Genomic DNA, 52,816 nt, shown 5'->3' on the forward strand with positions numbered 1-52,816 from the left:
CGGCGGCTGGGCGGTGTTTTCCGAACTGTCCGGCGCCGTCGTCGCAACCGGCAAGGTCGAGGTCGACCAGAACCGCCAGGTGGTCCAGCATCCCGATGGCGGCGTCGTCTCCGAGATCGACGTCGATGAAGGCGACGAGGTCGAGGCGGGGGACGTTCTGCTGCGGCTCGACCCGACGCTGCTGCGGTCCGAACTGGCGATTGTCGAAAGCCAGCTGTTCGAACTCATGGCACGCGGCAGCCGGCTGGAATCAGAGCGGGAAGAGGCCGAGACGGTGACCTTCGATGCCGACCTTGTCGAGATCGCCGCGAACCGCCCGGAAGTTGCCGAACTGATGGAAGGTCAGGCGCGCCTGTTCGAAGCCCGCAACGAGACCATGCAGCGCGAGATCGAGCAGCTTCAGAAGCGCCGCACCCAGATAGAGACCCAGATCACCGGCATCGATGCGCAGCAGGAATCGCTGGCCCGCCAGCTGGAACTGATCCGCAGCGAACTGGCGAACCAGCAAAGCCTGTTCGACCGCGGCCTCGCCCCGGCCAGCACCGTGCTGTCTCTGCAGCGGGAAGAATCGAACCTGACCGGCGACATGGGCGAGCTCACCGCCAGCCGCGGCGAGGCGCAGGAGCGCATCACCGAAATCGAGATCGAAATCCTGAAGCTCGGCACCACGCGCCGCGAAGACGCGATCACCCAGCTCCGCGACCTTGGCTACCGCGAACTGGAACTCGCCGAACAGCGCCGCTCGCTTCTGGAACAGCTCAGCCGCCTCGACATCCGCGCCCCCGCCTCCGGCATCGTCTACGGCATGACGGTCTACACCCCGAACTCGGTGATCCGTGCCGCCGATCCGCTGATGTACCTGATCCCGCAGGATCGTCCGCTTATCATCGCGGTGCAGGTCGATCCGACGGATATCGACGAGGTCTTCGTCGGCCAGAACGTCATCCTGCGCTTCTCCGCCTTCGACAGCCGGACCACGCCGGAGCTTGACGGCCAGGTCGTCCAGCTGTCCGCCGACGCTTTCGTCGAGGAAAACACCGGCCAGACCTATTACCGCGCCGAGATCCAGCTGCCCGAGGAAGAACTCGCAAAACTCCCCGAGGGCCTCGCCCTGATCCCCGGCATGCCGGTCCAGGCGTTCATCCGCACCGCCGACCGCACGCCTCTGGCCTATCTGGTCAAGCCGCTGGCGGACTACTTCGCGAAAGCCTTCCGCGAAAGCTGACCCGCACAGATCGTAGGGTGGGCAATCTGCCCACAATATCCGACCGGTCAATAACGTCACCTTCCGCCGCGCCACGTGCGTCCCCACCCGTACGTTTGCGCTAACACGCCTGAAATCAATCACTTGACCCCCCGTCCCCATGGGGACGCTCCCCGCACGCCCCCTGTTCCCAACCCGCCCCGCATCGACTAGCTTGCCCCCGAATCCAACGGAGGCCCCCATGACCGGACAAATCGAATCGCGCCTGGCCGAGCTCGGCATCACCCTGCCGACCCCCTCGACCCCCGCCGCCAACTACATCCCCTTCGTCACCGCCGGTGACCTGGTCTTCGTCTCCGGCCAGATCTCCCAGGACGAGACCGGCCGCATCAGCGGCAAGCTCGGCGCCGAGCTCGACACCGCCGCCGGCGCCGCCGCCGCCCGCACCTGCGCCATCCAGCTCCTGACCCAGGTCCGCGCCGCCTGCGGCGGCAACCTCGACCGGCTGGTCAAGGTCGTGAAGCTCACCGGCTTCGTCAACTCGACCCCCGATTTCACCGAACAGCCCCAGGTGATCAACGGCTGCTCCGACTTCCTCGTCGAAGTCCTCGGCGATGCCGGCCGCCACGCCCGCTCCGCCGTCTCCGCCGGCTCCCTGCCGATGGGCGTCGCGGTCGAGATCGAAGGCATCTTCCAGATCGCATGACCGCGCTGCCCGCCGCCTTCCTCGGCGCCCCCATAACCCATCGCGGCTATCACGGCGCCGGGGTACCCGAGAACTCGCCCGCCAGCTTCGAGGCCGCCATCGCGGCGGGCTACGGCATCGAGATGGATATCCAGCTGTCGTCCGACGGCGGCGCGATGGTGTTTCACGACTACGAGCTCGACCGCCTCACCTCCGAATCCGGCCTCGTCCGCGACCGCTCCACGGCAGACCTCGCACAGATCACCCTAGCCAACGGCGAACCGATCCCGACCCTAAGCACCGTCCTCTCACAGGTGAACGGCCGCACCCCGCTCCTCATCGAGATCAAGGACCAGGACGGCGTCCTCGGCCCCGATGTCGGCCCGCTGGAACAAGCCGTCGCCGCCGCGCTCGACGGCTACACAGGCCCCGTCGCCGTGATGGCCTTCAACCCGCATTCCATCGCAGCCTTTGCCAAGGCCTCCCCCGGCACCCCTATCGGCCTCACCACCTGTCCCTACCGCGCCGAAGACTGGCCCGGCATCCCGCAAGGCCGCCTCGACGAACTGAACGCCATTCCCGATTACGACCGCACCGGCGCGTCCTTCATCAGCCATCAGCACAGCGGCCTCGCCATGCCCCGCGTCGCCGACCTGAAAGCGCATGGCGCCCGCATCCTCTGCTGGACCGTCCGCAACCCCGCGGACGAGGCGGAAGCCCGCAAAATAGCCGACAACATCACCTTCGAGGGATACGCCGCCGCGATCCCTTGACGCCCCGCGCCCCGGCCCCATCATAGGAGCGTATCCCCCGGACCGGAGCGCATGCGCGAAACACGCATCGAAATTACCGTGCACGAAACCCTCGCGGAGATCGCGCCCGAGGACTGGGATGCGTGTGCCTGTCCCGAAGCCGCCGATGGCGGTCGCCCAAACGACCCCTTCACCACCCACCGCTTCCTCTACGCGCTGGAACGCTCGGGTTCGGTCGGCCGCGGCACCGGCTGGCAGCCGCGCTATCTCACCGCCGAAATGGACGGCGAGATCATCGCCGCCGCGCCGCTCTACGCCAAGGGCCACAGCCAGGGCGAATACATCTTCGACCATTCCTGGGCCCATGCCTACGAGCGCGCCGGCGGGCGCTATTACCCGAAACTGCAGATGGCCGTTCCCTTCACCCCCGCCACCGGTCGCCGTCTGCTGACCCGCCCGGGGCTGGAGGAGATGGGGCAATCCGCCCTCGTCCAGGGCGCCGTCCAGCTTGCCGCCGAACACGGCATCGCCACCGTCCACATCACCTTCTGCACCGCCGCCGAGGCCGAGGCGGGCGAGCAGATGGGGCTGATGCACCGCCTCTCGGACCAGTTCCACTGGGAAAACCGCGGCTATGCCGATTTCGACGGCTTCCTCGCCGACCTGTCGTCGCGCAAGCGCAAGAACATCCGCAAGGAACGCCGCACCGCGCAGGAATTCGGCGGCGAGATCCTCGCGCTCACCGGCGACCAGATCCAGCCAGAGCACTGGGACGCCTTCTGGCGCTTCTACCAGGACACCGGCAGCCGCAAATGGGGCTCCCCCTACCTGACCCGCGCCTTCTTCGACGAGGCGCAGGAGACCTTGCGCGACGACATCCTGCTTGTCCTCGCCGAGCGCAATGGCCGCCACGTCGCCGGTGCGCTGAACTTCATCGGCCGCGACGTGCTCTATGGCCGCTACTGGGGCTGCACCGAACACCACCCCTGCCTGCATTTCGAACTCTGCTATTACCAGGCCATCGACTACGCCATCCAGCACGGCCTTGCCCGCGTCGAGGCCGGAGCGCAGGGCGAACACAAGCTGGCGCGCGGCTACATGCCGTCGCACTGCCACTCCCTGCACTGGATCGGCGACCCGAATTTCCGCCACGCGGTGGAAGAATTCCTGCGGGCCGAGCGCGACGCCGTCGATCAGGAGATCGAGGTGCTGACCAGCTACGGCCCGTTCCGCAAGACCTGCAACACGGAGGACGAATGACCGACAAGCTCACCGGCACAGACCGCGACACCGCCCTCAAGCCGCTTCTGGAAAACGGCTGGACGCTCGCAGATGACCGCGACGCGCTGCAAAAGACGTTCCAGTTCAAAAACTTCGTCGAGGCCTTCGGCTGGATGACGAAACTTGCCATCTGGGCCGAGAAATGGAACCACCACCCGGAATGGTTCAACGTCTACAAGACGGTCGAGGTCACGCTGTCGACCCATGACGCGGGCGGGCTGACCGAGAAGGATGTGAAACTGGCAGAGAAGATGGACGCGCTGGCATGAATTTTGACGAGTTGCTGAATACCGAGATCGCCGACGGCACGACCATCGGCGATATCCTGTCCATCGAGTTCCTCGCGTCTATCCTCGGCAACATCCTTGCCGCCATCGTCATCCTGCTGCTCGGCTTCGTCATCGCCGGCTGGGCCTCGCGCCGGGTACGCAACCTCAGCCTGCGCCATGCCAAGCTGGACGAAACCCTGTTCAGCTTCCTCGCCGGAATCGTCCGCTACGCGATCCTTGCGGTCACGGTGATCTTCGTTCTCAACCGCTTCGGCTTCCAGACCACCTCGCTGGTCGCCGCCATGGGTGCCGCCGGTCTGGCCATCGGTCTCGCGCTGCAGGGCACCCTGTCGAACGTCGCGGCAGGGGTCATGATCATCATGTTCCGCCCGATCAAGATCGGCGATTTCGTCCAGGTCGGCGGAGAGATGGGGACGGTCAAGGATATCACGCTGAACTACACGGAACTCGCGACGATCAGCAACACGCAGACCATCGTTCCGAACGCCCAGGTCTGGGGCAACACCATCCAGAACTTCTCGGTCTACACCACCCGCCGCGCGGAATGGACCTTTGGCGTGTCCTACGGTTCCGATCTGAAGAAGGCGGAAGAGATCATCATCTCCACCATCATGGCCGATCCCCGTTCGATGAAAGAGCCCGAGCCCTTCATCCAGGTGAACAACCTCGGCGATTTCTCCGTCGATTTCCTCGTCCGTGTCTGGGTGGCCTCGTCCGACTTCTTCGCCTACCAGGCCGACATGAAGCGCAGGGTAAAGGAAGCGCTCGACGCCGGCGGCGTCGAAATCCCGTTCCCGACCCGCACCCTCGTCAACGCCTCCGCGGAATAGCGCATCCGCTCTGGTGAGCCGGAAGCTGACCACCCACAAAGACAAAGGCGACACTCCCAACCGGAAGCGTCGCCTCTCCAACCGCAGCGATAAGCGTGCGCACCAGCGCCCCGCTTACCTCAGCTAATTCAAAGAACCTCCAGCACCGCCTCCCCCGACGACACGCTGCATTCGCCCGGGTTCGGCTCCGCGCCGACATGGGTGATCGTCCCGTCCTCGACCACCACGACGTACCGTTTCGACCGGCCATACAGCCCGGCGGGCGGCGCGGTGAAATCCTGACCCAGCTCCTTGGTCACCTCTCCGCCGGCATCCGCCAGCATGGTGATCCCGGCCCCGTCGGCGCCCAGCTGCGTGCCCCAGGCCGACAGCGTGAAGGGATCGTTCACCGACAGGCAGATCACCTCGTCCACGCCCTTGCCGCGCAGCGCATCCGCCGTCCGCACGAAACTTGGCATATGCGCCGTCGAGCAGGTCCCGGTGAACGCCCCCGGCAGCGCGAAGATCACCACCTTGCGCCCGGTCAGCTTCTCGCCCAGTTCCACCGCCACAGGCCGCCCGTCCGGCCCCGTCGTAAGTACCGTTCCCGCAGGATACGTCGCGCCAACTTCCAAAGCCATGTCAGGCCCTTCCCGATTTGCGTTTCCTTGCCGCGACGATATACGAGGTGCGTCGCGGGATACCAGCGATACCGGAGCAGGGAGAGGCAAATGGACGACATCGTGGTGATAGGCGCCGGGCAGGCCGGCGCGTCACTGGTGGCAAGGCTGCGCAAGCAGGGCTTCGCCGGCAAGATCACCCTGATCGGCGAGGAACCCGCGCTCCCTTACGAACGCCCGCCGCTGTCCAAGGCCTACCTCCTCGGCGACTCCGAAAAGGAACGCCTCTACCTCCGCCCCGCCTCCTTCTACCAGGAAAACGATATCGAGGTTCTGACCGGCCTCCATGTCGACACCATCGACCGCACCGACCGCGTCGTCATCGCAGGCGACCGCAAGATCCCCTATGGCCAGCTCGCCCTGACCACCGGCTCGATCCCCCGCCGCCTCCCCGCCGCGATCGGCGGCGATCTCGGCAACGTCTTCACCGTCCGCACCCTTGCCGATGTCGACGCGATGGCACCCACCTTCCGGGAAGGCGCCAGATGCCTCGTGGTCGGTGGCGGCTATATCGGCCTCGAAGCCGCCGCCGTCGCCCGCAAGTCCGGCATGGAGGTCACCGTCGTCGAAATGGCCGACCGCATCCTGCAGCGCGTCGCATCGCCGGAAACCTCCGACTATTTCCGCAAGCTGCACCGGGACCACGGCGTCGACATCCGCGAGGGCGTCGGCCTGCAGAAGCTCACCGGCGACGCCGAGGTCCGCTCCGCCATCCTCAGCCATGGCGAGGAACTGCCCGTCGACGTGGTCGTCGTCGGCATCGGCATCGCCCCCGCCACCGCGCTGGCCGAGGCCTGCGAGTTGGAGATCGAGAACGGCATCAGGACCGATGCCCGTGGCCGCACCTCTGATGAGCACATCTGGTCCGCAGGCGACTGCGCCTCCTTCCCCTACAAGGGCCAGCGCATCCGCCTCGAATCCGTGCAGAACGCCATCGACCAGGCCGAATGCGTGGCCGAGAACATGCTGGGCGCCGACAAGGATTACATCCCCTACCCGTGGTTCTGGTCCGACCAGTACGACTGCAAGCTGCAGATCGCCGGTCTTTCCACCGGCTATGATCGCATCATCACCCGCGGCGAGGGCGCGAACATCTCGTTCTGGTACTTCAAGGGCGACCAGTTCCTCGCCGTCGACGCAATGAACGACGCGCGCAGCTACATGGTCGGCAAGCGCCTGCTGGAAATGGGAAAGACCCCCGATCCGGACGCCATCGCCGACCCCGAGACCGAGCTGAAAACCCTGCTTAGAGGCTGATGTCATGCGCATCATCGCCGGGACCATGCGCGGGCTGCGTCTGGCTTCGGTCGGCAAGGGCGACGCGGCCGCGCATCTGCGTCCCACCGCCGACCGGGTGCGCGAATCGCTCTTCAACACACTGACCGGCGGCCATTACGATGATCCGCTCACCGACGCCCGCGTGCTCGACCTCTTCGCCGGAACCGGCGCGCTGGGGTTCGAGGCGCTGTCGCGCGGCGCCGCCCATGCCACCTTCGTCGACGACGGCAACAAGGCCCGCGCCCTGATCCGCGAGAACACCGCGCTGACGAAAACCGGCGGCCAGGTCAAACTCTACCGCCGCGATGCCACGAAACTCGGCGACTGCCAGACCGCGCCCTTCACCCTCGTCTTCCTCGACGCGCCCTACGGCAAAGGGCTTGGCGAAAAGGCCCTCGCCGCCGCCCGCACCGGCAACTGGCTCGCCCCCTCCGCGCTTATCGTGTGGGAGGAAAACGCGCCGCAACAGCCCCCCGATGGCTTCACCCTTCTCGAATCGCGCCGCTACGGCGACACCCACGTCACCTTCCTCAGCTACACCTCCGGGTGATGCATGATCCCCTGCTTCTTCTGGTCCAAAATATCCCGGGGGAGCCCGCAGGGCGGGGGGCAGAGCCCCCTCCGCACCCTCCAGCAACACCCAGTTCGATGAAATGAACCGCCCATGAAACCCTCCTTCGTCATCTTCGACTGCGACGGCGTGCTGGTCGACAGCGAGCCTGCCACCCTCGATCTCCTGCGCGAGGATTTCGCGCCGCGCGGCCTCGACCTCACGCTCGAGACTGCCGACCGGCTGTTCACCGGCGGCACTCTCGCCGCCGCCGGAGACAAGGCGCGCGAGATGGGCATCGACCTTCCCGAAGGCTGGGTCGATGAGATGTACGAGCGGATGTATGCCCGCCTCGCCGAAGGCACGCCGCTGATCCCGGGCGTGCAGGCGGTGATGGACCGCCTCGACGCCGCCGGCATTCCCTTTGCGGTCGGATCGAACGGCAGCGAGCGGAAGATGCAGATCACCCTCAGCCAGCATCCCGCGCTCTACGAACGGGTGAAAAACCGTCTCTATTCCGCGCATACCTACGGCGCGGCCAAGCCTGACCCCACCATCTTCCTCGCCGCGGCGAAGGATGCCGGCGTTGCTCCCGCCGATTGCGCGGTCATCGACGACAGCCCCTCAGGCTGCCGCGCCGGGGTGGCGGCAGGGATGCGCACTCTAGGCTTCGCGGCTGACGGCGACGATGCCCGCCTCTCCTCGGTCGGCGCAGAGGTGTTCCACGATATGGCCGAGCTGCCCGCGCGCCTCGGGCTTTGATCCAGACGCGGCTTCGGCTACCATCCCGCCCATGTTCGCCGCCTTCGCCGATCTCTTCGCCGCGCAGCCAGAGCCGCAGGCCACCACCGCGCCGCAGCCGAAACGCCGCTCGGGGCCGCTTCTGATGACCGATATCCTGATCGCGCCCGGCGGCGAGCCGGAATTCGTGACCCGCTGGCGCGAAGACCGCGACCACGCCGGCGACGCCTGGTTCAAGAGTTAGCTACTTTACCGCCCGGATCAGCTTGCGCTCCAGCACGCGCAGCACCGTCTTCAGGTCGTGGCCGCGCTTCAGGATCTGCCCGTCCAGGCCGATGACAGAATAAAGCCCCTGACGATGTCTCAGCCGGGGGCGTTTTTCGATGCGGTACAGGGGCCGCTCCGCCGTGCGGCGGAACACCGAGAACACGGCTACCTCCGTCAGGCTGGAAATCCCGTAGTCGCGCCATTCTCCGGCCGCGACCATCCGGCCATAGAGCCCAAGGATGATTCCCAGCTCCTTGCGATCGAACGAAACCTGCTCGGGTATCCGCTGCGATGCGGGGAACGAGCTCGGGGTCAGAACTGTCATGAGCCGAAGCTTGGCGGCAGTTTGATCCGAAATCAAGCGTCTGCCGCAGGGCAAGAATTCGCGCGCCAGATTCCTGACACAAAATGGCCACCGTCCGGGCCAACAGGTTTCATGTCTCTGCCTTTATGCGTCAGCATATCTCGAACTGTCGCGAGCGGCCCGGTTGGACAGGAGGATCATAGCCCCCACCCAGACCCCCTTTCCGCCGGTCCGCCCGCTTCACGAACCCGCCTTTCGAGGCGGGTTTTTTGTTGCGGATCAGCCCGTTCTCCCAACGGTTGATTTCCGGTCCGTCATTTCGCATCAGCCCCGTTCTTGCCCGAAAATGACCTCTCTCCGGTCGCGGGCCGTTCATGCTGCCGCCGCGAAGGCGGGCGATACAGATCCCAGTGAGCGAGTAACTATTTCCCTGGCGGCCCGGCATCATAGCCCCCACCCAGTCCGGATCGCCAGGGTGCTCACCATCAGACAGGCCCGCCCTTCGTGGCGGGCCATTCTGCTTTTCTGATCCTGTTTTTCAGACCTGGTCCGCATGCGGACGCTCAGGCGAACCGCCCCTGACAGAACCACCCGCCCGACATCGCCCCGCCGTGGGCGTAGTAGATCCACAGCCGCTCGCCCGAGCTGACCACCACGTCCCAGTAATCCCGGACCCCGCTGCGCCAGGCCGGGTCGTCCAGCCACCATTCCGGCGCGATCCGTTCCGGTCCCCGGGCCGAGAGCACGCTCAGATCCCGCCGCCGCCAGCGGATCGTCCCGCCCAGCCGCGCCCGCGCGCCCCCCGATGCCTCCGTCGTCACCGGCTCCGGCGGCCACATCATCAGCGGCCGTGGCGTCGGCGGATGCGGCCAGTCCTTCGCCGCCTCCGACCACGCCGCCGCCACCTTGTGCGCGGTCTTCTCGGGAATATGGCTGTCCGCCGGGTGCATCCGCGTGATTCCCTCCATCCCGATCCGCGAACCCAGCCGCCCGATCAGGTCGTCCATCCGCGTGTCCGAGGCCATCCGCGCCATCGCGTCCTCGGTCGCCTGCAGCTGTCCCCGGAACTGCCGGACCTGCAGCACCTCGGTCAGCACCGCCTCCAGCCGCACGCAGTCGATTCCGAACCCGGCATCGACATCCCCCAGCTTCAGCACGATCAGCGGTCGTATCCGATCCGGATCGGCCGAGGCGCGCGCCAGCCCCAGCTCGATCGTCTGCATCGTCGAATCGCTCCGGAAGAACTGCAGCAGGATCCGCCGCGCCGCCCGCCCCTTCGCCTTCAGCCGCTTTTCCAGCTCCGGCAGCAGCCGGTCGACCGCGGCCATCACATCCTCGTCCAGCCCGATCGGGTCGGGCAGCGTCAGCCGCACCGCGAAGACCGCCGCGGGCCTCGCGGGCGAAACCGGCTCGGGCGCCGAACCCAGCGCCCGGTCCAGCTGCGCCACCAGCGGCTGGCCGAACCGCCGCGCCAGCGCCGCGCGCGGCATGCCCAGCAGATCGCCCACCTTGCGCAGGCCAAGCCGCGCCAGGCTCGCCACCGTCTCGTCATCCACCCGCAGCGCCGCCATCGGCAACGGCGCCAGCACCGTATGCATCCGCCCTTCCGGCGCGATCCGGCAGACCGGCCGCTCCGCCCCGGCGCGCCGCGGCGCCGGGCCGCCGCGCTCCCAGTGCCGCCGCTTCGCCGCGCGCGCCCGTGTCGCCGGCGCCTCCTGATCGATGGCGTCGCCCGACCGCACCGCTTCCGGCGTCTCGCCCGCGTAACGCGCCAGCCCCCAGGCCGCACCCACCGTCCCGGCGATTCCCAGCCGCACGCTCAGGCCAAGGTCGCGGCAGTCTTCCTCGACCTGCGCGATCAGCTTTTCCTCGCCCCCGAACAGATGCGCGCAGCCGGAAATGTCCAGGATCAGCCCCTCGGGCGCCTCCTCCGCCACCCATGGGGAAAACTTGCCCGCCCAGCGCCGCAGCGCGGTCAGGAACGCCGCATCCGCCGGACGGTTCGCCAGCCGGGTCAGCAGCCGCGGGCACATCGCCTGCGCATCGCGCAGCGGCTGCGCGGGCCGCAGCCCCTCCATCGAGGCGGCGGCGGACAGCGACATCAGCATCTGCTGGTTCTGCCGGTCCTCGACCACCGCGAAAGGCTGCTCCGCCAGACCCGGATCCATGCGCATCAGCCGCTCGGCGGCAAGCCTCGGGAACCAGATGGACAGGATGCGGCGGGCGGGCATGGCTGGCACAGGAAACTGGATGTTCACACTTTGTTCCAAAATACGCCGAGTCGGGCCGGGGAGTCGAGTCGCGATACCCCGCTGAGATCACGCGTATTTTATGAAGAGCTGTTTCACAGGTTTACAAACCCCGCCTAAGCTGCACCGCAGCGAACCATAGGAGTAAGCCATATGAAGACCAGCACCCGCATTCTGGGCGCCACATTGATCCTCGCCGCCACGGCCGCCATCGCCGCGGAAAACCCCGCCGTCGTCGCGAGACAGGACGCGATGAAGACCATCGGGATGAGCACAAAGGTTCTGGGCGACATGGCCAAGGGCGAGACCGCCTTCGATGCCGCCGCCGCGCAGGCGGCGGCGACAGCCATGGCCGAGCAGGCCGCAATGGTCCCGGCCCTTTTCGAACCGGAGGAAGACGATCCGGATTCGGAGGCAAAGCCCGAAATCTGGGCGAACTGGGATGACTTCACGGCCAAGGCCGCCGATCTCGAGGCTGCGGCCGCTTCTGCCGCCGGTTCGATAACAACTGCCGAAGACATCGGCGCCGCGATGCAGGCAATCGGCCCGACCTGCATGGCCTGCCACCGCACATACCGCGAGTAAAAAGGATAGGTCCGCCGGTACACCGGCGGACCGCCCTTTCGCGGCCTAGCCGCAGGAGATCATCTCGACGATCCCTGCCTCGCTCAGATTGAAATTCAGGCGTTTCTCGTTGAAGTCCAGCGTCACGATGCCGTCATGCGGAATCACCCGGACCGGCTGCGTGAACTCAATCGCCTCGACTTCCTGCGCCGTCGCTCCCATCAGATACTGATACTGCGACGCGCCGCAGGTGTCCGGCGACCCGTCGGGCATTGTCGCCTTTTCGGTGCACCCGGCCAGAAGACCGGCAGCGGTTGCGACGACGGCGAAAGCAATGTGTTTCATGGGGACCTCCCAAAATCTGTCGGCAAATGAAATGAGCCCGCCGGGGAGGGCCCTTGCCGCAAATGTAGACGCGTCGAGCGTACATATCACCCCCGGCCATTGGCGAGTTGCAAATACCCGCCCGTTGGCACAGGGTCCGGTCAGACACCGTTCCAGGGAGGTTGCTTATGAAGACCCGCGCCGCCGTCGCCACCGCAGCAGGCAAACCGCTTGAAATCATGGACGTTAATCTCGACGGCCCCCGTGCCGGAGAGGTCTTGGTAGAGATCAAGGCCACCGGCATCTGCCACACCGACGAGTTCACCCTGTCCGGCGCGGACCCCGAGGGGCTGTTCCCCGCCATCCTCGGCCATGAAGGTGCAGGCGTCGTGATGGAGGTGGGCGAAGGCGTCACCACCGTGAAGCCCGGCGACCACGTGATTCCGCTCTACACCCCCGAATGCCGCGAGTGCTATTCCTGCACCTCCGGCAAGACCAACCTCTGCACCTCGATCCGCGCGACGCAGGGCCAGGGCGTCATGCCCGACGGCACCAGCCGCTTCACCACGCTCGATGGCGACCCGATCCTGCACTACATGGGCTGCTCGACCTTCTCGAACCACACCGTCCTGCCGGAGATCGCGGTGGCCAAGGTCCGCGAGGACGCGCCCTTCGACAAGATCTGCTACATCGGCTGCGGCGTCACCACCGGCATCGGCGCGGTGATCAACACCGCGAAGGTCGAAATAGGCTCTACAGCAGTGGTTTTCGGCCTCGGCGGCATCGGTCTGAACGTGATCCAGGGCCTTAGGCTGGCCGGCGCCGACATGATCATCGGCGTCGACCTGAACCCGGCGAAAAAGGAAATGGCCGAGAAGTTCGGCATGACCCATTTCGTCAACCCGAAGGAACTGGACGAGGATATCGTCCCCTACATCGTCAACCTGACGAAGCGCCGGGGCGACCTGATCGGCGGCGCCGATTACAGCTTCGACTGCACCGGCAATACCACCGTGATGCGGCAGGCGCTGGAATGCGCCCACCGCGGCTGGGGCGAGTCCATCATCATCGGCGTCGCGGCGGCGGGGGCAGAGATCTCCACCCGCCCGTTCCAGCTGGTCACCGGCCGCGTCTGGAAAGGCACCGCCTTCGGCGGCGCGCGCGGCCGCACCGACGTGCCGAAGATCGTCGACTGGTACATGGACGGAAAGATCGAGATCGACCCGATGATCACCCACACCATGCCGCTCGACGACATCAACAAGGGCTTCGACCTGATGCATGCCGGTGAATCGATCCGGTCGGTGGTGCTCTATTAAGCACAAATGACGGCCCAGCTGACGATCCGCCCCGCCACCCCGGAGGATGACGACGCCATCTGGGCCGTCCTGAAGCCCGCCATCGAGGCGGGCGACACCTTCACCGCCGACCCGAACGGGGGCCGCGAAGGCGGCTTCGCCTACTGGCGCCCCGCCGGCGCGTCGAATTTCGTCGCGGAACTCGACGGAGAGATCCTCGGTACCTCCTACCTGAAACCCAACCAGAAGGGCGGTGGCACCCATGTCTGCAACGCCGGCTACTGCACCGCGCCGCAGGCGCGCGGCAAGGGCGTCGCCCGCGCCCTCCTCGCCCATTCGCTGGAAGAGGCCCGGACCCGAGGCTTCCGCGCGATGCAGTACAACTTCGTCGTCTCCACCAACACCCGCGCCATCGATACGTGGGAGCGCGCAGGCTTCCAGATCGCCGGCCGCCTGCCGGGCGCGTTCCTGCATCCTCAGCAAGGTTACGTCGATGCGCTGGTGATGTTCAGGACTCTGACAGACTGACCTGACAGCAACTCGCAGGGCCAGCCCTGCGGGCAATGCCGACTAGGCCCTTTTTCGTCCCGTCGTCCCGGAATGTGTGATGAACATCGCGGTCAGGCCTGATTCCACTTGCGGATATGCTGCATTATCCTTCCGGGGCCTGTAATTCGGCGAGGCGCCCCGTCGTACGAGCCTGCAACCGCCTCCAGGATCAGCGGGCCGGCGACGTCTTCAAGCTGAATCCTCCAGTACTCGTCGCCCATATGCATCAGGTCATTCTCTCGCCGAAGGAATTTCTGCGGCGTGGAGAGTTCAGGCGTCAGGGTACGCTCAGCCTGAGGTGAAACGATGACGTTCCGTTCCTCGCAGACCGCCTTGATGGCGTCCCGGTAGGCCAGTTTCACGCGCATCGGCGCATTCACATACGTTTCATCGCAAGGCGCAGGATCCGGTATCAGAATCGTAGGACAGGGTGCCAATCCAGGAAAGCTGATCAGCGGTTCGTTCAGAAAGGCCACCGGCCCGTTGCGGCTCATGACCGTAGGCATCTCGACTGCCCTTCGCATGCTTTCCGAGAGCAGGGTCTGCGAGATCGGTTGCGACCAGTCGAAATCGCCGGAGAACAACGTTCTCGGGTTGGTCCACTGACCGATGAACAGCACCAATTCGTAATCGGCAAGATCGCGCATGTCGGGCTCGTGCCCGCCGGATCTGCGGACCACGGTTCCATCGACCTCATAGCGCCCGCCCTTTGCGCTCCAGGCGCGGTTTATCGGGCCGGCCGTCCTGAACAGTTCCAGCTCGTAACCGTCGAGGTTCCGCTCAAGGAAAGCCCTCAATTCCTTCTTCGCGCTCCCGACGTGGGAGTATCCGCAGCAGAGTATCTTCTTCACCGGCCAAAGGCCTCCAACACGGCTTCTTCGCAGGCGATATCTTCTTCCGCCAGCCTCATCGCCTCTGCGTTCTGTTTGCCTTTCATCGCCTTTCTGGTCTTGCCGGACGTTGCAGCAAGGTTGGAATGGGCCGCGAAAAAGACCTTCATCACCGCCTCGACACCTTCGGAACGCACAGTGCGCAGGTTGGTGTCGTAGAATTCTCCCCGGGCCGCCTGATTTGTAATGATCTCGAAGGACGGGAAATAATCGATCGACGGATCGTCTTGTGCCAGTTCACCGGCCGCAGCCCGCAGAACTGCCTTGGAGTAGGTCGTGGCCGACAGGACGTGATTTCCGCCAGCGGTCGCGGTCAACGGAACCGGCGACACGGTCAGAAGGAACCGCAGAGCCGGGCGTGACCCGCGAGCCCGGGTCAGTAGTTGCTGAAAGGCCAGAAAATCGTCCAGTACCTCGTTCACGCGGTAGTTGCGAAAGACGTAGCGCTCGGGATCGTAGCTGCCGGCAATCGTCCCCGGTGCCGTGGGATAGACGGTTCCGTACTCGGCATTCTGCCAGGCTTCCGTCAGACCCAGCGTGAAAACGATGACATCGGCATCGAGGAAGATTTCCCGCACTTTCCCGACGTGATACCTGCGGTGCTCCAGAACCTCTTCGGGACTTTCCAGTCCCTCCGGTTCGACAGCCGGACGCAAGGCATCGAAATACCTTCCCCCGCGCTCCCACACGATGTCCTGCGGCACTGCGCCCTCAAGCGCCTCGCGTGCCAGCTGCAGTAGCTGCGCCGTCGTGTAGATGTTGCCATAACGGCCGGAATACATCGAAAAGCCATATGCCTGGTGTCTCTCCGGAGGAAGCGTCAGTGGAGCGGGCTCTTCGTCCACGACTTCCACGCCCCGCTGACGAAGGTGGCGCGCAATGTGCTGGGCGAAACAGCTTCCAGCGGTCACGATGCGTGCGCCATCGGGTATCTTCCATTTGTTCCGGTAGATTGGAAACATTTCGGTCGGCGACGTTTCGGACACGCCGGACTTCCAGAAGGCTTCGCCAGGCAGGTTGCCATATGGGTTTGCAGATTCACTCATTCATTACGCCCCGCCGGAGAGTCCGGCTTGCTCCGGTCTCCCGTTTTTCGGAGTCCGGATTAACACGCGGGGCTGCGCCAAGTCACGGGCCGTTTGTTTTTTGCACATCCAAGTTGCAGTCCTGCCGCCCTCCGGACCTGGCCAATAGCGAATGTTTCAGCCCTATTGCCGCGCAGCTGACTCAACGGGTCCGATAGCTCAATCCGACCGCACCGCCCGTTCGCCCCGCCATCCCTGCAGCAGCGGCTTGACCACCCGCAGATCAACCAGCGTCACCCCGGTCGCCACCAGCACCGCGATGCACAGGCCCCATTTCGTCGCCGTGCCCATCGCCCCTTCGATCTGCACCGCATGGATCACGGTCGCCACCACGACCACCAGCGCCAGCGCGTTATGGATCAGCCGCCAGACCGAATACCGCAGCCCCATCCGCCGCCGCAGGAACACAAGTATAGCTGTCAGCACCACGCCCCACATCGCCGTCACGCCATAGACGGAAAACGGTGTCGGCGCGACCAGCAGCAGCGCGTCCAGTGTGTCGGGCGGACTCGTCAGGTACAGGCCGACAATGTGCAGCACCACGCAGACCACGATCGCCACGCCCAGCCAGCGGTGCCACCTGCGCCCTGCCTGGCCCCGCAGCCCCGGCATATAGCCTGCAGCCAGCAGCGGTTGGATCAGCATCAGGGACAGACAGACGATGCCGGCGAAGCCGCCAATGATGTAAACGGCGTTCCGGTAGGACAGATAGGGGCTGAATGCCGCGACAACGACCGGGACCGCCATCACCGCAATGACACCGGCCCAGATCAATATCGGGACCGACCCTCGCTTCGTCTCGGTCTCACCGGACTCGGCCAAGACCTCAGGCAGGCGCCAGCACGAAATTCGCCGCAACGGACGTGTCGGCGGCGCTCGGCATCACCGGTCGCAGGAACACGGTTTTGTAGGCGGCGTCGTCATAGGCCAGATGCGCATGCGGCTGGCCGAAATTCGGCACAATCTGCTCCATCTCCAGCCGGAACGACCCGTCGGCGAGGGTCAGCACGCTGCCATGATTGCGCGGCTCCCGCTCGCCACCCAGCAGCGTCGCCGCCCAGATCTGGATGCGCACGCCCTGCAGCGGCGCGCCGTCCCCGGCGCGCATCACCTTGCCGGACACGAAGAACCCTTTACCCAGCTTCTCCACCAGCGGCGCGTTCGGGCGATAGTTGTTGCTGCCGCCCCGCATCGTCTGAGTCGGTGCCAGACCCTGTGCATAGGCGGGCAATGCGCCCAGCGGCCCCTGCGCCAGCGCGGCACCGACCAGCCCGGCGGAAACGAGGAAGGAACGGCGGTTGTAGAAGGGCGAGGACATGGCGGGTACTCCGTTTCCGTTTCTGGCCGCGCCACCGGGCGCGGAGGGAAGGCATGGGTATTCGGAATGCGGTCGTCGCGGATCAGTATATGCCGTTCCCGGCATCGAGAAAGCGGGACGGACGGCACAATCCTGTGAGCAGGCCGCGATCCGCCGCCCCGGCGCGCGCCTCCCTGGCAAGATCAATCCGTCAGCGCATCATCATTTCCGGGGCAAGCTGTCGGCCAGATGCACCCAGCGCAACATTTCGCCGGCATGGAAATGCGCCGCCGGCTCCACCGCTTCCGGATCCTCGAGCAGGGCGGCATAGAAATGCACCTCGTTCGGATAGCGTTCCGACCGGTAATACATCGGAGACCCGCAGGTCCCGCAGAACCCGCGGGTGTTCCCGGCGCTGCTCGCATAGGCCACCGGCTCCGTTCCGGTAAAGCTCCAGCGCCCGTTCTCCTGACCGATCCACGTCGTGAAGGGCGACGCCGTCGCCCGTCGGCAGCTCTCGCAGTGACAGTGCCCGACCCAGTTATGCGGCCCGGTCAGCTCGAACGTGCAGGCGCCGCAAAGGCAGTGACCCTGCACGACCTCCTGTCCGTCCTCGGTCATCTTTCCCTCCGATCAGTCGCGCCCCAACCGTTCCAGAAGCTTGCAATAGGCCACCTGCCCCCGGCGAAAAGTATCCAGCCGGAAGAATTCGTCCGGCGCATGCAGGTTCTCGTCGCCGTGGGAGAAGCCGAACATCACCGCATGCACGCCCAGATGCTCCAGCAGCGTCGTCATCACCGGGATCGAGCCGCCCACCCGCGTGCGGTAGGGCTTCACGCCATAGACCTCTTCCAGCACCTGCTCCGCCACGGTCGATGCATTATGCCCGCCCGGCACCAGGAACGGATCGGCACGGCCCGGATTTCGCTCGGTCTTCACGGTCACGCCCGGCGGACAATGCGTCTCTACATGGGCCGAAATCAGATCGAAGATCCGCTCCGGCGACTGGTCGGCGACCAGCCGGCAGGTGATCTTCGCCCGCGCCTCGGCGGGCAGCACCGTCTTGGTCCCCGCCCCCTGCCAGCCGCTGGTCAGCCCGTTCACCTCCAGCGTCGGCCGCGCCCACAGACGCTCGCGCACCGAATAGCCGGGCTCGCCCACCGCCGCCGGCGCCCCCGTTTCCGCCAGATACTCCGCCTCGTCGAACGGCACCCGCGCGATCGCCTCCCGCGCTTCCGGCGTCAGGTCGATCACGTCGTCATAGAACCCGTCGATGGTGATCAGCCCGTCCGGCGACTTCATCGTCGCCAGGATCTGCGCCAGCGCCATCGCCGGGTTGGCGATCCCGCCGCCATGCATCCCCGAATGCTGGTCCGACCGCGCCCCGTTCACCACGATCTCCAGCGACACCAGCCCTTTCAGCGCCTCGATGATCTGCGGCTGCGCGGGCGCCCATTGCAGCCCGTCCGCGGAAAAGATCATGTCCGCCTTCAGCCGGTCCACGTTCGCCTCGACGAAGGGCGGCAGGTCCGGCGACCCGATCTCCTCCTGCCCCTCGAAGAAGAACCGCACGTTCACCGGCAGCCTGCCGTCGCTCTTCATCATCGCCTCCACCGCGACGATGGGCACCAGCATCCCGCCCTTGTCGTCCGACGCGCCGCGGCCCCAGACCTTGCCGTCGCGGATCTCCGGCTCGAAGGGCGGCGAGGACCACAGCTCGAACGGCTCCGCCGGCTGCACGTCGAAATGCCCGTAGATCAGGATCGTCGGCTTGTCCGGCCCCGCGCCCATCCACTCGGCGCAGACCACAGGGTGCCCGTCGGTCGGCAACAGCACCGCGCCCTCGATCCCGGCCGCGCCCAGCCTTTCGACCACCCAGTCCCCGGCCGCCTTCACGTCCGGAATGTTCTCCGGCTTCGCCGACACCGACGGGATCCGCACGAAATCAAGCAGTTCCCCGACAAACCGTTCCTGCTCCCGGTCAAGATATTCCTGCCAGCCCATGCGCGTCCCTTTCCTTGGATGAGTCTCGACCGGAAAGCTACACACCCCCCAATCCGCCGCAAGCCCGAACCAATTTGCGCGGCTCCCCTGCTTCTTCTGGTCTGAAATATCCCCGCCGGAGGCACGCGCCGCGGGCGCGTTCGCCCACCTTCCCGTTTGAACGACGCCCCGCCATGCGTCACACTGCCCGAAAACCGAACGGAGCCCGCATGGCCGACCGCGACAGACCGCTCTACGCCGTCCTGATCGACGCCGACAACATCCCGGCGAAGTACGCCGGCGCGATCCTGAAGGAAATCACCTCCTTCGGCGAACCCGCCCTGCGCCGGGTCTATGGCGACTGGTCCTCGGGGCGCCTTTCGGCCTGGGCCAAGGAGGTGCGCAACCTCGGCATGGTCGCGCATCAGGAAAGCGCCAACACGATCGGCAAGAACGCCTCCGACATCGGTCTTGTCATCGACGCGATGGACATCCTGCATACCAGCCGCTTCGACGGTTTCGTGCTGGTCTCTTCCGACAGCGACTTCACCGCGCTTGCCAACCGCATCCGCGAACAGGGGCTCGACGTGATCGGCATCGGCGAGGGCAAGGCGCCGGAATCGCTGCGCAACGTCTGCAACCGGTTCATCCTGATCGAGAACATCGTCGAGGAACCCGAGCCTCGCAGGGACTCGACCGCGACGCCGCCGGGCAAGCGGCCCCCGGCCGACGCGGTGCCGCTGATCCTGAAGGCGATGGAGAAGATCGAGCAGGACGACGAGTGGTACGCGCTCGGCCAGATCGGCCAGTACATCACCGCCGACAATCCCGACTTCGACACGCGAACCTACGGCAGGCGCAAGCTGTCCGATCTCGTGCAGGGTCTGAAACGGTTCGAGACGCGCAAGCTCGGCAACCAGATGCAGCTGCGCCGCATCGACTGATGTCGGTTCAGCTGTTCCGGCCCGCCCCGTAGCGCGCCATGAAAACAGAGACTGCGCCGCGCACCACTCGCTGGACTTCACTGTCGGGGAACTCGTTCACGATCCCCATGATCCACTTGGTGTGAAGCGACGCCTTGCACAGTTCGATGAACTGGTCCGCGGCCAGTTCGATATCCTCGATCACCAGCTCGCCTTCGTCGATCCGCTCGGTCAGGTAGCAGGTCAGCGCATCGCGGGCGATGCTCGGGCCGGAACAGTAGAAATCCCGGCCAAGCTCGGGAAACCGTCCCGCCTCGGCCACGGCGATTCGAAACGTCTGCCGGCCGAAATCCGACAGAAAGAACCGCGTCATCGAACTGGCGGCGTCGAACAATACGTCAGAGGCAGGCCCGGCCATCTTGATCCGCGCGACCGCTTCCTCGGCCTGACGCTGGAATTCGCGCTTCGCGACCTCCATGAAAAGCCGGCGTTTGTCCGGGAAATAGCTGTAAAGGGTGGCTTTAGAGACCTGTGCGGCGCGGGCAATGTCATCGACGCTGGCGCCCTCGTAACCGTCCTTCAGGAACACATCTCGCGCGCCCTCGACCACCTGGTCGAATTTCCGGCCCTGCTTGATGGCAGTCACATCTGCGTCCATGGAGTCCCCTTGTGCCTCTAGTATAACATAAACCGCACAGTTTAGTTCCGGCAAGAAAAGCCGGATTCCGTTCGGCTGGACTTGCAGTTGCCCGGCGCGCAGCTATTTTAGAATCATTCTAATGTGTGCAGGTTCCAGTATGATCCACCCAAATTTCGGCCGCCGCCGCTTCTCCGATCTGAGCGAGCAGGAGATCCTCGCTCTGGCGATCTCCTCGGAAGAGGACGATGCCCGCATCTATCGGCAATACGCCGAGATGCTCCGTGCCGACTATCCCGCCAGCGCCGAGGTGTTCGACGGCATGGCCGCCGAGGAAGACACCCACCGTCGGCGGCTCATCGACCTGCACCGCAAGCGGTTCGGAGATATGATTCCTCTGATCCGCCGCGAACACGTCGCGGGCTATTACGCGCGGCGCCCGGTCTGGCTGATGGAAAACCTCGGGATCGAACGGATCCGCGAGGAAGCCGGGAACATGGAAAGTGATGCCGAACGCTTCTACCTTACCGCCGCATCGCGGGCGAAGGATGCCGAGACGCGCAAGCTGCTGGGCGACCTCGCCGCGGCCGAAGCCACGCACGAGGAACGCGCCGACGCCCTGATTCAGCAGCACCTAGACTCCGATGCGCAGGAAGAGGAAAGCCGCACGTCCCACCGCCAGTTCGTGCTGACATGGGTGCAGCCGGGACTGGCCGGTCTGATGGACGGTTCAGTCTCTACGCTTGCACCGGTCTTCGCGACGGCATTCGCCACGCAGGATCCCTGGACGACATTTCTTGTCGGTCTCGCCGCCTCTGTCGGCGCCGGCATCTCGATGGGCTTCACCGAAGCCGCCTCCGACGACGGCGAACTGTCCGGACGTGGTTCGCCGCTGAAACGTGGCATTGCCTCTGGTGTGATGACCACGCTCGGCGGTCTGGGGCACGCGCTGCCCTACCTCATTCCGCATTTCTGGACGGCAACGGCGATCGCCATCTGTGTGGTGGTCATCGAACTCTGGGCCATCGCCTGGATCCAGAACCGGTACATGCAGACGCCGTTTCTTCGCGCGACCTTCCAGGTGGTGCTGGGCGGCGCGCTGGTCTTCGCCGCAGGTGTGCTGATCGGCAGTCAGTAGCCTCGCCACATTCTGTCCGCGCGCCGGGCGCATTGCGCCCACATTCGCCAAATACGGGAATGTTTAACGCGCGAACAAAATCGCAGGGCGAACATGAACTGGACCAGCAAGATCAAGGCGTTTCTCGATGATGAGTCCGGCGCAGTCACCGTCGACTGGGTGGTCCTGACCGCCGCCCTCATCGGGCTGGCCCTCGCGATCATGGCCACCATCGGCGGGTCCGCGCAGGACGTGGCCGACGAGATCGCCACCACGATGACGGAACGCGGCATCCCCGAATACTAGGGCCGAATGGCCGCACGCGGTTGGCCATTCCACCCCTGTATGCCTGATGCGCCATTCCGCCCGCCGCGGTGGAATGCTATGGCCGCTATATGGTCGAGATCTTCCTAAAGACATTGCCTTTTTTCCTGCTGATCGGCGTGGGTTACGCCGCGGCGGCAACCAGGTTCTTCTCCGAGGCGGCCGCCAGCGCGCTGACCCGCTTCGTCTTCTATTTCGCCCTGTCGGCAATGCTGTTCCGGTTCTCCGCCAACCTGAAGTTCGGCGAGGTCTTCGATCCGAAGTTCATGGGCGTCTATCTGGTGGCAACAACCGCGATCTACCTCGTGGTCACGGCGGTCGCGATCTGGCGCGCGCTGCCTCTGGCGGAAGCCGCTATCGAGGCGCAATGCGCGGTGATCGGCAATATCGGCTTTCTCGGCATCCCGATGCTCGCCGTTCTGATGGGCGACGCCGCGGTCGGCTACATCATGATGATGCTCGCGGTCGACCTGCTGGTCTTCGGCTCCCTCGTGGTGATCCTGATCACCGGCTCCGGCGCCGGTCTGTCGCCGCGCGTGTTCAAAACCGTGGGCATGGGATTGGTCTCTAACCCGATGCTTGTCTCCATCGTCCTCGGCTTTTCCGTCTCCGCCCTCGAACTCACCGTCCCGGTACCGATCAACGAATTCCTCACCCTCCTCGGCAACGCCGCCACCCCCGGCGCCCTCTTCGCCATCGGCGCCTCCCTCGCCTCCAAATCCGCCGAACGTCTCTCCATCGCCACCTGGCTCTCCTTCGGCAAGCTCGTCCTCCACCCCGCCGCCATCGCCCTCGCCGCCCTCGTCATCTGGCCCCTCGAACCCTACGCCGCCGCCGTCATGATCGCCTCCGCCTCGCTGCCCACCGCCGGCAACATCTACATGATCGCGCATCACTACGGCGTCGCCTCGCACCGCGTCTCCGCCACCATCCTGATCTCCACCGCCGCCTCCATCGTCACCGTTTCCCTCGTCCTCGCCTGGCTTGCCGAGCGCACCGCGTTCCAGTAGCCAAGACCCCGACCAGCCAGCGGAGGCCGCCATGGAAACCAAATCCGAAAACGCCTGCTTCGGCGGGGTGCAGGGTGTCTACAGCCACGCCGCCGCCACCACGCAGTGCGACATGACCTTCGGCCTCTACCTGCCGCCGCAGGCGTCCGAGGGCGACGTCCCCCTGCTCTGGTACCTCTCCGGCCTCACCTGCACGCACGAGAACGCCATGACCAAGGCCGGCGCGCAGGCCTGGGCGGCAGAGGCGGGCATCGCCCTGATCTTCCCCGACACCTCGCCCCGCGGCGCCGACATCGCCGACGACGACGCCTTCGACCTCGGCCAGGGCGCCGGCTTCTACGTCAACGCCAACCAGTCGCCCTGGGACCCGCATTACCGCATGTGGGACTACATCACCGACGAACTGCCAAAGCTGATCTTCGGCGAATTCCCCCTCGACCCCGACCGCCAGGCGATCACCGGCCATTCCATGGGCGGCCACGGCGCCCTGACAATGGCGATGCGCCTGCTGGGCCGCTACCGCTCCGTCTCCGCCTTCTCGCCGATCTGCAATCCGACCAGATCCGACTGGGGCAGAAAGCAGTTCACCGCATATCTCGGCGCCGATCACGGCCAGTGGGCCGCCCATGACGCCAGCCTGCTGATGGCCGAGAAGGGCTTCGACGGCCCGATGTTGATCGACACCGGCACCGACGACCAGTTCCTCGACCTGCTCCGCCCCGAAACGCTGGCCAGCGCCATCGCCACCCGGCGCCAGCAGGCCACGTTCCGGATGCAGCCCGGCTACGACCACAGCTATTTCTTCATCTCCACCTTCATGGCCGATCACGTCGCCTTCCACGCCGAGGCGCTGTTCGCGTGATCTATGTCGACGCCGACGCATGCCCGGTCCGCGCCGAGGTCGAACGCGTCGCGACGCGCCAGCAGACGAAAGCCGCCTTCGTCACCAATGGCGGCATCCGGCCATCGCAGAATCCCTTGCTAGAGACCGTGTTTGTCCCCGAGGGCCCCGACATCGCCGACATGTGGATCGCCGACCGTGCCACCGCCGGCGATGTTGTGATCACAAACGACATACCGCTTGCCGCGAAATGTGTCGAGGCCGGCGCCGAGGTCCTGAAACCCAATGGCGAACGGCTGACACAGGCCAATATCGGCAACGTGCTTGCCACCCGCGACCTGATGGCCGATCTGCGCGCGGCGGACCCGTTCCGCCAGGGCGGCAACAAGGCATTCACACGGAACGACCGCGCCCGCTTCCTGCAGGCGCTGGAAGACGCCCTGCGCCGCGCAAAGACCCGCGGCTGAGGCCACTGGACCCGGGCACGGCAACCTGCCAAAGAGGCCGGGTTGCCCGGAGCCGCCCGATGTCACCCGCCAAACTGCCCGCCCCCGTTCTCGGCATGATCTGCGCCGCTGCGGCGATACTCTGTTTTTCCTTCAACGACATGGCGATCAAGTTCCTGTCGGGCGGCTATGCCCTGCACCAGGTCGTGCTGATCCGCTCCTCCATCGCGCTGGTCTTCTTCTTCGCGGTGATCCTGCCGCTCGCGGGCGGGCTGCAGATCCTGCGCACCCGGCACCCGGTGATGCACGCCATCCGCGGGGTCTGCGTGGTGGCCACCAACATGTTCTTCTTCCTCGGCGTTGCCGCGCTGCCGCTGGCGGATGCCGTCGCGATCACCTTTATCAGCCCGCTCCTGATCACCGTCTTCTCGGTGATCTTCCTCGGCGAACATGTCGGCCCGCGCCGCTGGGCCGCGATTGCCATCGGCCTGATCGGCGTGCTGATCGTGCTCCGCCCCGGCACCTCCGCCTTCCAGCCCGCCGCGCTGCTGCCGCTGATAAGCGCCTTCGCCTATACCACCATGCACATGTTCACCCGCCGGCTCGGCGCCAGCGACAGCGCGGTGTCGATGACCTTCTACCTGCAGCTCACCTTCGTCCTCGTTTCGGGCAGCATCGGCCTTGCCGTCGGCGACGGCCGCTTTGCCGGCAGCGACAGCGCCTCGCTGGAATTCTTCTTCCGCGCGTGGATCTGGCCGGAGCCGCTCGACTGGCTCCTGCTCGCCGTCATCGGCCTCCTCAGCCTCAGCGGCGGCTTCTTCATCAGCCAGGCCTATCGCCTGTCAGAGGCGGCGCTGGTCGCGCCCTTCGAATACATCGCCATGCCGCTTGCCGTCTTCTGGGGCGCGCTGGTCTTCGGCGAATGGCCGGATCTCGCCGCATGGGTCGGAATCCTGCTGATCATCGGTTCCGGCCTGTTCATGATCTGGCGAGAGGCGCGGACAGGCCGCGCCCCCGGCCCGCAGCGCCCGCGCATGCGCCGCTGATCTTTCCAACCCGTACGCCCCGCGCTACCAAGTCGCGGCACAGACAAGGAGACGCGACAATGGCAGCCATCGAAGCGGTGGTCTTCGACATCGGCAACGTGCTGATGAACTGGGATCCCGAGGGCTATTACGACCGGACCTTCGGCCGCGACCGGCGCGAGGAACTGTTCGCCGCCGTCGATCTCGACGGCATGAACATCCGCTCGGATCTGGGCGAGGACATTGCAGACCTGACCGCCGAAACCGCTGCCCTGCATCCCGGCTTCGCCGAGGAGATCCTCGCATGGAGCAATGACTGGATGGAAATGGCAAAGCCGGACGTTCCCGGAACCGCCACCCTGCTCCGCGCACTGAAGGAGCGGGGCATGCCGGTCTTCGCGCTGTCCAATTTCGGCATCCGCACGCTGGAAATGGCCGAAACCGCTTATCCGGTGCTGACCGAATTCGACCGGCGATACATTTCCGGCCACCTCGGCATGGTGAAACCGGATGCGGCATTTTACGCCCATTTAGAGACCGATTCCGGTGTGTCCCCCGAGACCATCCTGTTCACCGACGACCGCCCCGATAACATCGAGGCGGCCGCGGCGCGCGGCTGGCAGGTGCATCTGTTCGAAGGGCCGGAAGGCTTCGCGAAACGCCTCGTGGCCGAGGGCCTGCTGACCGAAGAGGAAGCGGGTTGACGGTTCCGGTCATCCCCTTCGCCGAGGGCGAGGCACGGCTCGACTGGATCGCGCTCACCCGCGCGCTGGAGGCCGGGCACAGATTGCCCAGGGCGGAACTGGGCGATACCTTCCTCTACCGCGATCCCGACACGCTGCTCAGCCGCTCCGCCTGGATCGAGGGGCTCGGGCTGGCGGTGAAGTCCGCCACGATCTTTCCCGGCAACAGGGCCGCCGGGAAACCCACCGTCAACGGGGGTGTCACGGTCTATTCCGACGGCGATGGTATGCTCGAGGCGATCATCGACTTTCACCTCGTCACGAAATGGAAGACCGCCGGCGACAGCCTGCTGGGTGCGTTGAAACTCGCCCGCCCCGACAGCCGCCGCATTCTGATCGTCGGCGCCGGCACCGTGGCGCAGTCCCTGCGCGAGGCTTACGGCGCCGGGTTCCCCGATGCCGAATTCACCGTCTGGAACCGCAGCCCGGCGGGGGCAGAAGCACTGGCCGCCGCCTGGCCAGGCGTCTCGGTGGCGACAGACCTGCAGGCGGCGGTGACGAAGGCCGACATCATCACCTGCGCCACGATGTCGACCGAACCGGTGGTCTTGGGTGACTGGCTGCGCCCGGGCCAGCATCTCGACCTGATCGGCGCCTACCGCGCCGATATGCGCGAGACCGACGATACTGCCCTGCGCCGCGCCTGCATCTTCATGGACAGCCGCGACACCGTTCTCGGCCATATCGGAGAGCTGAAGATTCCGCTGGAAGCCGGCGTCATCGCCGAGGCGGACATGGTCGCCGACTTCTACGATCTTCCCGGCGGCGCCTTTGCCCGGCAGTCGGAAGACGAGATCACCCTCTTCAAGAACGGCGGCGGCGCGCATCTCGATCTGATGACCAGCCGCTACATCCTCGACGCCTGGAACGGCTGACGCGCCGGGCGCACTCCGCCTGCTTCTTCTGGTCAGAAATATCCCCGCCGGAGGCTCCCGCAGCCGCCACGCGCGGTTCCGCCGGGCGGCCGGGAAGGCGCCTTCAAACGCAGCGTCCCCACACAGACGTTTGCGCTACCATGCCTGAAATCAATGGCTTGACCCCCCGTCCCCATGGGGACGCCCTCACGCCGCCGCCGCCATCCGGCTCTGCAGCGGCACCTCCTTCACCGGCAGGTGAACGATCGCGCTGAACGCCCCCACCGCCACCCCGACCCACCAGACGGCGGTATAATCGCCATAGATGTCGTACATCCGCCCGCCCAGCCAGACCCCCACGAAGGACCCGATCTGGTGGCTCAGAAACACGAAGCCATAAAGCGTCCCCATGTACCTGAGCCCATAGATATGCGCCACCAGCCCGCTCGTCAGAGGCACCGTCGCCAGCCAAAGCGACCCCATCGCCACCGAGAAAAGGATCACCGAGGTGGGGGTGATCGGAAACACGATAAACGCCGCCGCCGCGATGGTCCGAAGCGTATAGATCCCGGCCAGCAGGTATTTCTTGGTGAACCGCTGCCCCAGCCACCCCGCCGTCAGCGTGCCCACGATATTCGCCAGCCCGATGATCGAGATCGACACCGCCCCCAGCGCCGAGGTCGTCGACACCCCAAGCGACGCCAGGGTCCCCGACGGATCAATCGCCCCGCACATCTCCGTCACCAGTGCCGGGAAATGCGCGGTCACGAAGGCGAGCTGATAGCCGCAGGAAAAGAACCCCAGGAAGATCAGCACATAGCTAGGGTCGCGGAACGCCTTGCCCAGCACCTCGCCCAGCGTCTCCTCCAGCTCCGTACGGCTCGCCGGCTTTGCGTTCCCCAGAAGCGGCAGGAACAGCAGCGTCGAAACGATCGCCGCCGCGAACGCCAGGAAGACCGTCTGCCAGGGCAGGAAGGACAGCAGCCATTCCGCCACCGGCGCGCCGATGACCTGTCCGGCCGAACCCGCCGCCGTCACGATCGCCAACGCCATCGACCGGTTCTCGTCACTCGCCGCACGGCCCACGACCGCCAGCAGCACGCCGAAGCCCGTACCCGCGATACCGAAACCAACCAGTACTTCCAGCGTCCAATGCTGGCCCGGCGTCACCGCGAAGGACGACAGGATCAGCCCTGCCGCATACAGGAACACGCCCAGCACCAGCGCCCGCTTGTCGCCAAATCGCTCTGCAAACGCGCCGAATATCGGTTGCCCGATGCCCCAGGCCAGGTTCTGGATCGCGATGGCCATCGAGAAATCCGCCCGGAGCCAGCCGAATTCCTCGGCAATCGGTATCTGGAACACCCCAAAGCTCGCTCTGATCGCAAAGCTCACAAGGATGATCAAACATCCACCGATCAGGATCGGCATCAGGCTCGGGTTCTGAGGTTTCAGCATGAGGGGCGCTCCGTTCAGCCGGCGGAGTTTCCCCCCTGCTTAACTTGTGGTCAAATCGAATTAGTTGATACGCCGCATCAGCTTTCCTTATCCGGGTGACCGCTCTATTGCAGGCATATGTCTGACCGCATTCAGGAAATCTACGAAGCACGCGTCGAGGACGGGTCGCTGACCGCTGATCCGGCCCAGCACGCCGTGCTGCCGGTGCTGGAACAAATCCGGTCATATTTCGAGACTAAACCGGGTAAAAAGGGCATGTTTGGCGGTCTGTTCGCCAAGCCACCGGAGCCGCCGAAGGGGCTGTACCTGTGGGGCGGCGTCGGGCGGGGCAAGTCGATGCTGATGGACCTGTTCTTCGGTGCCGTTCCAACCGACGCCAAGCGCCGTGTCCATTTCCACGCCTTCATGCAGGAAATTCATTCCGGCATGCACGAGGCGCGGAAGAAGGGTGTAGACGACGCCCTGAAACCGGTGGCCGAGAAGGTCGCGGCAGATGTGCGGCTTCTGTGCTTTGACGAGATGCAGATCACCGACATCACCGATGCCATGATCGTCGGAAGGCTGTTCGAAATCCTGTTCGCGGACGGCGTGGTCGTTGTCACCACGTCTAACCGGGTACCAGACGACCTTTACAAGGACGGTCTCAACCGCGCGCTTTTCCTGCCGTTCATCGAATTGATCAAGCAGCGGATGGTCGTGCATCACCTGCAGTCGCCAACCGATTATCGGCAGGATCGGCTGGCCGGATCCAACGTCTACTTTCATCCTGCCAACACAGACGCACGCAAGGCAATCGACGCACTCTGGATCGATCTGACGGGCGGCGACTGGGGGCCGCTTACGTTGATGGTAAAAGGCCGTGAAGTCGTGCTTTCGGGCTATCGCAACGGCGTCGCACGGGCGGAGTTCTGGGAGTTGTGCGGACGGCCCCTTGGGCCCGCCGACTACCTCGCCGTAGCAGAGGCCGTGCGGGTCTTGATCCTGGAGGATATCCCTGTACTGGGCCGGCACAACTTCAACGAGGCCAAGCGCTTTGTTACGCTGATCGATGCGCTCTACGAGGCAAAGGTGAGGCTCATCGCCAGCGCCGCGGACTTGCCGGAACAGTTGTACGTCGAGGGGGAGGGCACCTTCGAATTCGAGCGCACGGCATCTCGCTTGCGCGAGATGCAGGCGGCGGACTGGGGCCGCTGATGCGCGTCTTTGTCGCCATCGACCCTTCCGATGCCGCTCGCGATGCGCTGGAGTCCCTGCAGGATCACATCAAGGTCGGGCGTCTGACCGACCCAGAGACCTATCACATCACGCTGGCCTTCCTTGGTGACCAGAGCGATGCGATTCTAGACGGTTTCCACGAGGCCCTAGAGAGCATCAACCTGTCGCCTTTTACGTTGCAGTTGCGCGGGTTAGGGACGTTCGGAGCCAAGTCTCCCAAGGTCGTTTGGGCTGGATTAGAGCCGAATTCGGACCTCGATCGCCTGCACGGCAAGGTTCGCGGTGCCGCCCGGCAGGCTGGAATCGAATTGCCAAGGGAACGGTTCAGACCGCATGTGACACTGGCGCGGTTTGGGGATCGGATCGACCTGACGGAATTGGAACGGCTGAAGTCCTTTCTGGAACGATTCAACGGCTTCCCGTCTCCGCCCTTCGAAATCCAGTCTTTCAGGCTCTATCAATCTATCCTGCGCAGCGACGGCGCGATCCACGAACCGCTGGCAGAATACGCGCTGGGCTAAGCCCGACGCGCCTTTGCCGCGTAGCAACCACGCATGGCGTTGTGGATGTGGATTTCGTCCACGGTCGGATTCTTGAAGAACGCATCGAGGGTTTCGGCCAGTTTAGAGCCTTCGATCACGTCAGCGATTTGGATCATCGCGTCCTTGTCGAAACCACGCACGGACAGCAAGCGGCGAGACAGGACGTCAGGCACGTCGCCTGGATTTGGCTTGGCGGTCGGCGCGCCTTCACGGACGAAAATCGCGTGACTTGCGCGGTACGGGCTTTCGGCATCCTGCGAGCAGTGGTTCAGCAGCAATACAGTTTCACCGACTCGGCCCTCTTCCAAGCTGACCCGGCAGGGGAAACCCGGTTCGCTGTCCACTGTCATCCGGCGCGCGTTTTGCCCGGCCAGCGCCGCGTCGTCGAGAGTGAAGAGCGGGGCGAAATCATCCGCGTCGAGGGCGAGGATCTGAAACGTCATCGGGGTATCTCCGTTGTTTTCAACGTGATGCCTTGAAATGTCGCGCCCGGCGATCCGTTTCATGCGCAAATGCCGTCTGGGCGTGCCCGGACGCCGGAATGGACACTAACCGTTGTCGTGCAGGACCAGCCCTGCCAAATAGAGTGACCCGCAGATAAGGATACGCGCATCCGGCTGCTGTTCGACGATTGCGGCTACGGCCGCGTCCACGGACTTGGCCTCGGAGGCCCGGATACCGGATGCGCGTGCGGCGGCAGCGGTTTCCTCGGCGCTGAGCGTTGCGGTGACGCCTTCGATGCTGACCGCCTGAAGCGACTGGGCCAGCGGGGCGAGCGGCGTAAGGTAGTCTACCGGCTGCTTGGTGTTCAGCATCCCGCAGATCAGATGCAGCGGCTTCGGCGGAAGATCCCCGAGCAACCGTGCCAGCGCAATGCCGGCAGCCGGGTTGTGCCCGCCGTCGAGCCACAGCTCGGCCGACGGCGCGGCCTGCGCCAGCGGGCCCTTGGTCAGCCGCTGCATTCGCGCCGGCCATTCAGCCCTGGTCAGCGCCGCCTCATAGGCGGATTCGGGCAGGCCAAGCTGGCGCAAAGCTGCCAGGACTATGCCTGCATTGTCGAATTGATGGTGACCCAGCAGGCGCGGTAGCGGGAGGTCAAGGAGGCCGGTTTCGTCCTGGAACACCAGCCTTCCGTGCTCGGGACCGACATGCCAGTGCTGGCCGTGGACCAGAAGCGGCGCGCCGACGCGGGCTGCCTGGCGTTCGATGACTTCCAAGGCTTCATCTTCCTGCCTGCCGACGATGCAGGTCACACCGTTTTTTAGTATCCCGGCCTTTTCAAAGGCGATCTCCGCCAGCGTTTCGCCCAGGTAACTCTGATGATCCATCGAGACGGGCGTGATGACGGTGAGCGCCGGCTTATCGACGACATTGGTGGCATCAAGGCGACCACCAAGCCCGACCTCCAGCAGCGTATAGTCCGCAGACGTGCGGGCAAAGGCCAGCAGTGCCGCGCAGGTAGTGATCTCGAAATAGGTGATGCCCTCGCCGCCGTTGGCGGCTTCGCATTCGTCCAAAACGGCCGTCAGCGCCTCCTCGGAGATCAGCTGGCCAGCCAGCCGGATCCGTTCGTGGAACCGCACCAGATGGGGCGAAGTGTAGGCGTGAGCGGTTTTGCCAGCTCCTTCGAACCCGGCACGCAGCATGGCTTGGGTCGATCCCTTGCCGTTGGTTCCGGCGATATGGATCACGGGCGGAAGGCGATCCTGCGGGTTGCCCAGAGCCTCCAGCAGGCGCCAGACACGATCCAACGTCAGGTCGATGATCTTCGGGTGCAGCGACATCATCCGTTCGAGGATGATGTCCGACGTGTCGGAACTCACTCGGCCTTCGCCTCCTCGGCCGGCTTTTTGTCGGCCGTTTCGGCGGGCTTCGGCGCAGGCTCTTCGGCCGGCACTTCCGGTGCGGGCAGTTCGCCTTTCACAGCGGGGCCGAGCCCCGTCAGCATGCGGACGATCGTGATCAGTTCGTCGCGCATGTCCTTGCGGTGAGTCACCCGATCCAGCATGCCGTGGTCCAAAAGGTATTCGGCACGCTGGAAACCTTCGGGCAGCTTCTCGCGGATCGTCTGTTCGATCACGCGCGGCCCGGCGAAACAGATCAGCGCGTTGGGCTCTGCGATCTGCACATCCCCCAGCATCGCGTAAGAAGCGGTCACGCCGCCTGTCGTCGGATGAGTCAGCACGACGATGTATGGCAGCCCGGCCTCGCGCAGCATCTCGACCGCGACGGTCGTGCGCGGCATCTGCATGAGCGACAGGATACCCTCCTGCATTCGGGCACCGCCCGCAGCAGAGAACAGGATCAGCGGCTGCTTCGCCTCCACGGCGCGCTCGGCGGCAGCGACGATGGCATTGCCGACATACATGCCCATGGAACCGCCCATGAAGCTGAAATCCTGCGCAGCGGCGACCACGGGCGTACGCCCGATCTCTCCCTGCACCACCAGCATCGCTTCTTTCTCGCCGGTGGCGCGCTGCGCCGCGCGCATCCGCTCGGGGTAGCGTTTCTGATCGCGGAACTGCAGTGGATCGGCCACTGGCTCGGGAACGGCCACCTCGGTGAAGACACCGCCATCGAATAGCGCATCAAACCGTTCCCGTGGACGAATCGCCATGTGGTGATCGCAGTTCGTGCAGACGTACAGGTTGTCTGAAACCTCTCGGTGAAACAGCATCGACCCGCATTCCGGGCATTTCGTCCACAGGTTCTCTGGCGTCTCGCGGCGCGAGAACAGCGAGTTGATCTTGGGTCGGACGTAGTTGGAGATCCAGTTCATCGGGGCCCCGGCTGCCTTTCTGGTTGACGCCCAGATAGTCGGCGGAGCGGTGAATTGCAATCAGCGAGCCAATACCCTGCGGATGAAGAACCAGGCCAGCAACAACCCGATACAGTCCACCGCAACCTGCCAGGGAGCCGCTGCGACGTCTATCGACGTCCTGTGCAGTGACAGGCCGGAAAGCATTCCTTCTGGCGCCAGGATCAGTAGAGCGGTGCCATTATTGGCCAAGTGCAGACCCCAAGCCGCGCCGAGGCTGCCTGTTGCCGCCGTCAGGTCCGCCGCAAGCAGGCCGAAAAGCGTTGTCGCAGCAACGATCAGCCATGCGTTGCTGCCAAGGCCGCCATCGTAATGCAGTAGCCCGAACACGCAGGACGGTAAGACACCCCAGATCAGCGGGCTGCGAAACCGGGCCGCGAGTTGCTGTAGGAGGTAGCCGCGAAACACCAGCTCTTCCGCACCCGTTTGCAGGGCAAGGCCGATCATTGAAAGCGGCAGCAGCTTGAGCCAGGACGCGAAGTCTAGACCCGGCTCTGCCTCGAGATGGTGAAACCAGATGACCAATGCGCTTCCCTGCACGACAGTGGTCAAAGCCGCCGCTACTGGCAGATGCCGGCGCAGCTGGCTTGACTGGCCGAACAACGTTCGAGCGCTGCGCCTGTGCAGCAAGCGGACTGCCAGCATGGGTCCAAGCGCCATACCCAGGAAGCTTGCAAGCAGGATAAGGGTGGCCGCCGGAGCCTCCGCTTCTGCCACAACCGCTGTCAGTGCAGCGGCGCTCGGGGCACCTGTCAGCGATGCGGCTGCCAGCAGGATTATGAACACGAAAACCATGTACACCGAAAGGCATAGGACGCAGCCGAGCAACAGGCGCCAGAGCTGCGGGTAAAACCGCGCAGGTGCGACGTAGCAGTCAAAGGGCGTAGTTCCGGGAGGCGTCATTCCCTCTTCCTACGAGCCGGCACACAGCACCGCAAATCGCCCGCCGGCTTCGTTGACCGTCCGCAGATAATCCCGGATCCAGGGGCGGGCCGCGCCAAATCTGCAAACATGTTTCATGCTGGCCGTGAAGGCAGGGTAGTGGTTCGACACTTCGTGGCCCCGGCGCCGCATATATCATCCGCGCCTCCGGTTTGCCTGAGCCTTTGAAAGGCTGTGCAATCTATGCAAGAAATCGACGGAAGTGATGTTTAACAATCGAACATTATTTGTTTCTATTTGGGAAACGTTAGTAGTGTTCGTGCAGGTGAACGATCGGATGCCGTTGTAGATGTTCGGAATTTTCGACACGTTGTGTCACCGCTTGTCGATAAGGAGCTGGAGGCGCGCCACGAAAGACGCGCAGACGCTCAATCTGGCCCGGCTAAGATCTTTGCGCGACCGAGCAAGGGAGATGCGCCGGCGCGTGGATCAGACGGTCCGCATCGCCGACGAACGCCTTACATTGCCAGCGATCGGCACCAACGCCATCCAGAAGCCTCTGCATTCCGATTGGGCCTACCGACCAGAGATCTGGCGCGCCACGGTGCGGCCGCCAGGCTTGGTGGCTGCCGATTCCGGCTGCGAGTACGGCAGCGAGGTGAAGGTGTTTCATGACTGCAGGATCTCGGAGCTGACACTGCGCCAGGTCCGAAACTCCCGCGAAAACGATCTGGCGCCCTTTGGCCTCAGCATGGATGTGTTCCGGTTTGACGGCTCATTCCTTTCTCTGGTGATCGAACTGCCCGACAGCGCCATCCGGGGGCTGGAACGTCGGCACCTCATTCGCCTGACCCTGGTGACCGAAGCTGAGAAATCGCTGGAGATATTCGCGCGGCTGAACATAAAGAATGGCCCGAACGTGGAGCAGCTCGTTCGCGAAGTGCCGGATTGCGCCAATGGCGAGAAGATGGTCGAGTTCGACCTGGCCTACACCAAGATGAACGAGAAACGGGTCGAGCAGATGTGGCTGGACCTGATCTTTGAAGGCGCGGAGATGAACCAGATCCTTTTGCGAGACGTGACACTCACACGTCGACCGAGGGCGGAAATCTAGCAGGAGGACGCTGCATGCCAGAAGCGACGTTGGTCAAAACGCGAATCCAGGGCGGCGTGTGGGAAGGCATTCTGACGTGCAAGACCGAAGGCACACCTGAAATCGCCGCAACGCATCTTGGCAAGCCACTGAAAACTGTTGTGCTGGAACCGGATCCTCAAAGCGCCGGGGTCTGGTCGGTCAAAGTTGCAATTCCCCCGGAACTGCTGGCAGACGGCGTCCAGACTTTCGTGATTGCAGAGGCGGACAGTGGCACCGTTCTCAACAGCTTCGCCATCGTCACTGGCGAACCCCTGGAAGACGATATCCGTGGTGAACTTGATCTGCTGCGTGCGGAACTGGACCTGCTGAAGCGGGCATTTCGTCGTCACTGCGCCGAAACGATGTAAGCTTCAGCTTTCCTCGGGCTGACCCCGGTTCACCAGCGAGCGGGCGGTCCATACCAGAGTCGCGGCCAGCAGTATTCCCGACAGCCCGGCCAGGAAGTCCACTGGCGATGCGCTCCGCCCGGGAATGAGCAACTGCGCATACTCGATCAGGTTGGCACTGGAGACCAACGCAAGGACCACGGTTGCCACACCAAGGATATCGATGAGGGCAAAGGTCAGAACGGCGAAGACCAGGCCATACACGAGCGGTTTCGTATCAGCCGGCATGTGCATATCAGCGGCGTATGTGCCCAGTGCGATCAGCGCCCAAACCCCAATCAGGACCACCGGATAGATGGCTATACTGATGAGGAAGTTCTTTCCGAATGTGCGGAAGTCGATATCGAACATGGCGAATTTTCCGGTAACCAGTAAAGCGACTCTGTCCAGACAATCGGGCTTTTTTGGGGCAGGAGAGGGCTGAGACCGGACCCATTCCGGGAACACGGAAGAAAAGACTCAATCCTTTCAACCACAGGGAGATCCTTCATCAATAAACGTTTTGGGCCTGTGTCGTTTCGTACAGGCCCTCTGCCCGTTTCCCCGCCCAAAACGATCCGCGGGAAAACCAAGATATTGTCGGGCTACCATCCAAATCTCGCCCGAATTCGATTTCATAGATTTCCCGGTAGGGGCCGAAAAGCGAGACGAGTAGGATATGGACAGACTAACGGAAATGGAGGCCTTCGCGACGGTCGTGGACCAAGGGGGGTTCACCGACGCTGCCAAGAAAATGGGGATCTCTAAATCCGCTGTGTCAAAGCATGTGTCGTCTCTTGAGGCGCGCCTTGGCGCGCGGCTTCTGAACCGCACGACCCGGCGTGTCAGCCCGACGGAAATCGGGCTTGCTTATTACGACCGCGCTCGGCGCGTGCTGAACGACGCGGGCGAAGCAGATGCACTCGTAACCTCGATGCAGTCGGCGCCGTCCGGTCTTCTGCGGATCAGTGTTGCGACCGATTTCGGCGTCAATCACCTGTCGCCGGTGCTTGGAGAATTCCTGTCCGACTTCCCGGAAGTCACGGTGAACATGGTTCTGAACAACCGTTATGTCGAACTGATCTCCGAAGGATTCGACATGGCTGTGCGGATCGGCGAGCTGGAAGATTCCACGCTGCGCGCCCGCAAGCTGACCGAAACCACCAAGCGGATGATCGGAGCGCCGTCTTATTTCCAGAAATACGGCCGCCCGATGAAGATCGACGATCTGAACGAGCACAAGCTGTTGCATTATTCCAGCCAGGCTTCCGGCAATGTCTGGCGGCTGACCGCGCCGTCGGGTGAGAAGCGGCAGGTTCGTACCGCCGGCTGGCTGAGCGTCAACGACGGGCAATCGCTGCTGAATGCGGCGATCTCCGGTCTCGGCATCGCCTATCTTCCGAGCTTCCTCTATGCGGAGGCCATGGAGCAGGGGATGGTCGAAGAGGCGATCCCGGACCTGCCGGTCGAGACGCAGGGGATCTACGCGGTTTACCCGCCGGGCCGGTTTACCCAGCCCAAGGTGCGCGCCTTCATCGATTTTCTGGTACACCACTTCGCGGACAAAGGTCCCGACAACTGGTAGAAACGCCCGCTTCCCTCCAGGGTGCTTACTGGGTCGAGGTGAGGATCACCTCGACCCTTCTGTTTCGCGTGCGGCCCTCCGGCGTCAGGTTGCTGGCGCGCGGGGCAAGGTAGCCCACGCCCTCGGCCGAAACCTGTCCGCGCGGAATCTCGTAGTCACCTACCAGCCGGTCCAGCACCGCCGCGGCGCGACGACGGGACAGGGCAATATTGTTGGCCAGCGGACCTTCGGCATCCGTATGACCGACGAGCATGATTGTCCGGTCGGGATTGGCCTGCAGGTAGGTTGCAAGGTTTTCCAAAGAATCGAACCGTTCCGATCCAAGTTTCGACGACCCCGTAACGAAGGCCAGATCGCCGAGTGTCGCGTGGCCCTGGCTTTCCAGCTGATCGCCGACGGGCCCGGATCGTTCCGGCATAACTGGGGTGGTTGCTGCCGGAGTCTTGGTCGAAGCGGTTAAAGTCGCGCTGGCCAGCTGCTCACCCACATGGGTGAACTGGACGAACCCAGATTTACCGGAGCGGCTGACGAGAAGGCTTACGAACTCCTCATCACTCTCATTCTCACCACGCTTAGCGGCAAAGTACCGGAAATCGCCCAGGTTCACATGCATTTCCGGCTCTGGCAGCACGTCGATTCCATAACGGAAGTCGAAACCGCCGCATTTGTCCGTTTCGCATTCGAATATCGGGGTGAATCCCGCATTGGTGAGCTGTTCCCGCAGCGATGCAAGAATTTCCATCGTCGTACGTTGGCCACCGCCGAGTTTCCACGCGGTCTGCTCCAGCCGCCCTTCTGCCGTGACTCCATCGATGGCGCCCGAGACAAATGGCGCCGTAGGCAGGAAGTGGCTGCTGCCGTCAACAATCCGCTGAGCGTTGCGCGCGGCATCGGCGGGCATGACCAGTTCCTGCGCGGTCGCGGAGTGGCCGACAAACAGCGCCATCGCGGATATGAACGTAACAATCTTCATCGGGCGGCCGCGTGATATTCCGGGTTCGGCCGCATGTCGACAGCAGAAGCCACCCGATTGGTCATGTTGAAGAAAGCGGCCACCGAAGCGATGTCGAAGATATCGCGTTCGGTGAAACCCTTATCGCGCAATACATCCCGGTCTGCTTCCTCGACCGTGTAGCTCGCCATCGTCAGCTTTTCGGCGAATTCGAGCATAGCTTTCTGCCGTGGCTCTAGCCGTGCGCTACGGAAATTGAACGCCATATGCTCGCCCAGCACCGGATCACCGGACAGTTCCCGCACGGCGGCACCATGCGCGACAAGACAATACCAGCACTTGTTGATGGAACTGACCACTACCGCGATCATCTCACGCTCGAGTTTCGACAACCCGCTCTCGCCCAGCATCAGGTCGTTATACATGCCGGTGAATGCGTTGAGCTTGTCGATGTCGAAGGCGTAAGCCTTCAGCACATTCGGAACCATCCCAAGCTTTTCATCGCAGATCGCGAAATACTTCTGCGTGGCCTCTGGCAGAGGATCGACCATAGGAAGGTCGAGCGCGATGATCGGCTCTTCTTGCTGCTGCAAAGACTGCTCCGGGCCCGGGTTGGAACGTTATTTTACTCGGTAATGGTAGTATCCGACGACCTGCATGCCGAGAGAAGTGTAAAGGGGATTTGCCTTTTCATTTGAGCGGGTTACCGCCAAGGAAAAAACCGTTGCTCCCTGATCTTGTGCCCAATGTGCGGCCTGCCGCAGGATATTGCTGCCAACCCCCTGACGGCGGTGAGAAGGAACAACTTCAACTGAATGAATCATTGCAGTTTGTTTCAGGCACGCGATGAACCCGGCGCCGGCCGGCTGATCGTTGTGGCGCGCCAGAATGCTTGTTTTTGGCCCCTGAACCCTGTCCATGACGGCACATCGTTCCGGTCCGATCCCGGCCTCGCGCCAGATATCCTTTTGGATCGCCAGAGGCGGCCAGATCGAAAAGGCCGAAACCGGCGGAACTTTTTCGGAGGTGAGTTCGCCGATATCAATCGCGTAAAGCGCAACCGGATCGTGAATGCGGTAGCCCTGCCTTTCAAGCAGCGCGTCCAGCTGGGCATCGCCTTCCCGGATCATGAATAGCGTCTTTTGTCCCAGATCGCGCATCGCCTTTTCGGCCATGGCGAGGTCGGACGGGTCGAACGACGGTTCTGCGGTGGCCGCGGAAACTCGCTGGCCTCCACCCCCACCTTCGCGGATCATCCAGGGTCCGACGCGAAATGCGCGAACCGGTGCCCAGGTACCCTCGACGACAGGATAAAGGTCCGGGCCGGCGGGCAGAATCATGCGGGAATTCCGCCCAATTCAGCAATCAACTCGCTGGCGGCAGCATCTATCAGGCTGGCGTCATGCCCGCGTAGCACGATGTTGGACCCGGAGCCGCCTTGCCCCTGAAACGGGTAGGACCCGATAGTCAGGTCCGGAAAGCGTTTGGCCAGTGCGTTCAGCGGACCGGCGATATCGCCCTCCGGCATCTCGATGCGAACCGCGCGGGATTGCAGCGGTGCACCGCCGGTCAGGGTTGGCAGAATGGTCGCCACCATGGCAGCGAAAATCGCCGGCACACCGGCCATGACGTGAACGTTCTCCATCGTGAATCCCGGTGCAGCGGAAACCGGGTTGTCGATCAGGTCCGCCCCGTCGGGGATGCGAGCCATCCGCAACCGCGCCTCGTTCAACTCCGTTCCGTTGCGGTCGTAATGCGCTTGCAGGATAGCCCGCGCATCGTCACGCACGTCGATATGCGCGCCGAACGCCGCGGCAATTGCATCCGCCGTGATGTCGTCATGTGTCGGTCCGATTCCGCCCGACGTGAAAACCGTGTCACGGGCCGCCCGCAGCGCGTTCACCGCAGCCACGATGGCGTCGTGGTCGTCCGAAACGATGCGTACTTCCTTCAGGTCGATCCCCACACCGGCCAGTTCGACGGCCAGGTGATGCATGTTTGCGTCGCGGGTACGTCCGGAAAGTATCTCGTCCCCGATGACAAGCATCGCGGCAGTAGGGTTCGGCATGGTGGTCTCCGTCCAAGTGGCGGTTTCTTGTAGAAGATATCCGCCGCTCGTGTAAGGCAATCGCCATGCGTTTCAACACCCCGCTGATCCCCGCCCGCCTGATCCGACGTTACAAACGGTTCCTCGCGGATGCATTGCTGGAGGACGGGCGTGAAGTCGTCGCGCATTGCGCCAATCCCGGCAGCATGATGGGGCTGGCCGAGCCGGGTTTGCGGATCTGGCTTGAACCGAACGACGACCCCAAGAAAAAGCTGAAATTCGGCTGGCGGCTTGTGGAACACGAGAACGGTCATTTCACCGGTGTCGACACCGCTTTGCCCAACAGGATGCTGAAGGCCGCGCTCATTGCAAGGGAAGTCCCCGCGCTGGCAGACTATCCAAACGTGCGGGCCGAAGTGAAATACGGCGAGAAGAGCCGCGTCGATTTCCTGCTACAGGCCGAGGGGTTGTTGGATGCTTATGTCGAGGTGAAATCGGTGACACTCAGCCGTTCGCCCGGGATTTCGGAGTTTCCGGACTCTGTGACGGCCCGCGGCGCCAGGCACATGGCGGAACTGGCGGCGATGGCCGCGGCGGGTCACAGGGCCATGGTTCTGTTCCTCGTCCAGCGCACCGACGCCCGGGAGGTCCGCGTTGCCGCGGATATCGACCCCGCTTACGCAGCCGCATTGACACAGGCGCATGCGGCTGGCGTGGAAATCATCGCCCACGGAACGTCGATTACGCCCGGGGGCGTGACGCTCGGCCCGCAACTGCCCTTTTCGCTGCCCAGTTGACCAATAGTCGTTAACGCGGCGTTTCCGCTCGTCTATTGACAATTCGGCCACAAGCACTGGTTTCCGGAGCCTCCGTGGCCTATGTACCGACGATAACTTCGAGATGGAGCAAGACGTGGACGAGACGAGCCGGGGACGGCTGACAAAGGACGGCATCCGCATTTACGAACCGGCGGATTTTGCCGGTATGCACAATGCGGGGCAGGTCGCGGCACAGATCCTCGACGATATCGCGCCCATGATCGCGCCGGGCCGTACCACCGGCGAAATCGACGATGCCATCACTCGTATGGTCGAAGCAGCTGGCGCGGAGTCGGCCACTATCGGCTATAAGGGTTATCAGCACGCCAGCTGCATCAGCGTGAACCACGTCGTCTGCCACGGCATTCCTGGGCCGAAGGTCCTGAAGGATGGTGACATCCTGAACATCGACGTGACCGTCATCGTTGACGGCTGGTATGGCGATACCAGCCGGATGTATGTCGCGGGCCGCCTGCCCCGGAAATCCGAGCGTCTGGTCCAGGTCACCCACGATGCCCTTTTCAAGGGGATCGAGGCGGTTAAGCCAGGCAATACCTTCGGCGACATCGGTCACGCGATCCAGACCTTCGTCGAAGGCGAACGCATGTCGGTTGTACGCGACTTCTGCGGCCACGGGCTGGGTCGCGTTTTCCACGCGCCGCCGAACGTCTTGCACTACGGTCGCCCGGGAACCGGCCCGATCCTTGAGGAAGGCATGTTCTTTACCATCGAACCGATGGTGAACCTGGGCCGGCCGGAGACCAAGGTGCTTGCCGACGACTGGACCGCCGTGACCCGCGACAAGTCGCTATCGGCTCAGTTCGAACATTCGGTCGGCGTGACGGCAGACGGCGTTGAAATCTTCACCCTGTCACCGGGCAACAAGTTCCACCCGACCTACGACTGATCCGTCAGCCTGCGGCGATGGGTAACCGGCCCGTCGCCCTGAGCCTCTATCCGCTGGATCGCCTTATCGAAGGGCTCGTAAGCCACCGCCATATGGTGCGCGTTGGCGTGGATCATCGTGTCGGTGTCGACCATCATCGCGACGTGCCCCTTCCAGAAGATCAGGTCGCCGCGCTGTAACGGCGCCTGCTCGGGGATCTCCTGTCCCAGCACTTCCTGCTGATCACTGTCCCCCGGACAATCGCGGCCCGAGGCGATCAGGGCCGCCTGCACCAGACCGGAGCAATCTATCCCCCGCGGGCTGTTGCCGCCCCATAGATACGGCGCACCATAGAATAACTGAGCGGCAGTCACCGGATCGGCAAAGCGCTTGTCGATGGGCCAGAGATGAGATTTCGGGATGTAGAGGCCGTCGGCAGTTTCAAAAAATTTCGGCTGGTGCGACACCACCGTGACGGCCGCTCCGAAGCACAGGTCCATCACCTGCGGCACCTTCATGTCCGGTTCGGGGTAAGCCTGAGAACCGGGCACCGCGACCCAATGAGTCGGCTCTGGCGCTGCTTCGCGCAGCGCATCCTCCTCGACGTACCCGACATAGCTGTCCTTCACGGACTGCACATAGGCGAACCCCTCATGGCGCTCGTAAACTGTCACTGTGTCGCCAAGCCAAAGCTGCCGGTCCCGCCGTCCGCCGGGATTACGCCACAGATCGGCTATCGGCAGGGCAACCCTCGCGGTTTCGCCCTCGACGAACGAGTCCGCCTCGATCTGGCCCTTTAGATGCTCAGCGGCGACACGTGAATTCGCGGGTATCAGCCTGTGATCGCTCACAGGTTCAACAGCCCCGGAAGCGCCTGCAGGATCGCCCGCGCTCCTTGTCCTACACCGCCTTTGGGACGTGCCGGCGCGTCAGCGGGCTGCCACCCGTAGACGTCGAAATGCGCGTATCTCGCCGTATCAGTTACGAAACGTCGCAGGAACAGCGCCGCTGTGATTGACCCGGCGAACCCGCCGCGCGGCGCGTTATCCAGATCGGCTATACCCGGTTCGATCATGTCCTCGTAGGGCAGGTGATAGGGCAGTTCCCAAACCGGATCGGCCGCCGCAGTCCCGCCCGCGCGAATGGCAGCGGCCAACGCCGCATCCGTGGCAAAGAAGGGTGCAATATCCGGGCCCACGGCAACACGTGCGGCCCCGGTCAGCGTAGCCATTGAGATCAGCAGGTCGGGAGGCGTCTCGTCCGCCAGGGCCAAGGCATCGGCAAGGACGAGCCTTCCTTCGGCATCCGTGTTGTTCACTTCCACCGTCAGCCCCTTGCGAGACATCAGGATATCGCTGGGCCGGAACGCGTTTCCGGAGATCGAGTTTTCCACAGCCGGGATCAGAACGCGAAGTTTCACCGGCAATCCCAGGCCCATTATCATATGCGCGAGCCCCAGCACGGTCGCGGCGCCACCCATGTCTTTCTTCATCAAGAGCATCGAAGCGGGCGGCTTGATGTCCAATCCGCCGGTGTCGAAACAGACACCTTTGCCTACCAGCGTCAGGGTAGGACCTTCGGTACCCCAGGTAAGTTCGATCAGACGCGGGTGAGAGGCGGAAGCGCGCCCGACCGCGTGGATCATCGGAAAGTTCTCATCCAGTAGCGCGTCGCCGGTAACCACATCGCAACCCGCACCGAAATCTCCCGCAAGGTCGCGCACGGCTTCTTCCAGCGCATCCGGACCCATGTCGCTGGTCGGCGTGTTGATCAGATCCCGGGTCAGCGCCTCTCCCGCCGCGATGATTTCCAGCCGTTTCGCATCTACATCGGCGGGCGCTAGCAGTGCCGCACCGGGCGCCACCGCATCGCGATACCGGTCGAACCGGTAGCGTGAGAGCAGCCAGCCCAGAGCGTTCTCGTCGAGTTCAACCTTCGACAGCCCGGCAACTAGGCGATAGTTGCCCTCCGGCAGCGCCTGCTGTGCACGGGCCAGTGCAAAGCGCGATCTCGACCGGGCGGCAGAGGTGCCGTAGCCCATGACTGCAGCATCCGGCATTCCGTTTTCATTCGGCAGGACAAGGACCTTGCCCAGCGTTCCCTTGAACCCGTTTGCAACCACCCAACTCCGCTGCCGCTCGGACAAACCGGAAAGCCAGTCGTCGAACCCGTCCGCCGACACGACGTGCAGCGGAATGGCATCGGAGGAGTCTTCGGCGAAGGTCAGTGACATGGGAGGGTCCGGTCTCAGGGCAAATTCGCCCCGAGCCTAGTCTTTCGCCCGTTGCCTACAAGTCCTGACTTCGCGGCGGGCAATTATCCCGCCGGCACCTGCGCATCCCAGATCGCGACGAGCGATTGCTCTCCGACCCGCTGCAACCGGGCGACCGTGGCGGCTAGTGCTGCAACATCGCACATGCAGCACAACGCGATGACATCACCGGCGACACGAACCAGAAGCTGCATGCCCAGCCGTTTTGCGACACCCTGAAGACCGAGCGCGTGAAGGCGCAACCTGGCAGGATCGCCCTCGGTCCACGCGTCATTGCATTCGCAGAGGAGCACCGCCAGATCCTCCATCGCGGCACTCAAAGCCACTTCCCCGTGCTCAGGCCCCAAAGTCAGCCAGATCTTTTCCAGACGCTCGACCATCAGCCCAACATCTTCACATGGCAATAGCTTGCGCACTTGCATTCATCTCACCCCGAAATTCAGCCCCACCGCGCGGCAATCTGCTATGGGAGGACCAAGAATTCGTTGATGACACTTGGAAAACTTCCTCGAATTTCCCAAAATTACCTCTTAGGGAAAGTGCGCGACAGGAAACAGGACCGAGTGATGATCGTAGCAAAGCCGCTGCCCGGCTATCTCGTGACCCGCTATCAGGGGTGGAGGGCCACCACCTATTCCGAAAACAAGGCGTGGTACCGCCGCCTAGCGGACGAGGGTCAGCGCCCGCGTGCAATGATCATATCCTGCTGCGACAGCCGGGTGCACGTAACCTCGATCTTCGGCGCAGATCAGGGCGAGATGTTCATTCACCGCAACATCGCCAATCTCGTGCCGCCGCATGAACCGGATGGCGAGGCGCATGGTACTTCCGCAGCGGTAGAATACGCGGTGACAGCCCTGAAGGTGGCGAACATCGTCGTGATGGGTCATTCGAACTGCGGCGGCGTAAAAGGATGCCACGATATGTGCTCGGGCGCCGCACCGGAGCTGGAAGAGAAATCCAGTTTCGTCGGACGCTGGATGGATATCCTACGTCCCGGCTACGAGCGGGTTAAGGATATTTCAGATCCTAAGGACCGGACCGTGGCGCTGGAGTTCGAGGCGGTCAAGGTCAGCCTAGAGAACCTGATGACATTCCCCTTCGTGCAAGAAGCTGTCGCTGCAGAAGAACTGGCGCTGCACGGGCTCTGGAACGACATCGGGAAAGGCGAGCTGCTGTGCTACGTTCCGGAAACGGGCAAGTTCGAGCCGGTCTAGTTTTCCGGGATTAACGTGCCGGTCCTCTACCCGTTCTTAACATCCCCGTCGTATACGGCGCGTCAGCGCCCTTCACCGTTTGACATGTCCGCGATCTTACAGGCGCGGCGTTGTCGGAAAGTTGTATGGCGGAACCGGGGAGAGAGTGAGCGAGGGACCCGGTCCCGCCGTGCCGCATGCATCAAGCGACAAGAAGCAGCTGCGGCAAACGCTCTTCGGTGTTCACCGGTTTCCGGCAGCTCGAGAACATGACACTTTCGGCGGCGACATTGCGGCGCTGGCGGGCGTCCTCGATCTGGAACAGGTTGTCTTCCTTTTGGGTAGCCAGGGCACCAAGTGCGGACAGGCGGTTCTGGCGGGCGGTTTTCAGCAGATCGTTTTTCATGTGGGGGGCTCTCTCTTTAGGGTTGGTCTTCGTTCGGTTTCGTATTCTTGTTTCGCTCTTCCGGGTCAGGCCGCTTCGGCAACGCCGACTGCGCCATCTACGAGTGCGACGCAGCGAAGCGTTCGGATCATGCGGGCGCGGCGAAGGCTCTCCGCCATCGAGATCACATTGCCTGCAGGCCCGGTGGGCTTGTCGTCGTTGTTTGCGTGGATGAAGGAAGCTTTGGGAAAGGTGATGATGTTCGCTTGCATTGTGACCTCCGTTACTTCGCTGGTTGTTCAAGCCGCCCGCCGCAGTGAGTGGTGTTCCTGGCGGTGGTCGCTTTCGGCATGAAATAGGGTGTCGATCAGGACGTTGGAAACCGGTGGCAGAACGCCGGACGCAGGGTTCGCTTTCTCTTCGAGACGCGCCGAAATCGCCTGCTTGTAGGCTTTCTCGGCTTCTTTTGCGCTGACGATCTTGCCGGTCATTTCAGTAAGTCCTTGGTTTCGCCTTCCGGCTTGAGATTGAGGACACCGACCAATCGTGGCTGAAATCTATCTCAATTATGGCGAAATTGTGCAGAGCCCTCGAAATGCCGCATAGGAGGCGAATTGGGAGCGATTTGACGACCACGGCGTGAAAAGATTCGTTCGCAATCTGGGGTGAATTAAGGCGAAGGGTGGCGATTATTTGTCCACGGAGAACAAAGCCCTGAATCCCCTACCTAAAAGGATAGGCGAATTCACCAGAGTCGCGTGCGCAGCGATTCGTAGATTCTCCTCAAAGTGGTGGATTCCTTACCTTGCGTAAGCCGGATGGCAGGGTTTCCCGGCTCGATTTTCGGCACTTCGACTCGCCGCCGGCGCCCGTCTCGTTTCGCGCAACCTGCCGATTAGTTAGGCCACAGTGACCGGCGCATCCGGGGGGATTGTCTCTTGCCCCGGAATACGGACGCACCACGGCCACAATTCAGCCCGCGCATGGCCGTGAACGATTCTGAAGGCCGGGATTCCAGCCTGTTCAGGCAGGCAGGAATGAGGCAGATTGTGGCGAGTTCGGGATGGCGGTGCGAGGCCGATGAAATTCCTACGAAAATGGCTGGCTTCTCTCGCCGGTCACTCGGTATCTCTGGTCGCACACACCGTAACCGCAGTGCGCGGCATCTGGGATGGGGTCGAGCCCGGACCGATACAGCGCGTCTATTTTGCGAACCATACCAGTAACGCGGACACCGTCCTGATATGGACAGTCCTGCCGCCCCGCCTGCGTAAACAGACGCGTCCGGTGGCGGCGGCGGACTATTGGCTGACCTCTCCTCTACGCAGGTTCTTCGGCAAGGATGTCTTCAATACAGTGCTGATCGACCGCAGGCGCGAGGAACGCACGGAAGATCCGGTAAAACAGATGGTCGCGGCACTGGACGAGGGCAGTTCGCTGATCATCTTTCCAGAAGGGAAACGCAATTCCGGCGATACGAAACTTCTACCGTTCAAAACCGGCCTCTACCACCTCGCCAAGGCGCGTCCGAAGGTCGATCTCGTTCCAGTCTGGATCGAAAACCTGAACCGGGTAATGCCGAAGGGAGAGATTATTCCACTCCCGCTGCTATGCACGGTCAGGTTCGGTGCCCCCGTTCATCTAGCGGAGGGAGACGACAAGGAGGCCTTCCTGGCCCGGGCAAGCGATGCGTTGCTGGCTCTGTCCAACGGTGAGGACATCAAATGAGCGCACATCTCGAACTGGTGTTGCTGGTCTTCGGACTGATCGCAATACTCAGCCTCGCCTCGGTAGTCGCGGTGCTCCTCAACCAGCGTGTGGTTCCGGGTGAAACCAGCCCCGTTGTCGAGAACCTGCTCGCACGGATCCAGGCCTGGTGGAGCATGGTCGCCTTGCTGGCTTTGGCCATGCTGTTTGGTCGGGCGGGCGTGGTCATTCTGTTCGCGCTGATCTCTTTCGCCGCAATGCGAGAGTTCCTGACGCTGACGGCCAAGAGCCAGGCCGATCACTATGCTCTCGCGGTCGCGTTTTTCATCGTGCTTCCGGTCCAATACTATCTCATCTGGATCGACTGGTACGCGATGTATTCGATCTTCATCCCGGTCTACGCCTTCCTGTTCCTGCCGATCATTTCGGCGCTCCGGAGCGATACAAAGGGGTTTCTATCCCGCGTGTCGGAAACGCAGTGGGGCCTGATGATCTGTGTCTTCGCAGCCAGCCACGTACCTGCGCTGCTGACACTGCAGATCCCGGGATACGAGGGCAAATCTATCCTGCTGATCGCGTTCCTCGTCGTGGTGGTCCAGTCGTCGGATGTGCTGCAGTTCGTATTCGGCAAGCTGTTCGGCCGGACAAAGATTGCGCCGCAGGTGTCGCCTTCGAAGACATGGGAAGGCTTCTTCGGTGGCGTACTTGCGGCATCCACGCTCGGCGCGGCTTTATGGTGGTTGACGCCATTCACACCCGGGCAGGCATTCCTACTGTCGCTGATCATCACGCTGATGGGCTTCTTCGGCGGTCTGGTGATGTCGGCAATCAAGCGGGACAAGGGAGTGAAGGACTGGGGGCATCTGATCACCGGGCATGGCGGTTTCGTCGACCGTCTGGATTCCGTGGTGTTCTCTGCGCCGATATTTTTCCACGTGGTGCGATACTACTGGTCAGTGACCTGACACGGCCCCGGAACTATGACTGAACGTCGTCCCATTGCCAGCCGCGATACGAGGATCGCGGTATTTGTCGCACGGCGACTCGCGACATCCGGGGGGCAGCCGAACACGATCTCCATGGCATCCATCGTCTTTGCCGCACTGGCAGGCGGTGCATTCTGGTGGTCCGGATACGTGGAAGGCTGGCCGCGCGTCATTATACTCATCGCCGCTGCGCTGGGATGCCAGCTTCGCCTTCTGTGCAATCTCTTCGACGGCATGGCCGCCGTCGAGGGCGGCAAAGGCGAACCGGACGGGCCGTTCTGGAACGAAGCGCCGGACCGAGCGGCGGACATCCTTATTTTCGTGGGCATGGGCCTCGGTGCGGGGTTTCCGGCACTTGGCTGGGCGGCAGCCTGCCTACCGGTGCTGACGGCGTATCTGCGTGAACTTGGCTCATCGAACGGACTGCCTGCCGACTTCACCGGGCCGTTGGCAAAGCCACAACGGATGGCCGTAGCCACCGGAATAGTGGTGCTCTCGATCGCCTGGCCGGCGACGCTGATTTGGGGGCTATGGGCGATGATAGCGGGCACGGCGTTGACCGCGCTGTTTCGAAGCATGCGGCTGGTGAAATCTCTACGCCAGCCGCGCTAAGATTCAGCGAACCTTAACCTCGAATCCGCACAATCGGACCCATGGAATTCGAGTCGATACGCACACTGGTGGATGAGCCTCTCCTGAACCTGGCGCGCGGCATTGCCGAACGGCGGAAGATTACACTCGACCAACTCATCCGTACCGCCCTGGCTACGGAAATCGCAAAGGAAGGCGTGCCGGTCGACGTGGTCGAAGACGGGTTGAGGCACTGGCTGGAGTCGCAGTTCACCCAAGCCATCGATTGGCACGATCTAGTGGAACGGCTGCGCCAACGTGGCATGGTACTTCAGAACGAACAGGCCGGGCCGGCCATCGTTTCAATGACGACCGGCACGCTGCACTTCTATCTGCAGGAGCTGGGACTGGACGTCGGCGACCTGAAATCGAGATTCGGCGCGCCCCTCCCCGGGATGGAGCCGGGCGCGCGCATTCTTAGCGTACTGCCCATCCGCCTGTCAGAGGCGGATGAGTTCGTATTCTGACGATCAGGCGTCGGCCTTCTGCAGCACCCGGTTGCCCAGCACCTCGGCAATCTGAACGGCGTTCAACGCAGCACCTTTCCGCAGGTTGTCCGAAACGACCCAGATGTTAAGCCCGTTGTCGATAGTCGAGTCCTGCCGGATGCGAGATATGAAGGTAGCGAAATCGCCGACGCATTCCACCGGCGTCACATAACCGCCGTCCTCGCGTTTATCGACGACCAGCACGCCCGGCGCGGTGCGCAGGATCTCGCGGGCTTCATCCTCGTCGAGGTGTTCCTCGAACTCGATGTTCACCGCTTCGGAATGGCCGACGAAGACGGGCACCCGCACGCAGGTCGCGGTCACCTTGATCGACGGATCCACAATCTTCTTGGTCTCGGCGACCATCTTCCACTCTTCCTTCGTCGACCCGTCGTCCATGAAGACGTCGATATGCGGAATGACGTTGAAGGCGATCTGCTTGGTGAATTTTGACGGGTCGTGTTCCTGACCGGGCACGTAAAGGCCCTTGGTCTGGTCCCACAGCTCATCAATGCCTTCCTTGCCGGCGCCGGACACCGACTGATAGGTCGAAACCACCACGCGTTTGATCTTGGCGCGGTCATGCAGCGGTTTCAGGGCAACCACCATTTGCGCGGTCGAGCAGTTGGGATTGGCGACGATGTTCTTCTTGCGGAAACCTTCGATGGCGTTGGCATTTACTTCCGGCACGATCAGCGGCACGTCCGGGTCATAGCGGTAGAGCGACGAGTTATCGATCACCACGCAACCGGCGTTTGCGGCCCGCGGCGCATATTCCTTCGTCGCGTCCGACCCGATTGCGAACAGCGCGATATCCCAACCGGTGAAATCGAAGGTGTCCAGATCCTTGGTCTTCAGGGTCTTCTCGCCGAACGACACCTCGGTCCCGATCGACTTGCGGCTCGCCAGCGCGGCGATCTCATCGACGGGGAACTGGCGCTCGGCCAGGATGTTCAGCATTTCGCGGCCCACATTGCCCGTGGCGCCCGCGACGACGACCTTGTAGCCCATTTCGCTCTCCTTGAGTCTAGGGACGGGGGTTCATATCGCACCCGATGTAGTGTGGAAAGCGGTTTGTCTAGGGCTGGCTCTCTGCAACGGAACCTGTTTGCGCCGTCTCGCATGCTGCAACCGCAGTCTGGACAGGCCGCCGCAATTCATGCAAGCGTCCCAAGGCACAACCGCAACGCCCATTACGTTGGGGCCAATGCGGAATTCTTGGGAGGAAGACATGCCAAACATTACCCTGAAGGCGCTGGGTCTCGGCGCCGCTCTAAGCCTTGGCGCGTTGGCGGCCAACGCTGCGGAATGCATCGCCCCGGCCAACCCAGGCGGCGGCTGGGATTTCACCTGCCGCCAGATCGGCAAGATCCTTTACGGTATCGGGCAGGTCGACAGCCCGGTACAGGTGACCAATATGGCTGGCGCAGGCGGCGGGTTGGCCTTCACCCACGTGGTGAACGAGCGCAATGACGACCCAGACCTGATTGTGGCCGCCTCGTCGGCAACCACGACCCGCCTAGCCCAGAACGCCTTTGGTGGTGCGACCGCCGATCAGGTCCGTTTCGTCGGGGCGATCGGTGCAGATCCTGGCGTGATCGTCGTCGCCGCAGATTCCGAGTACGAGACCCTCGACGACTTGGTGAATGCGATCAAAGAGAACCCGGGCAAGATCACTTTCGCGGGCGGTTCGGCGGTCGGCGGCTTCGACCACATGAAACCGCTCATGATCACCAAGGCGGCAGGCATCGATGATGTCCGCGCCATCAAGTATATCGGTGTCGATGGCGGCGCCGACGCGATCACCCAGACAGTCGGCGGCTTCACCCAGGCCATGACAGGCGACATGTCCGAGATAGTGGGCTTCATCAAGTCCGGTGAGGTCCGCGCGCTGGCCGTCCTGACCGAAGAGCGTGTACCGGGCTTCGAGGATATCCCGACCGCGATGGAGCAGGGCTACGATGTGGTCGCCGTGAACTGGCGCGGTCTCTATGTCCCCAAGGGAATCTCGGACGAGGACTTCAGTGCCTGGGCTGAAAAACTGCAAGCTGTGGCCGACTCGGATGAGTGGAAAGCGGCGATGGAAGCCAATGGTCTGGCACCGTTTACCAAGGTTGGCGATGACTTCCAGAACTGGATCGACCAGGTTGTCGCGGACACCGAGTCGATGAGCCGCGAACTGGGAGTCATCCAGTAATGGCATCCGACCGGATCTTCGGTCTGGTCGTGGTTCTCGTGGCGCTCGCGTATATCGCGGGCGCCATGCAGATACAGACGAGTTTCATGGCGGACCCGGTCGGGTCCAAGAGTTTCCCCATCCTGATCGGCTGCATCGCCACAATCTGCGGGCTCTATATGCTCGTGCGCCCCGATCCCGATCCGGAATGGCCCGATCTGAAGACCGTCGGATCGCTCGCCGTCGCGGTGGTGGTTTTGGTGGCCTACGCCTATGCGCTGAAGCCGCTGGGCTTTCTGATCCCGACAGCCATCGCCGCGGCGATACTGAGCTATCAGATCAGCCCGCGGCCGCTGCCGGCCGTGCTTACCGGGGCCGGCCTGTCCGCTGGCCTGTTCGTCGTTTTCAAATACGCTCTCGGGCTGGGCCTCGTCGCCGTTCCCAAGGGCTGGCTGGTCTGAATTCATGGAAATCCTGTCCAACCTCGCGCTTGGGTTCAGCGTCGCGCTGACGCCCTTCACCCTAATGCTGGCCGTTATCGGCTGCTTTCTCGGCACCATCATCGGCGCGCTTCCGGGCCTTGGCCCGTCGAACGGCGTGGCGATCCTGATCCCGATAACCTTTACCATGGGCCTCGACGCAACCTCGGCGCTGGTCCTCATGACATCTGTATATTACGGCGCGATGTATGGCGGACGGATCAGTTCGATCCTGCTGAACATCCCCGGCGACGAACCGGCACTGATGACAACGCTCGACGGCTATCCGATGGCCAAGAAAGGCCGCGCGGGCGATGCACTGGTGCTGTCCGGTGTAGCTAGCTTTGTCGGCGCACTGCTGGCGACCATCGGCCTGATGTTCCTCGCCCCGGTACTGGCCCGCGTTGCCTACCTATTCGGCCCCTCCGAATATTTTGCCCTGTATCTGCTGGCGTTCTGCACTCTTGGTGGGCTCGCCTCGAACAACCAGGCCAAGGCGGCCATCGCCGCCTGCATCGGCCTTGGCATCGCGATGATCGGCCTCGATACTGTCACCGGCATGCCGCGCCTGACCTTCGGCAACCTGCACCTGATGGACGGTGTCGATTTCCTCGTTGCCATCGTCGGGCTTTTCGCCATTGCCGAAGTGTTCTTCTTCATAGAAAGCCACGGCAAGGATACATCCATCGGCGTGAAGCTGGAGAAAGTGACACTCCCGATCCGCGACATCGTGTCGAGTGGCTGGACCATGCTCCGCTGCAGCGTGCTTGGCT

At 63.4% G+C, this 52,816-nt stretch carries 65 protein-coding genes (1 of these 65 cut by a window edge); 37 read left to right on the forward strand and 28 right to left on the reverse strand.

From position 1 onward, the window contains the following. From HCO70_RS14640 to HCO70_RS14665, 6 genes are all read left to right on the forward strand, one after another. The coding region (locus HCO70_RS14640) for an HlyD family type I secretion periplasmic adaptor subunit (RefSeq protein ID WP_172297470.1) at positions 1 to 1,225 on the forward strand (1,225 nt) is incomplete at its 5' end. Positions 1,226 to 1,445: 220 nt separating this feature from the next. Next, positions 1,446 to 1,910 carry a RidA family protein gene (locus HCO70_RS14645; RefSeq protein WP_172297472.1) on the forward strand — a complete coding sequence of 155 codons (465 nt, stop codon included), beginning with the start codon at positions 1,446 to 1,448 and terminating at the stop codon, positions 1,908 to 1,910. Further along, positions 1,907 to 2,662: a glycerophosphodiester phosphodiesterase family protein gene (locus HCO70_RS14650; RefSeq protein WP_172297474.1), complete on the forward strand. Its 756-nt coding sequence runs from the start codon at positions 1,907 to 1,909 to the stop codon at positions 2,660 to 2,662. Before HCO70_RS14645 ends, HCO70_RS14650 begins: the two co-directional genes overlap by 4 nt. Before the next feature lie 51 nt (positions 2,663 to 2,713). Next, a complete protein-coding gene (locus HCO70_RS14655; protein WP_172297476.1) occupies positions 2,714 to 3,901 on the forward strand; it encodes a GNAT family N-acetyltransferase in 1,188 nt (395 codons plus the stop codon). Further along, complete coding sequence (locus HCO70_RS14660) at positions 3,898 to 4,191, forward strand: 4a-hydroxytetrahydrobiopterin dehydratase (protein ID WP_172297478.1); 294 nt, start codon at positions 3,898 to 3,900, stop codon at positions 4,189 to 4,191. The genes HCO70_RS14655 and HCO70_RS14660 overlap by 4 nt, the downstream gene beginning before the upstream one ends. After that, positions 4,188 to 5,042 carry a mechanosensitive ion channel family protein gene (locus tag HCO70_RS14665; RefSeq protein WP_172297480.1) on the forward strand — a complete coding sequence of 285 codons (855 nt, stop codon included), beginning with the start codon at positions 4,188 to 4,190 and terminating at the stop codon, positions 5,040 to 5,042. Before HCO70_RS14660 ends, HCO70_RS14665 begins: the two co-directional genes overlap by 4 nt. A gap of 128 nt (positions 5,043 to 5,170) precedes the next feature. On the opposite strand, the gene HCO70_RS14670 is transcribed toward HCO70_RS14665, so the two are convergent. After that, positions 5,171 to 5,662, reverse strand: a complete 492-nt coding sequence (locus tag HCO70_RS14670; RefSeq protein ID WP_172297482.1) for a peroxiredoxin — start codon at positions 5,660 to 5,662, stop codon at positions 5,171 to 5,173. Positions 5,663 to 5,752: 90 nt separating this feature from the next. Here HCO70_RS14670 and HCO70_RS14675 point away from each other — a divergent pair, with 90 nt between their 5' ends. From HCO70_RS14675 to HCO70_RS14690, 4 genes are all read left to right on the forward strand, one after another. Beyond that, positions 5,753 to 6,958: an NAD(P)/FAD-dependent oxidoreductase gene (locus HCO70_RS14675; RefSeq protein WP_172297484.1), complete on the forward strand. Its 1,206-nt coding sequence runs from the start codon at positions 5,753 to 5,755 to the stop codon at positions 6,956 to 6,958. A 4-nt stretch (positions 6,959 to 6,962) separates the two neighbouring features. Then, positions 6,963 to 7,529, forward strand: coding sequence for a 16S rRNA (guanine(966)-N(2))-methyltransferase RsmD (rsmD, locus tag HCO70_RS14680; protein WP_172297486.1), 567 nt, complete (start codon positions 6,963 to 6,965; stop codon positions 7,527 to 7,529). A 114-nt stretch (positions 7,530 to 7,643) separates the two neighbouring features. Continuing rightward, positions 7,644 to 8,291, forward strand: a complete 648-nt coding sequence (locus tag HCO70_RS14685; RefSeq protein WP_172297488.1) for an HAD family phosphatase — start codon at positions 7,644 to 7,646, stop codon at positions 8,289 to 8,291. Positions 8,292 to 8,322: 31 nt separating this feature from the next. Beyond that, positions 8,323 to 8,514: a hypothetical protein gene (locus HCO70_RS14690; protein WP_172297490.1), complete on the forward strand. Its 192-nt coding sequence runs from the start codon at positions 8,323 to 8,325 to the stop codon at positions 8,512 to 8,514. Here HCO70_RS14690 and HCO70_RS14695 read toward each other — a convergent pair whose 3' ends face one another. Both HCO70_RS14695 and HCO70_RS14700 read right to left on the reverse strand, forming a co-directional pair. Beyond that, positions 8,515 to 8,862 (reverse strand): DUF2794 domain-containing protein, encoded by a 348-nt coding sequence (locus HCO70_RS14695; protein WP_172297492.1) that lies wholly within the window; start codon positions 8,860 to 8,862, stop codon positions 8,515 to 8,517. A gap of 542 nt (positions 8,863 to 9,404) precedes the next feature. Beyond that, positions 9,405 to 11,072 (reverse strand): DNA polymerase Y family protein, encoded by a 1,668-nt coding sequence (locus tag HCO70_RS14700; protein WP_172298237.1) that lies wholly within the window; start codon positions 11,070 to 11,072, stop codon positions 9,405 to 9,407. Positions 11,073 to 11,243: 171 nt separating this feature from the next. On the opposite strand from HCO70_RS14700, the gene HCO70_RS14705 reads away from it, so the two are divergent. Then, entirely contained in the window at positions 11,244 to 11,675 is a 432-nt protein-coding gene (locus HCO70_RS14705) for a cytochrome c (protein ID WP_172297494.1), read from the forward strand. Between the two features lie 45 nt (positions 11,676 to 11,720). Here the strand turns inward: HCO70_RS14705 and HCO70_RS14710 are convergent, their stop codons facing one another. Further along, positions 11,721 to 11,999: an I78 family peptidase inhibitor gene (locus HCO70_RS14710; protein ID WP_172297496.1), complete on the reverse strand. Its 279-nt coding sequence runs from the start codon at positions 11,997 to 11,999 to the stop codon at positions 11,721 to 11,723. Between the two features lie 167 nt (positions 12,000 to 12,166). On the opposite strand from HCO70_RS14710, the gene HCO70_RS14715 reads away from it, so the two are divergent. Both HCO70_RS14715 and HCO70_RS14720 read left to right on the forward strand, forming a co-directional pair. Continuing rightward, entirely contained in the window at positions 12,167 to 13,297 is a 1,131-nt protein-coding gene (locus HCO70_RS14715) for an S-(hydroxymethyl)glutathione dehydrogenase/class III alcohol dehydrogenase (protein WP_172297498.1), read from the forward strand. 6 nt (positions 13,298 to 13,303) lie between these two features. Beyond that, positions 13,304 to 13,804, forward strand: coding sequence for a GNAT family N-acetyltransferase (locus HCO70_RS14720; RefSeq protein WP_172297500.1), 501 nt, complete (start codon positions 13,304 to 13,306; stop codon positions 13,802 to 13,804). 92 nt (positions 13,805 to 13,896) lie between these two features. Here the strand turns inward: HCO70_RS14720 and HCO70_RS14725 are convergent, their stop codons facing one another. The 6 genes from HCO70_RS14725 to HCO70_RS14750 form a co-directional block, all read right to left on the reverse strand. After that, positions 13,897 to 14,472: a hypothetical protein gene (locus HCO70_RS14725; RefSeq protein WP_172297502.1), complete on the reverse strand. Its 576-nt coding sequence runs from the start codon at positions 14,470 to 14,472 to the stop codon at positions 13,897 to 13,899. Positions 14,473 to 14,672: 200 nt separating this feature from the next. After that, positions 14,673 to 15,761, reverse strand: a complete 1,089-nt coding sequence (locus HCO70_RS14730) for a GSCFA domain-containing protein (protein WP_172297504.1) — start codon at positions 15,759 to 15,761, stop codon at positions 14,673 to 14,675. A gap of 198 nt (positions 15,762 to 15,959) precedes the next feature. After that, the gene (locus HCO70_RS14735) at positions 15,960 to 16,622 is read right to left on the reverse strand and encodes a ferric reductase-like transmembrane domain-containing protein (protein ID WP_253913318.1); all 663 of its coding nucleotides are present in this window, start codon (positions 16,620 to 16,622) and stop codon (positions 15,960 to 15,962) included. A gap of 4 nt (positions 16,623 to 16,626) precedes the next feature. Beyond that, positions 16,627 to 17,118 carry a twin-arginine translocation pathway signal gene (locus tag HCO70_RS14740; protein WP_172297506.1) on the reverse strand — a complete coding sequence of 164 codons (492 nt, stop codon included), beginning with the start codon at positions 17,116 to 17,118 and terminating at the stop codon, positions 16,627 to 16,629. Positions 17,119 to 17,319: 201 nt separating this feature from the next. Then, positions 17,320 to 17,718: a GFA family protein gene (locus tag HCO70_RS14745; RefSeq protein WP_172297508.1), complete on the reverse strand. Its 399-nt coding sequence runs from the start codon at positions 17,716 to 17,718 to the stop codon at positions 17,320 to 17,322. Between the two features lie 12 nt (positions 17,719 to 17,730). Next, positions 17,731 to 19,101 carry a dipeptidase gene (locus tag HCO70_RS14750; protein WP_172297510.1) on the reverse strand — a complete coding sequence of 457 codons (1,371 nt, stop codon included), beginning with the start codon at positions 19,099 to 19,101 and terminating at the stop codon, positions 17,731 to 17,733. Positions 19,102 to 19,310: 209 nt separating this feature from the next. On the opposite strand from HCO70_RS14750, the gene HCO70_RS14755 reads away from it, so the two are divergent. After that, positions 19,311 to 20,024 (forward strand): NYN domain-containing protein, encoded by a 714-nt coding sequence (locus HCO70_RS14755; protein WP_172297512.1) that lies wholly within the window; start codon positions 19,311 to 19,313, stop codon positions 20,022 to 20,024. Positions 20,025 to 20,031: 7 nt separating this feature from the next. On the opposite strand, the gene HCO70_RS14760 is transcribed toward HCO70_RS14755, so the two are convergent. Next, entirely contained in the window at positions 20,032 to 20,661 is a 630-nt protein-coding gene (locus HCO70_RS14760; protein WP_172297514.1) for a TetR/AcrR family transcriptional regulator, read from the reverse strand. Between the two features lie 139 nt (positions 20,662 to 20,800). Between HCO70_RS14760 and mbfA the strand changes: the two genes are divergently transcribed. From mbfA to HCO70_RS14800, 8 genes are all read left to right on the forward strand, one after another. Beyond that, on the forward strand, positions 20,801 to 21,778 hold the full coding sequence (gene mbfA, locus HCO70_RS14765; protein WP_172297516.1) for an iron exporter MbfA: 978 nt from the start codon (positions 20,801 to 20,803) through the stop codon (positions 21,776 to 21,778). Positions 21,779 to 21,871: 93 nt separating this feature from the next. Next, a complete protein-coding gene (locus tag HCO70_RS14770) occupies positions 21,872 to 22,063 on the forward strand; it encodes a hypothetical protein (RefSeq protein WP_172297518.1) in 192 nt (63 codons plus the stop codon). Positions 22,064 to 22,152: 89 nt separating this feature from the next. Continuing rightward, complete coding sequence (locus HCO70_RS14775; RefSeq protein ID WP_172297520.1) at positions 22,153 to 23,091, forward strand: AEC family transporter; 939 nt, start codon at positions 22,153 to 22,155, stop codon at positions 23,089 to 23,091. A gap of 31 nt (positions 23,092 to 23,122) precedes the next feature. Then, entirely contained in the window at positions 23,123 to 23,953 is an 831-nt protein-coding gene (gene fghA, locus HCO70_RS14780) for an S-formylglutathione hydrolase (protein WP_172297522.1), read from the forward strand. Continuing rightward, positions 23,950 to 24,399: a YaiI/YqxD family protein gene (locus HCO70_RS14785; RefSeq protein ID WP_172297524.1), complete on the forward strand. Its 450-nt coding sequence runs from the start codon at positions 23,950 to 23,952 to the stop codon at positions 24,397 to 24,399. The genes fghA and HCO70_RS14785 overlap by 4 nt, the downstream gene beginning before the upstream one ends. A 59-nt stretch (positions 24,400 to 24,458) precedes the next feature. After that, on the forward strand, positions 24,459 to 25,424 hold the full coding sequence (locus HCO70_RS14790; RefSeq protein WP_172297526.1) for a DMT family transporter: 966 nt from the start codon (positions 24,459 to 24,461) through the stop codon (positions 25,422 to 25,424). Between the two features lie 59 nt (positions 25,425 to 25,483). Continuing rightward, the gene (locus HCO70_RS14795) at positions 25,484 to 26,107 is read left to right on the forward strand and encodes an HAD family phosphatase (RefSeq protein ID WP_172297528.1); all 624 of its coding nucleotides are present in this window, start codon (positions 25,484 to 25,486) and stop codon (positions 26,105 to 26,107) included. After that, complete coding sequence (locus HCO70_RS14800) at positions 26,104 to 27,021, forward strand: ornithine cyclodeaminase family protein (protein ID WP_172297530.1); 918 nt, start codon at positions 26,104 to 26,106, stop codon at positions 27,019 to 27,021. The genes HCO70_RS14795 and HCO70_RS14800 overlap by 4 nt, the downstream gene beginning before the upstream one ends. 186 nt (positions 27,022 to 27,207) lie before the next feature. Here the strand turns inward: HCO70_RS14800 and HCO70_RS14805 are convergent, their stop codons facing one another. Then, positions 27,208 to 28,458 carry an MFS transporter gene (locus HCO70_RS14805; protein WP_172297532.1) on the reverse strand — a complete coding sequence of 417 codons (1,251 nt, stop codon included), beginning with the start codon at positions 28,456 to 28,458 and terminating at the stop codon, positions 27,208 to 27,210. 117 nt (positions 28,459 to 28,575) lie between these two features. Here HCO70_RS14805 and zapE point away from each other — a divergent pair, with 117 nt between their 5' ends. Then, positions 28,576 to 29,652 carry a cell division protein ZapE gene (zapE, locus tag HCO70_RS14810; RefSeq protein ID WP_172297534.1) on the forward strand — a complete coding sequence of 359 codons (1,077 nt, stop codon included), beginning with the start codon at positions 28,576 to 28,578 and terminating at the stop codon, positions 29,650 to 29,652. Next, complete coding sequence (gene thpR, locus HCO70_RS14815) at positions 29,652 to 30,194, forward strand: RNA 2',3'-cyclic phosphodiesterase (RefSeq protein ID WP_172297536.1); 543 nt, start codon at positions 29,652 to 29,654, stop codon at positions 30,192 to 30,194. The genes zapE and thpR overlap by 1 nt, the downstream gene beginning before the upstream one ends. Here the strand turns inward: thpR and HCO70_RS14820 are convergent. From HCO70_RS14820 to HCO70_RS14835, 4 genes are read right to left on the reverse strand one after another with little or no spacing between them, the layout of a single operon-like run. Continuing rightward, positions 30,191 to 30,721, reverse strand: a complete 531-nt coding sequence (locus HCO70_RS14820; RefSeq protein WP_253913319.1) for a DUF1203 domain-containing protein — start codon at positions 30,719 to 30,721, stop codon at positions 30,191 to 30,193. The two genes, thpR and HCO70_RS14820, sit on opposite strands and share 4 nt — an antisense overlap. Positions 30,722 to 30,763: 42 nt before the next feature. Continuing rightward, entirely contained in the window at positions 30,764 to 32,038 is a 1,275-nt protein-coding gene (locus tag HCO70_RS14825; RefSeq protein WP_172297540.1) for a glutamate ligase domain-containing protein, read from the reverse strand. Continuing rightward, on the reverse strand, positions 32,035 to 32,994 hold the full coding sequence (gene accD, locus HCO70_RS14830) for an acetyl-CoA carboxylase, carboxyltransferase subunit beta (RefSeq protein WP_172297542.1): 960 nt from the start codon (positions 32,992 to 32,994) through the stop codon (positions 32,035 to 32,037). The genes HCO70_RS14825 and accD overlap by 4 nt, the downstream gene beginning before the upstream one ends. Positions 32,995 to 33,054: 60 nt before the next feature. Continuing rightward, entirely contained in the window at positions 33,055 to 33,828 is a 774-nt protein-coding gene (locus HCO70_RS14835) for a CPBP family intramembrane glutamic endopeptidase (protein ID WP_216665460.1), read from the reverse strand. 436 nt (positions 33,829 to 34,264) lie between these two features. On the opposite strand from HCO70_RS14835, the gene HCO70_RS14840 reads away from it, so the two are divergent. Then, positions 34,265 to 35,029: a DUF6478 family protein gene (locus tag HCO70_RS14840; RefSeq protein ID WP_172297546.1), complete on the forward strand. Its 765-nt coding sequence runs from the start codon at positions 34,265 to 34,267 to the stop codon at positions 35,027 to 35,029. 14 nt (positions 35,030 to 35,043) lie between these two features. Next, positions 35,044 to 35,418 (forward strand): hypothetical protein, encoded by a 375-nt coding sequence (locus HCO70_RS14845; protein ID WP_172297548.1) that lies wholly within the window; start codon positions 35,044 to 35,046, stop codon positions 35,416 to 35,418. Positions 35,419 to 35,421: 3 nt separating this feature from the next. Here HCO70_RS14845 and HCO70_RS14850 read toward each other — a convergent pair whose 3' ends face one another. Then, positions 35,422 to 35,808: a hypothetical protein gene (locus HCO70_RS14850; protein ID WP_172297550.1), complete on the reverse strand. Its 387-nt coding sequence runs from the start codon at positions 35,806 to 35,808 to the stop codon at positions 35,422 to 35,424. Between the two features lie 307 nt (positions 35,809 to 36,115). Between HCO70_RS14850 and HCO70_RS14855 the strand changes: the two genes are divergently transcribed. Continuing rightward, the gene (locus HCO70_RS14855) at positions 36,116 to 37,021 is read left to right on the forward strand and encodes a LysR family transcriptional regulator (protein ID WP_172297552.1); all 906 of its coding nucleotides are present in this window, start codon (positions 36,116 to 36,118) and stop codon (positions 37,019 to 37,021) included. Between the two features lie 25 nt (positions 37,022 to 37,046). Here HCO70_RS14855 and HCO70_RS14860 read toward each other — a convergent pair whose 3' ends face one another. The 4 genes from HCO70_RS14860 to HCO70_RS14875 all read right to left on the reverse strand — a co-directional run bounded on the left by HCO70_RS14860 (position 37,047) and on the right by HCO70_RS14875 (position 40,041). Further along, the gene (locus tag HCO70_RS14860; protein ID WP_172297554.1) at positions 37,047 to 37,994 is read right to left on the reverse strand and encodes an OmpA family protein; all 948 of its coding nucleotides are present in this window, start codon (positions 37,992 to 37,994) and stop codon (positions 37,047 to 37,049) included. Next, positions 37,991 to 38,524, reverse strand: a complete 534-nt coding sequence (locus tag HCO70_RS14865) for a peroxidase-related enzyme (protein WP_172298241.1) — start codon at positions 38,522 to 38,524, stop codon at positions 37,991 to 37,993. The genes HCO70_RS14860 and HCO70_RS14865 overlap by 4 nt, the downstream gene beginning before the upstream one ends. Positions 38,525 to 38,593: 69 nt before the next feature. Further along, positions 38,594 to 39,313, reverse strand: a complete 720-nt coding sequence (locus tag HCO70_RS14870; RefSeq protein ID WP_172297556.1) for an N-acetyltransferase — start codon at positions 39,311 to 39,313, stop codon at positions 38,594 to 38,596. Continuing rightward, positions 39,310 to 40,041, reverse strand: coding sequence for a molybdopterin-binding protein (locus HCO70_RS14875; protein WP_172297558.1), 732 nt, complete (start codon positions 40,039 to 40,041; stop codon positions 39,310 to 39,312). The genes HCO70_RS14870 and HCO70_RS14875 overlap by 4 nt, the downstream gene beginning before the upstream one ends. A 65-nt stretch (positions 40,042 to 40,106) precedes the next feature. Here HCO70_RS14875 and sfsA point away from each other — a divergent pair, with 65 nt between their 5' ends. Together sfsA and map are read left to right on the forward strand one after the other, a co-directional pair. Continuing rightward, positions 40,107 to 40,817, forward strand: a complete 711-nt coding sequence (sfsA, locus tag HCO70_RS14880; RefSeq protein WP_172297560.1) for a DNA/RNA nuclease SfsA — start codon at positions 40,107 to 40,109, stop codon at positions 40,815 to 40,817. Positions 40,818 to 40,920: 103 nt separating this feature from the next. Next, entirely contained in the window at positions 40,921 to 41,745 is an 825-nt protein-coding gene (gene map, locus HCO70_RS14885; RefSeq protein ID WP_172297562.1) for a type I methionyl aminopeptidase, read from the forward strand. Here map and HCO70_RS14890 read toward each other — a convergent pair. The 3 genes from HCO70_RS14890 to HCO70_RS14900 form a co-directional block, all read right to left on the reverse strand. Continuing rightward, positions 41,736 to 42,575 (reverse strand): NlpC/P60 family protein, encoded by an 840-nt coding sequence (locus HCO70_RS14890; protein WP_172297564.1) that lies wholly within the window; start codon positions 42,573 to 42,575, stop codon positions 41,736 to 41,738. The genes map and HCO70_RS14890 overlap by 10 nt on opposite strands. Further along, the gene (locus tag HCO70_RS14895) at positions 42,572 to 43,957 is read right to left on the reverse strand and encodes a M17 family metallopeptidase (protein WP_172297566.1); all 1,386 of its coding nucleotides are present in this window, start codon (positions 43,955 to 43,957) and stop codon (positions 42,572 to 42,574) included. Before HCO70_RS14895 ends, HCO70_RS14890 begins: the two co-directional genes overlap by 4 nt. 83 nt (positions 43,958 to 44,040) lie before the next feature. Continuing rightward, the gene (locus HCO70_RS14900; protein ID WP_172297568.1) at positions 44,041 to 44,418 is read right to left on the reverse strand and encodes a hypothetical protein; all 378 of its coding nucleotides are present in this window, start codon (positions 44,416 to 44,418) and stop codon (positions 44,041 to 44,043) included. 144 nt (positions 44,419 to 44,562) lie between these two features. On the opposite strand from HCO70_RS14900, the gene HCO70_RS14905 reads away from it, so the two are divergent. Continuing rightward, positions 44,563 to 45,213 (forward strand): carbonic anhydrase, encoded by a 651-nt coding sequence (locus tag HCO70_RS14905; protein ID WP_172297570.1) that lies wholly within the window; start codon positions 44,563 to 44,565, stop codon positions 45,211 to 45,213. Positions 45,214 to 45,394: 181 nt separating this feature from the next. Here the strand turns inward: HCO70_RS14905 and HCO70_RS14910 are convergent, their stop codons facing one another. The 3 genes from HCO70_RS14910 to HCO70_RS14920 form a co-directional block, all read right to left on the reverse strand. Continuing rightward, positions 45,395 to 45,598, reverse strand: a complete 204-nt coding sequence (locus HCO70_RS14910) for a hypothetical protein (RefSeq protein ID WP_172297572.1) — start codon at positions 45,596 to 45,598, stop codon at positions 45,395 to 45,397. Positions 45,599 to 45,663: 65 nt separating this feature from the next. Further along, the gene (locus tag HCO70_RS14915; protein ID WP_172297574.1) at positions 45,664 to 45,849 is read right to left on the reverse strand and encodes a hypothetical protein; all 186 of its coding nucleotides are present in this window, start codon (positions 45,847 to 45,849) and stop codon (positions 45,664 to 45,666) included. 27 nt (positions 45,850 to 45,876) lie between these two features. Then, a complete protein-coding gene (locus HCO70_RS14920; protein WP_172297576.1) occupies positions 45,877 to 46,068 on the reverse strand; it encodes a hypothetical protein in 192 nt (63 codons plus the stop codon). A 589-nt stretch (positions 46,069 to 46,657) separates the two neighbouring features. Here HCO70_RS14920 and HCO70_RS14925 point away from each other — a divergent pair. From HCO70_RS14925 to HCO70_RS14940, 4 genes are all read left to right on the forward strand, one after another. Further along, positions 46,658 to 47,305 (forward strand): 1-acyl-sn-glycerol-3-phosphate acyltransferase, encoded by a 648-nt coding sequence (locus tag HCO70_RS14925; RefSeq protein WP_172298243.1) that lies wholly within the window; start codon positions 46,658 to 46,660, stop codon positions 47,303 to 47,305. Then, entirely contained in the window at positions 47,302 to 48,249 is a 948-nt protein-coding gene (locus HCO70_RS14930; RefSeq protein WP_172297578.1) for a phosphatidate cytidylyltransferase, read from the forward strand. Before HCO70_RS14925 ends, HCO70_RS14930 begins: the two co-directional genes overlap by 4 nt. A gap of 114 nt (positions 48,250 to 48,363) precedes the next feature. Continuing rightward, the gene (locus HCO70_RS14935; RefSeq protein ID WP_253913320.1) at positions 48,364 to 48,882 is read left to right on the forward strand and encodes a CDP-alcohol phosphatidyltransferase family protein; all 519 of its coding nucleotides are present in this window, start codon (positions 48,364 to 48,366) and stop codon (positions 48,880 to 48,882) included. A 41-nt stretch (positions 48,883 to 48,923) separates the two neighbouring features. Next, positions 48,924 to 49,367, forward strand: coding sequence for a hypothetical protein (locus HCO70_RS14940; protein WP_172297582.1), 444 nt, complete (start codon positions 48,924 to 48,926; stop codon positions 49,365 to 49,367). A gap of 3 nt (positions 49,368 to 49,370) precedes the next feature. On the opposite strand, the gene HCO70_RS14945 is transcribed toward HCO70_RS14940, so the two are convergent. Further along, entirely contained in the window at positions 49,371 to 50,399 is a 1,029-nt protein-coding gene (locus tag HCO70_RS14945) for an aspartate-semialdehyde dehydrogenase (RefSeq protein ID WP_172297584.1), read from the reverse strand. A gap of 220 nt (positions 50,400 to 50,619) precedes the next feature. On the opposite strand from HCO70_RS14945, the gene HCO70_RS14950 reads away from it, so the two are divergent. The 3 genes in view from HCO70_RS14950 to HCO70_RS14960 are tightly spaced (at most 4 nt apart) and all read left to right on the forward strand, a layout consistent with a single transcriptional unit that may run on beyond the window. Next, positions 50,620 to 51,585: a tripartite tricarboxylate transporter substrate binding protein gene (locus HCO70_RS14950; protein WP_172297586.1), complete on the forward strand. Its 966-nt coding sequence runs from the start codon at positions 50,620 to 50,622 to the stop codon at positions 51,583 to 51,585. Continuing rightward, positions 51,585 to 52,025: a tripartite tricarboxylate transporter TctB family protein gene (locus tag HCO70_RS14955; RefSeq protein ID WP_172297588.1), complete on the forward strand. Its 441-nt coding sequence runs from the start codon at positions 51,585 to 51,587 to the stop codon at positions 52,023 to 52,025. The genes HCO70_RS14950 and HCO70_RS14955 overlap by 1 nt, the downstream gene beginning before the upstream one ends. Before the next feature lie 4 nt (positions 52,026 to 52,029). Next, positions 52,030 to 52,816 carry the 5' portion of a tripartite tricarboxylate transporter permease gene (locus tag HCO70_RS14960; protein ID WP_172297590.1) on the forward strand. It continues 719 nt past the right edge of the window, so only the first 787 of its 1,506 coding nucleotides appear in the window; its start codon is at positions 52,030 to 52,032; its stop codon lies beyond the right edge, outside the window.

Origin of the sequence: Pseudoruegeria sp. HB172150, from assembly GCF_013184805.1 — a bacterium.
Lineage (GTDB): Bacteria > Pseudomonadota > Alphaproteobacteria > Rhodobacterales > Rhodobacteraceae > Psychromarinibacter.

What these genes read in the sequence shown, in the direction of transcription:
- HCO70_RS14645 (WP_172297472.1), top strand. Translation starts at nt 1,446, where the DNA reads ATGACCGGACAAATCGAATCGCGCCTGGCCGAGCTCGGCATCACCCTG.
- HCO70_RS14650 (WP_172297474.1), top strand. Translation starts at nt 1,907, where the DNA reads ATGACCGCGCTGCCCGCCGCCTTCCTCGGCGCCCCCATAACCCATCGC.
- HCO70_RS14655 (WP_172297476.1), top strand. Translation starts at nt 2,714, where the DNA reads ATGCGCGAAACACGCATCGAAATTACCGTGCACGAAACCCTCGCGGAG.
- HCO70_RS14660 (WP_172297478.1), top strand. Translation starts at nt 3,898, where the DNA reads ATGACCGACAAGCTCACCGGCACAGACCGCGACACCGCCCTCAAGCCG.
- HCO70_RS14665 (WP_172297480.1), top strand. Translation starts at nt 4,188, where the DNA reads ATGAATTTTGACGAGTTGCTGAATACCGAGATCGCCGACGGCACGACC.
- HCO70_RS14670 (WP_172297482.1), bottom strand. Translation starts at nt 5,662, where the DNA reads ATGGCTTTGGAAGTTGGCGCGACGTATCCTGCGGGAACGGTACTTACG.
- HCO70_RS14675 (WP_172297484.1), top strand. Translation starts at nt 5,753, where the DNA reads ATGGACGACATCGTGGTGATAGGCGCCGGGCAGGCCGGCGCGTCACTG.
- rsmD (WP_172297486.1), top strand. Translation starts at nt 6,963, where the DNA reads ATGCGCATCATCGCCGGGACCATGCGCGGGCTGCGTCTGGCTTCGGTC.
- HCO70_RS14685 (WP_172297488.1), top strand. Translation starts at nt 7,644, where the DNA reads ATGAAACCCTCCTTCGTCATCTTCGACTGCGACGGCGTGCTGGTCGAC.
- HCO70_RS14690 (WP_172297490.1), top strand. Translation starts at nt 8,323, where the DNA reads ATGTTCGCCGCCTTCGCCGATCTCTTCGCCGCGCAGCCAGAGCCGCAG.
- HCO70_RS14695 (WP_172297492.1), bottom strand. Translation starts at nt 8,862, where the DNA reads ATGACAGTTCTGACCCCGAGCTCGTTCCCCGCATCGCAGCGGATACCC.
- HCO70_RS14700 (WP_172298237.1), bottom strand. Translation starts at nt 11,072, where the DNA reads ATGCCCGCCCGCCGCATCCTGTCCATCTGGTTCCCGAGGCTTGCCGCC.
- HCO70_RS14705 (WP_172297494.1), top strand. Translation starts at nt 11,244, where the DNA reads ATGAAGACCAGCACCCGCATTCTGGGCGCCACATTGATCCTCGCCGCC.
- HCO70_RS14710 (WP_172297496.1), bottom strand. Translation starts at nt 11,999, where the DNA reads ATGAAACACATTGCTTTCGCCGTCGTCGCAACCGCTGCCGGTCTTCTG.
- HCO70_RS14715 (WP_172297498.1), top strand. Translation starts at nt 12,167, where the DNA reads ATGAAGACCCGCGCCGCCGTCGCCACCGCAGCAGGCAAACCGCTTGAA.
- HCO70_RS14720 (WP_172297500.1), top strand. Translation starts at nt 13,304, where the DNA reads ATGACGGCCCAGCTGACGATCCGCCCCGCCACCCCGGAGGATGACGAC.
- HCO70_RS14725 (WP_172297502.1), bottom strand. Translation starts at nt 14,472, where the DNA reads ATGCGCGATCTTGCCGATTACGAATTGGTGCTGTTCATCGGTCAGTGG.
- HCO70_RS14730 (WP_172297504.1), bottom strand. Translation starts at nt 15,761, where the DNA reads ATGAGTGAATCTGCAAACCCATATGGCAACCTGCCTGGCGAAGCCTTC.
- HCO70_RS14740 (WP_172297506.1), bottom strand. Translation starts at nt 17,118, where the DNA reads ATGTCCTCGCCCTTCTACAACCGCCGTTCCTTCCTCGTTTCCGCCGGG.
- HCO70_RS14745 (WP_172297508.1), bottom strand. Translation starts at nt 17,718, where the DNA reads ATGACCGAGGACGGACAGGAGGTCGTGCAGGGTCACTGCCTTTGCGGC.
- HCO70_RS14750 (WP_172297510.1), bottom strand. Translation starts at nt 19,101, where the DNA reads ATGGGCTGGCAGGAATATCTTGACCGGGAGCAGGAACGGTTTGTCGGG.
- HCO70_RS14755 (WP_172297512.1), top strand. Translation starts at nt 19,311, where the DNA reads ATGGCCGACCGCGACAGACCGCTCTACGCCGTCCTGATCGACGCCGAC.
- HCO70_RS14760 (WP_172297514.1), bottom strand. Translation starts at nt 20,661, where the DNA reads ATGGACGCAGATGTGACTGCCATCAAGCAGGGCCGGAAATTCGACCAG.
- mbfA (WP_172297516.1), top strand. Translation starts at nt 20,801, where the DNA reads ATGATCCACCCAAATTTCGGCCGCCGCCGCTTCTCCGATCTGAGCGAG.
- HCO70_RS14770 (WP_172297518.1), top strand. Translation starts at nt 21,872, where the DNA reads ATGAACTGGACCAGCAAGATCAAGGCGTTTCTCGATGATGAGTCCGGC.
- HCO70_RS14775 (WP_172297520.1), top strand. Translation starts at nt 22,153, where the DNA reads ATGGTCGAGATCTTCCTAAAGACATTGCCTTTTTTCCTGCTGATCGGC.
- fghA (WP_172297522.1), top strand. Translation starts at nt 23,123, where the DNA reads ATGGAAACCAAATCCGAAAACGCCTGCTTCGGCGGGGTGCAGGGTGTC.
- HCO70_RS14790 (WP_172297526.1), top strand. Translation starts at nt 24,459, where the DNA reads ATGTCACCCGCCAAACTGCCCGCCCCCGTTCTCGGCATGATCTGCGCC.
- HCO70_RS14795 (WP_172297528.1), top strand. Translation starts at nt 25,484, where the DNA reads ATGGCAGCCATCGAAGCGGTGGTCTTCGACATCGGCAACGTGCTGATG.
- HCO70_RS14805 (WP_172297532.1), bottom strand. Translation starts at nt 28,458, where the DNA reads ATGCTGAAACCTCAGAACCCGAGCCTGATGCCGATCCTGATCGGTGGA.
- zapE (WP_172297534.1), top strand. Translation starts at nt 28,576, where the DNA reads ATGTCTGACCGCATTCAGGAAATCTACGAAGCACGCGTCGAGGACGGG.
- thpR (WP_172297536.1), top strand. Translation starts at nt 29,652, where the DNA reads ATGCGCGTCTTTGTCGCCATCGACCCTTCCGATGCCGCTCGCGATGCG.
- HCO70_RS14820 (WP_253913319.1), bottom strand. Translation starts at nt 30,721, where the DNA reads ATGAAACGGATCGCCGGGCGCGACATTTCAAGGCATCACGTTGAAAAC.
- accD (WP_172297542.1), bottom strand. Translation starts at nt 32,994, where the DNA reads ATGAACTGGATCTCCAACTACGTCCGACCCAAGATCAACTCGCTGTTC.
- HCO70_RS14835 (WP_216665460.1), bottom strand. Translation starts at nt 33,828, where the DNA reads ATGGTTTTCGTGTTCATAATCCTGCTGGCAGCCGCATCGCTGACAGGT.
- HCO70_RS14840 (WP_172297546.1), top strand. Translation starts at nt 34,265, where the DNA reads ATGTTCGGAATTTTCGACACGTTGTGTCACCGCTTGTCGATAAGGAGC.
- HCO70_RS14845 (WP_172297548.1), top strand. Translation starts at nt 35,044, where the DNA reads ATGCCAGAAGCGACGTTGGTCAAAACGCGAATCCAGGGCGGCGTGTGG.
- HCO70_RS14850 (WP_172297550.1), bottom strand. Translation starts at nt 35,808, where the DNA reads ATGTTCGATATCGACTTCCGCACATTCGGAAAGAACTTCCTCATCAGT.
- HCO70_RS14855 (WP_172297552.1), top strand. Translation starts at nt 36,116, where the DNA reads ATGGACAGACTAACGGAAATGGAGGCCTTCGCGACGGTCGTGGACCAA.
- HCO70_RS14860 (WP_172297554.1), bottom strand. Translation starts at nt 37,994, where the DNA reads ATGAAGATTGTTACGTTCATATCCGCGATGGCGCTGTTTGTCGGCCAC.
- HCO70_RS14865 (WP_172298241.1), bottom strand. Translation starts at nt 38,524, where the DNA reads ATGGTCGATCCTCTGCCAGAGGCCACGCAGAAGTATTTCGCGATCTGC.
- HCO70_RS14870 (WP_172297556.1), bottom strand. Translation starts at nt 39,313, where the DNA reads ATGATTCTGCCCGCCGGCCCGGACCTTTATCCTGTCGTCGAGGGTACC.
- HCO70_RS14875 (WP_172297558.1), bottom strand. Translation starts at nt 40,041, where the DNA reads ATGCCGAACCCTACTGCCGCGATGCTTGTCATCGGGGACGAGATACTT.
- sfsA (WP_172297560.1), top strand. Translation starts at nt 40,107, where the DNA reads ATGCGTTTCAACACCCCGCTGATCCCCGCCCGCCTGATCCGACGTTAC.
- map (WP_172297562.1), top strand. Translation starts at nt 40,921, where the DNA reads ATGGAGCAAGACGTGGACGAGACGAGCCGGGGACGGCTGACAAAGGAC.
- HCO70_RS14895 (WP_172297566.1), bottom strand. Translation starts at nt 43,957, where the DNA reads ATGTCACTGACCTTCGCCGAAGACTCCTCCGATGCCATTCCGCTGCAC.
- HCO70_RS14900 (WP_172297568.1), bottom strand. Translation starts at nt 44,418, where the DNA reads ATGCAAGTGCGCAAGCTATTGCCATGTGAAGATGTTGGGCTGATGGTC.
- HCO70_RS14905 (WP_172297570.1), top strand. Translation starts at nt 44,563, where the DNA reads ATGATCGTAGCAAAGCCGCTGCCCGGCTATCTCGTGACCCGCTATCAG.
- HCO70_RS14910 (WP_172297572.1), bottom strand. Translation starts at nt 45,598, where the DNA reads ATGAAAAACGATCTGCTGAAAACCGCCCGCCAGAACCGCCTGTCCGCA.
- HCO70_RS14915 (WP_172297574.1), bottom strand. Translation starts at nt 45,849, where the DNA reads ATGCAAGCGAACATCATCACCTTTCCCAAAGCTTCCTTCATCCACGCA.
- HCO70_RS14920 (WP_172297576.1), bottom strand. Translation starts at nt 46,068, where the DNA reads ATGACCGGCAAGATCGTCAGCGCAAAAGAAGCCGAGAAAGCCTACAAG.
- HCO70_RS14925 (WP_172298243.1), top strand. Translation starts at nt 46,658, where the DNA reads ATGAAATTCCTACGAAAATGGCTGGCTTCTCTCGCCGGTCACTCGGTA.
- HCO70_RS14930 (WP_172297578.1), top strand. Translation starts at nt 47,302, where the DNA reads ATGAGCGCACATCTCGAACTGGTGTTGCTGGTCTTCGGACTGATCGCA.
- HCO70_RS14935 (WP_253913320.1), top strand. Translation starts at nt 48,364, where the DNA reads ATGGCATCCATCGTCTTTGCCGCACTGGCAGGCGGTGCATTCTGGTGG.
- HCO70_RS14940 (WP_172297582.1), top strand. Translation starts at nt 48,924, where the DNA reads ATGGAATTCGAGTCGATACGCACACTGGTGGATGAGCCTCTCCTGAAC.
- HCO70_RS14945 (WP_172297584.1), bottom strand. Translation starts at nt 50,399, where the DNA reads ATGGGCTACAAGGTCGTCGTCGCGGGCGCCACGGGCAATGTGGGCCGC.
- HCO70_RS14950 (WP_172297586.1), top strand. Translation starts at nt 50,620, where the DNA reads ATGCCAAACATTACCCTGAAGGCGCTGGGTCTCGGCGCCGCTCTAAGC.
- HCO70_RS14955 (WP_172297588.1), top strand. Translation starts at nt 51,585, where the DNA reads ATGGCATCCGACCGGATCTTCGGTCTGGTCGTGGTTCTCGTGGCGCTC.